Here is a 52,415-nt window from a genome sequence, read left to right as displayed (position 1 = left end):
CGATTATACAGTTTTTTTGATCCGTTCAAGCCAGACAAGCGAGATTTTCCAAAAATTACTGTATTTTTGCAAAATTTCGCGCCATAGTCATCTATTCGGGCCAAAATTCCTGCACTTTTGCAGGCTTTTCGCAAAAGCAAAGCAAGCAATCTGCCAGGAAACGGGGGGCTGAATGTGGGGCGGGTCAACGGGCACTTGACGCCGTCTTAATTCCTTTGTACCGGATGAAGATGTTCGACCGATTTATAGCGTTCGTCATACTGAATGAGATCGCTCACGGTTACAAATTTATAGCCCTGCTCCTTGAGTGCGGGAATAATGATTTTTAAGGCCTCAACCGTCTGCATACTGCCTATCACATGGTCATGAAACAAAATAATGTCGCCGTTGCGGATGTTGCCCAGCACTTTGTTCACGATTTTGTAGGTGCCGGGACGGGCCCAGTCGCGCGTATCCTGATGCCAGGACCACATGACGGTCAACAAGCCCTCCTTGCGGCTCTCCCGCACGAGCGTTTCGTTGTATATCCCGCCGGGAGGCCGATAAAGGCGCGGCCGTTGACCGGTGACCTCCAAAATAATGTTCTGCGTCTTCCGAATCTCTTCCATCATAAACGGTATCGACTTGCTTTTATTCATGGAATGACTGTACGTATGGTTGGCAATTTCATGCCCTTCGCGCATTTCTCTAAGTACCAAATCCGGATAACGCTCCACCTTTTTCCAAGAACGAAAAAAGTCGCTTTTGCATCGTACTGCTTCAGCAAATCCAGAATCAAAGCCGTACGTGTAGCATCCGGGCCGTCGTCAAACGTAAGGGCGACAACCTTTTTATCGGTTGGCACCTCCCATAAAATGTCGCCTCTCGATTCATAGTAAGCCCGATTTTTGACGACATTCGGTGCTGTCTTCTCCGCTCGAACTTTCGCATGCGGCGGTATCGTAAGGCAGACAGCCAGCATTATCCCTATCCATTTCAGGCAAGAGCGGTGCAATGGGTTTCCCCCTCCTTGCTGCATCAATCACGTCAATATCATTATCCCCCTGCCGCGAAAAAAACATTTTGCACTATTTGCCATGCAATAAAAAAAGCTTTCCAGATCCGCGATCCGAAAAGCCGTTTTGTCGATATGCGCGTAGAGGGACTTGAACCCCCACGGTCTCCCGCCAGAACCTAAATCTGGTGCGTCTGCCAATTCCGCCATACGCGCGCAGAATTAACGTTTTCGCCCGTTTTGCACCGCATCTTTTCGGTATGTCACGCCAGACTCTTCGTTAGGCGTCCGGAAAGTGCTGCGGTAGAATACAGACGAGGGCGCGATCCCTAACCGCGTCTTTTTACAGTCTAGGCGAAACGGGAACGGAAGTCAAGCGGCACGTATCACTTCGTCACTTCAACGCAATTGTCCGCCTTATTCCACGTTACTTTTGCGCCAAGATTCTCCGCTACAACACGGACGGGAACGTATGTCACGCCGTTCTTCGCATCGAGCAAGCCGTCAGCGACTTTTTTACCGTTTACCTTTACGCTGATTTTGTCCATTTCGTTGTTCCCGTCCTTTTCCGTCAGTTTTTCCGCAACCATTCGTTTAAACTCGGTCCAGCCCGTCCATTTGCCGCCGTCGTACATTAAGCGCGGACAGATTTTGCCGGACCAGTCGTAATGCCGGCGCAATCGATCAACGCCCCAACCGCGCTCTTTCAGCAGTTTTGCAACGAGAGCGGCCGCATTATCGAGCGTCTTCGCGTAGTTGCCGCTTTCGCATATTTCTACGCCGATCGACGTCATATTGCCGGCCGTAGTACCGGAATGAATCGCGCGCTCATCCAGCGGTACGCACTCGATCGCTTCGTTTTCGTCGACGACGATATGGTACGAGGCCGCTACGTTATTGGACGGATTCGTCAGCCAGGTGCGCTCATTTCTCGCGGTCGATCGGGGGTTGCCCGTATTGTGTATCGTGATTGTCGTCGGCGTAATCCGTTGACCATTACGGCGATTGCACGGCGTCGAGCGCGGAATATGGTCGACTACGTACCTCATTTCGTACCGCCTTCGTTTCCTTTACGTTTCAACACTTCGATCACGTCGCGCAGTTTATCGGGCAGCGGCAGGCCGGACCGGCCGAGATTTTCCGTAATGCTGACGAGTTCGTTCGCGATATAAAAGTAGACTGCCGCCGACATAACGATTGCGTCCGTTTCCATCAGCACGTCAATACGGTGCGTGAGGATAATGACGAGCAACATCAGCCCTTTTTCGCCAGACCAGCGGACCCGACCGCCGAACTAAGACCGCGCCCCTCTTTAATCGACGCATATACGCCGGTTACGACGTCAACACCGATCGCAAACAGGAGAAACGTTAGCGCCTCCGTCCAATGACCGAACGCGAACGTAGCAAAAGCGCCCACGATGCCCGCGACGGAGCCCGCCCCGAAGTTTACCGAATTCATTTCGCGTCAGCCCCTTCGTTTAGTTTCACGAGTGCTTCGTCAATGGACGCGCGGACTTCCGTTAAAATTTCGTGCTTTTTATCGGAGTGAATCTGAATAAACGCGCTGATTACGTTATTGATTTCGGCGACTGGTTCGCCGGCGTCTACGATAATTTCGAGTTTGTGCGTAATTTTCGCCACACTACCGTCTCCTTTCGGAAAATAAAAAAGACCGCCAATATGACGGTCTGTAATCGCTAGGTATACGTTATTCCAACGCGGCCAATTGCGCTTCGAGTTCGGCGATTTCCGCTTCGAGTTGCTTAATTTTCGCTTGGTCACGTTCCATTTCGGCAACGATCTTCGCATATTGCTCCGTTTCTTCGAACGGGATTTTACCGTTTGTGGTGACTAGTTCGTCGGTATTGTCGATGATTGACTGATTTAACGCTAGACGCTCTTTCGCTTTTTCGATCTCCCGCTTGCGAGAGTTGATTTCTGTCTCTAAATTGGACTTTTTCGCCATTATTTCGGGATTCACCGTATCCCCACTTTCCGTCTTCAATTCTATTGTGCCGGATGTCGCCCGCACTACCTTACCGCCAACTGCTTCGGTAAGCGCGCGAACCGGAACGTATGACGTACCGTTAATAGTAATCGCGTTTGTTTCCAGTGCCTTCCCGTCTACAATTACCTTAGCAACCCCGTCAACCTTTTTTCCGATTATCGCATCTTTAATGACGGACGCGGATACTGACGTGCCTACCAGTAAAAGGGAGAAACCAACAATTCCGGCTATAATCTTCTTCATATTTAAACCACCCCTGACTTATATTTTTGATTCTATTATAGCCAAGATTTTCCGCGTTGGTAATCCCTTTAGTTCGGGATTGTTACACTAGCCAGTAATGCGCCCGTCTTAGCGTAGAGTTTGAGGTTACGCGTGAAAGGGTCAAACGCCATATTATAGCCAGCCTCGCCTAGATTCGCCTTACTCGATTGAAGAGTGGCGATGTCGCTATCTATTCGGTTTAACGTCGTACTAAGCCCTTGCACATTGGTGATAGGAAAATTTAATACCGGCACAAACGAAAAATCGAAACCTGAAATGGTGTAATCGACCGCTATATACGACCCGCCTAGTACAAGCATGTTACCCGAACCGATAGCTCCGACGTTTATTTGCGAGTCAACGCCCGAAACAACCCCCGTTTGAGCGCCCGTTTGATTGTAAAAGCGTAACTCCTGATACCCAAGTCCGCCAACCGTGTCGATCGATATACGTTTCACCCCGTTTTGATCGTACGATGCAAAACCAGACGGACTTAGCACGATTTTTGACGTTCCACTTGACGTTTGTACTGTGGACCCCGTAATAACGCCGCCGGTAATGGTGGTACCGGATATGGAGCCGCCGCTAATCGACGACGCCGAAATATTTACGCTAGTTATCGAGCCAGCCGTAATCGTCCCGAGATTCGCGCTAATTGCCGAAAGGGAGTTCGCGATAATCTGATTTGCGTTAACTGTCCCCGTATAAATCCCAGAATCCGTAATCAGCGTCGTACGGTTATTCCATTTCGTTCCAGACACGAGTAAGTTGTCGTCGATCTTTTCGCCCGCCGGACCGACGATAATCTGCGTAGCCCTTACCGTCCCCGTATAAACTCCGGTATCCGTAATTAACGTAGTCCGACCGTTCCATTTCGCGGCGCTCGCGACCTGATTATCCGGTAGCCCGCCGTAAATTTCGATCGCACCCGAATTGACCCACAGCCCGTACTTGCCCGCGCCATATTGGCCGAGTCGCACACGTTCGTTACCGGCCGAATCCGTAACTTTCAGCCCGAATCCGTCGACCAACGTCAGGCTATCGTCATATTTAACGCCCTTAAGTACGGCATTTTCAGACGTATACTGGATCGCCTTTTTCGAGCCGACCGTCGCCTGGAAAATATAGTCGGCGACTTTAAATTCGCGAAAATTCGCCAACACAACGCGGGCCCGGCGCGGTTCGAACGGGTATCGCTCGTATTCGTGGACGCGGGCGTCGAACGCATAACCGAGCAATTCGTCATATACCGTTACCGTATCGCCAACGCCCCGTATACTCTCCGGCGCGAACGACGGGTCGACCTTTTCGAGTTGTACGAAATCGATTTCGTACGACAATTTCGGTAACTCGACGGTCGCGAGATAACGCTGCATTTCGGCGAGCAATTGAGCCTGCGTACTCGCTTCGGGAAAATCCGCTCTGCCTTCGTATGGGTGCGCCGGGTCGAAATATTGCGAATCGATATATTTTTCGTATGGCCGGCGTAACCTTCGATCGTCAAACCGTTTTTACCGTAGCCGTAAAGCCGCGTAACCCGTTCCATCGAATGCGACGTACGTTGCAAGCCCGGTAGGTTCTTCCCGTAACGGACTTCTGCGCCGTAGTTTCCGCCAGCCCTCGTTGTAAACGTAATCGCGTAATTGTCGTACGAGAGTTCGGCGTTATATAGTTCGACGGCCGCGTTGAGTAAGTCGATTTTCCGCGCTTCGCCCCACTCGAAAACGTCCTTGGGCGCGAACGAACCCTCTACGTAAAACGTAAAGGGCGTGTTATTGCCGAGTTTGGCGAGCAGAAATTCCGGCGTTTTGGCGGCGGCGAAATCAACGTACTCATCGAGAAAGTAGTGCGCGAGCTGGAACGCGACGTGATGCGCTTCAACGACTTTATAAACGCTGCGGCCACGTCTTATCTCCTCGACGCGCTTGATTACGAATATCTGTCCGGCCACGCGATCGCTCATGTCCACCGGAAACCGCACCTCGTTATCTTCGTAAAGCGCCGCGTACCGTTCGTGATCGTCTGGCAAGCGCGGGTACGCGAACGTGACGTAATACTGACCGTTCAGCGTTTCGTTTACCCGGACCTCCTTCGCGTCACGCAGGATACCCAAGCGCTGCCCGCCCGTCCAGATTTCGAGCCGCGACGCAAATTTATTCGCCAAATGTTCGTCACCTCCTCGTTACATAAACCGGTCGCGGTGCGTCAGCCGTAATTTAACGTTTCGAGACGTTGCCGGGTCCGTGTAGATAATCGTATTCGTTCCGGGATTGATCTCGAAAAAGTCACCGTTATACGGTGCAATAACGCCGTTTTTCGTTACTTTCAGCTTTTTCGTGTCGATTACGATTTTGTCACCGGGCGCAAATCCGCCGGTAATTTCGATATATTCAACGCGATAACGGCCCCCGTCGGCGGTAAACGTAGCCACTCCGTTAAATGTCGCGTTGCCGAAACGCTCACGTACGTAAGAGCCGGACATTTCGCCAATCCCGTCAATACTGGCGGTAAAATAGATTTCGCGGACAAGAGGCGCGTCGAACGTTCCTTCCCCGTCAAATCTCGCACTAAACAGGCCGTCAATGACCGGCTCCGTTATAAACGTTGCGACGCCGTGAAAAATAGCGCTCGCGAATACATCGACGGAAAATTCGCGATTAAATGCGGTGCGGCCGAACGCGGCGTTACGGTTGAACAACGTAATCCGCCCCGGTAATTTGTTTGTATTCGGCCTCCGTAATGACGCCGGTTTTTACGCCGTCCTTAACCATTTCGAGCGTCCACAAATTACGTTCGTAAAAACGTTTGATACGATCAAACCACGGATTTACGCTCATGCTGCGCCACCTCCTGTCATGATTTCGTACCAAAGGTCGGCAATTTCTGTGTCATGTTCGGATATTCGCGCCTCTTTCAGCATAATTTCGTACCATAACGTTGCGTTTTCGGCTTCTAGCGCCTCGATACGTTCCTGTTCGGGCGTTTTCGGTGCTGGCGGTTGGTTCGCGGCTTCCTCGTCCAGTTCTTCCGGCGTCTTGAGTCGGATCATATCACCGTCACGTTTGTACAGCCGAGCATCCGTGCTGTACGTCTGCCACTCCTCAATCGTGATCGGTACGGCCGATTCGGGTATCGCGTCGCCATGAATCTCGTCGACGTAGAATCCGGAGATGTTACCGTCGAGGTAAAAATCCACATAGTACTGCGGCATTATGCCCTACCTCCTTAATATCCTATGGCGAGCCAGTATACAGATCGAGTACCGGCGTAATTATGATTAACACTAAAAGAAGTAGTTCCCGGCGTTGTTGTTACGTTCGCGGTAGCCGCTGTAGAAGACATAGTGGTTAATTGGACACTTCTACACGCGCCAGGGAACGCAATAGGATACGTAACCGTAACAGTCTCACCTTGCGGAACGGAAACGGACCCCCACTGAATTATCAAACCGCTTGCTAGTCGTTGATATCCACTCGCGGCGAAGGATGCTCCGCTATTTCCCGTAGTCCAGAATTCCACCCATTCGTTCCATCCGCTTGCGGTATACCCGCGGTAATAAATTCTACGGGTAACGTGATCCATCAACAATTGGGACGGGCGGCTATCCCGTGCAATATGGATTACCGACGCATCTGTGACTCCAGACGGTTTATTGAGTGTAGATGGTGCTGCCATATAAAAGCCTGTTCCACTGTTTATTGGTAGCGCGTTTAAGTCAGAAACGATTTCTCGCACATTCGCTCCGAGGCCATATTGGTCAAGATATGCGCGAATAACAGCGTCGTCAGCCGCAGCAGGCATCGCGAATTTTGTCCTCCCGTTAGCATCGCGTTTTACGACGGTGTTCGCTGTAGCTGCGTTGGTTGCCGCCGAAAGCGTCGATTCCGCCCCGGCAAGCCGCGTCTCGTGATCTGCGATATTGCCACGAAAAGCGTCGTGATCGTACGCCGTAAAATACCGCGCTACTTTCGATCCAGCTGGCCACGCTTGCGCCGCCGTCCCGTTAAACCCGCGTGTAACGCCCGATAGCGTATTTCCGGACTTGCCCGTATATAAAACCGTCTCGGCCGTTTCGCTCGAACCGATTGTCGCGAGATTAGGCGCGGCAGGCAGCGCGTTTCCGTTTATAACGTCAAAGGACGTAGCCGCCTCGTCAATCGCCGCCGCAAGTTCGGTAACAGGCGAATTCGGCATCGCCGAGTACATCGATTGTTGCGCCATTTGTAACGTCCCTCCTTCGTTATGCTTGCGTTACCGAGATCGTATTGACGAGCGCACGGAACCGATCGCCGTTCAGTATCGTACGCGGATTCGCAAGTTCGGCGAAATACAGCAAGTTTCCGCCCGTTGCAGCATCCCGTATGCCTGCGTGCGTAATCAGACCCCAGTCGGCCGTTGCGACCGGGAATACGACTTCGGCGTTGTTTCGTACCGTTTGTTTACCGTTAACAACCGTCGGGGCCGCGAACGTGACCGCTTGCCGCGCGTAACCGCCACCGCTGACCTCCGTACCCGTGTCGGCCGCCGTCGGGTTTGACGTATATAGCGCGAGGTAAACGGTCGAAGGCGGCGTATAGTTCGTGTTACGTAAAACCTCGTTAAGGACCGCTTTACAGAGGTATTCGCTCATATTCATAAAAACCGTCATCCTTTCGTTATTTATCGTTAGTCAACGCGGAATTCGTTCGTTAGCCGCACGTACGCAAGCGTCGTCGTGCCGACGTTCGTAAGCTCGAAAACGGGCGGCGTCGGTACGGCTCCGTCGGATGGCGCGTGAATCGTAAAAGGAGACGACGTAATCGTCATCTCCTGTATGCGTTCTGGCCCGTATGCGAACGGGTCCGTACATTTAAATGTTATCGTAAATTCGCCGTATCGGCCGATTTGGTCAAGCGTTAGGCGACCGCTATACTTCGCGAAATAGCGCCACTCCGGAAACTCGTCGAATATCAACGCGCCCGCGTCTTGTTTCGGTGTCAGCCACGCCATGATACGCGATTGCCGCTGCGCCAACGGTTCATCTGTCGAGATTACGTCAACGCGCACCTCAATTTCGCGCTTGCCGAGTTCGGTTCCGTAATCAATCACGCCATCGACGCCGCCAACCTCGTCCTCGTATTCGCGTATGTCCGGCGCATTGACGCGGTATCCGATCAATTTCAGCCCGAACTCCGAGCAATGGCGGCCGCGATACGTAAATCCGTAATTCCACGCCATCTAACGTCCACCTCCTCCGGTAAATTGCGTACGAATCACCGCAGCCGCCGTATCGCCCGCATCCCGTCCGAGCGCGCGCAAGTCAATACCGTCCTCAAACGTCGCGTCGTTAACCTCCATTACTTTTTCGATATGCACGTTAACGGACGGTCCGCCCGTTTTCGCCCCGATCAGACTTTCGAGCTGTTGCGGCGTAAACACGTACTCGTCACGTCTCAATATCGCGGCGATTTCGTCCGGCATCAGACGGTCGCCGGTGCGGAAATTGAATTCGCCAACGCGCCCGCCCGTATGGTACAGCGGTAGCCCACCGAGCATCCAGCGGCCAGTTTTGCGGTCTAACGTAGCGCCAAGCGACGCGCCGAGACGTTGATTCTCCGCCTCCAAACGTGCCCTTTCCGCAGCCGATGCGCTTTTCCAGGCGGCCGAATTCGCTTGCATTTGCGCGATTATACTAGCGTTCTGGTTCGATTGACCTGCGGCCGGCGAAATTCCGTAGATTGCCGCGTATTCCGCTTTAAAACGTTCGAGTTCCGCCTTTATCTTCTCGTTCGTCGTCACAAACGCGTTAAAACGTTCGTCCTCCGTCAACTTGTAGATCGAGATAAAGTCGCCGGAAAACGCTTCGATCGTCTCGCGAATATCGTTGTACCACGTTTCGATATCGTTTTTCTGACGGTCGAGAGCGTCAAGCTTTTCGTCGCGTTCTTTCGCGAGATTGCGCTTTTGGTCCTCGATGTCCATTTGACGGATACGTTCCATCAGTTCGAGGTATTGTTCCTGACCGCGCTGTGACGTTGCGTAACGGTATTTCTGCGCTTCCTCTTCGAGTTTTTGACGCTCGCGCAAACGTTCGCCTTCGTCAATGGTTTCGTTCTGTTCGGCGTAAAAGTCTTCGATCGCCTTACGCCGCTGATTGAGCGCATCAAGTTCGGCCTTACGTTGCTTATCGATCTCCTTAACGAGTGCGGACGTGGCCTCTTTTGCGAGTTTCGCCCGTTCATCGGCCGCTTTTTCTCGGCGTCGGCGGCTTCTTTCGCGGCCTGTTCGTCGAGTTTACGGAGGCGCATTCGCGCGTTGTACATTTCGATATCGGCACGCTTGTAATATTCGGAGTCCTTTTCGTAGCGATTACGTACTCGCGTCCAGGCTTCGAGCTGCATTTGCGCGATTTCACGTTCGGACGCGTAAGCTTCGGTCATTTTCCGTTCCTGCGCGTCGATCCATTCGGCGGACGCATCGAAACGGGCACGTGCGACCTCTTCCGCTTTTTCACGGCGTCCTTCGCGTCTTTTTCGGCCTTTTTACGCGCTTCTTCCTCTCTCTTTTCGGCGTCGGCCTCTAGTTGCTCGCGGATACGGTAAATCCGGACTTCGGCGTCGCGGCGGATTTCGGTGTTCTTTTGATACCGTTTAAGCAACCGTTCAAGAGCCGCGATCTCTTGCTCCTCCGTCATTTTGCCGACGTTGCGCATGTAGTCGATATACGCAAGGCTGGCGCGGTACGCTTCCTGCTGCAATTCAGCGGCCGTTTTTTCGCGTTTGGTCCGCTCTTTTTTCGGCTTTTTCTTTTTGTCGAGGTCTAACGCGCCGGTTCCGTAAGAGTTTTTCGCGCCGCCCTCGTTAAACTGGTCGAATGCACCGATCGTTATATTTTGCAGATCGCGCTCAAGTTGGTTGAGCCGTGCAATATGTTCGTTTGCCTGGCTCTGAACCATCTTGCTCATGCCACTTAAAACGTAATCGCCCGCGACATCGATAAACTTGCTGAGATCGCTCGGCAGACGTTTTCCGATTTTCGTCTCCGTAAAATTGATCTCTTGGGCCGCGTTAAGGGCTTCGATCTGCATGCGCGCCAATTTAAGCGCCGCTTCCGTTTCCTTTATACGAATCTCGGTCCGCTCTTTCGATTTTTGGGCCGCAATTTCAAGCGAGTCCTTTTCGGCCTGTATCAGTTCGTCAAGCGCTTCCCGGTTTTAATATGCCATACATTCTCTTCGTCGAGCTGCGCAATCAGAGACGGATATTCACGTGTCAATTCCTCGACGACGCTGGCCAGTTGGCTTTTCTGCGCCTCCGTTAATTTTTCCGCTTTCGTCAATTCGTCGTACTGACGACGCAATTCTACGACACGATCGATATGCTTTACTTTCGCGGCCACTGTCGCCATTTCTTGACGTTCAAGTTCGGCAAGTGCCGGGATAGACTCGTTAATCTCGTCGTTCAAGCGCGCCAGCACTTCGGGAGCCTTTTCCGGTGTATCGATTCCAAACCGTTTTAGCGCCTTATCTGTATCGTCAAGCGCCTGCTCCAGGTTCCGTATCTCTTGCGCCATTTCCTGACTAGCACGCGCCGCCATCGGAATTTCCGAAAGCTTACGTTCGAGCTCCGCCCGTTGCTCAAGCAATCGGTTCAACTCGTCCATTTCCGCCTGTAGCGCGCGCACATCGTCGGCCGTACGCTCTAACGCCGGCTTTTCGATCAATTCGTTAAATTGGCGCTGTGCTTCCGCCGCTTCCTCGACAGACGCCTTGTAACTCACGAAAGCAGCCGCAACACCGCCGACGACGAGCGAAAGAGCGCTGATCCAGCCGAGCGCAGCATTCGCGGCAATACCAGCCGACTGCAACGCCCGTAACGCTACGACTATACCGTATATTGCCGTCGCCAACGTGCCGAGTCCTGCCGAAACTAGCGGAAGTGTGATGAGAAAAGCGCGTGCCCCTGCGTCCATTTCGTTAATGCCGAGTAGCATTCTCGTTACTTCCTCAGCAGCCGCGCGGATTGCTGGTTTAAAATCGTTACCGACCGTAATGCCTACGCCTTCGAGCGCTGATTTCATCTCGTCGATCGCGCCGTTCAGCGTATCCATCTGCGTTTCCGCGATTTGTTCGGCTGTTCCGCCTGCATTACGGAGTTCGGACGCAAACGACTCGATCGAGTCGGCCCCCGTATTGACTAACGTTAAGAAACCGGATGCCGCTTCGGTGCCTGCGATAAGGGCTGCCGCTTCTGCCTGCGCCGACTGTGTTAGTCCCGCGAATGCCGTTTCGACCTGACGCAAGATTGACGTAAACGGTAAAATATTTCCGGCGGCATCTTGCGTTTTGATACCGAGTTGGTCCATTACGTCTTTCGCATCGCCGACCGGTTTGATCAGGCGCAAGAGGATCGCGCGAAGCTGCGTACCAGCCATTTCGCCCTGTATTCCGGCGTCCGATAGCTTACCGATTGCTGCCGCCGTCTCTTCGATGGATACGCCGGTAGATGCCGCGATGGGGGCCGCGTATTTCATCGCATAACCGAGTTGTTCGATATTCGTGTTCGAGCGCGACATTGCCTTAGCCATTACGTCAACAACGCGTCCGGCCTCGTTTGCCGATAGTTGGAATCCCGTTAATATGTTCGATGCAATGTCGGCGGTGCGCGCAAGGTCCATTTGACCGGCCGCTGCGAGATTGAGGACGCCGGGCATAGCCGCCATAATCTCGTTAGCTTTAAATCCGGCCATAGCGAGATATGATTGCGCGTCTGCCGCTTGAGACGCGGTAAATACCGTAGTTGCGCCGAGTTCGATCGCCTGATCCTGCAAGCGTTGAAATTCCGAAACTGTGGCACCTGACACCGCGCGTACTTTCGCCATCGACTGTTCGAACGCCGCTGCCGTCTCGACGGATTTCGTGATCACGGCCGTCATTGCAGCGGTTAATGCGCCGTATGCAATACCGAGTTTTGTGACGGACGATTTCGCCGACTCTCCGAAAATATCGAACTTTTCGCTCGCGCCATCGAGACTATCTTCGAGTTCCCAGATTTTCTTTGCGGTATCGTCCGACGCTTTCGTAAGCCGGAGTAACGATGCCTCTGTGTTTACAATCTGCTCTTGCAATCTCGATTTACGCGTATCGTCAAACGCGCTCTCGTAAGACCGCTTCAATTCCGCCAGTTTTTTACGCTGAGCCTCAATCCGCGCGTTAAGGTTATCGAGAACCGTCACCAGCCGCCCGATTTGCGCCTGTTTCTCGGCAACCTTTTCCGCAGCGTCCGCAAGACCTCCGAAATTGCCCGACGCCTTTTTCGCACCGTCCGAAACGTCCGCCAAGTCCTTTTTTGCGCGCTCAATTCCCTCACGGTATTGTCTAATGTCGAGTTCCAATCGAGCCTTTATCGCGCCGATTTCCGTTGCCATTACGCTCCCCCTCCTTTCCCGACCAGACCGCGCAGTCGTTCGAATGCTTTGCGGTCGAATTCGTCGTTTTTCGCTTCATCTTCGTTAACTTCGTCCAACCCGTCGCTCAACCGTTCAACGAAGCGCTGACGTGCGTCCTGGTCCGCGCATTGCGCCATTGTGGCGATCGACAACGCCATTAAACGGTCAAGTTGCGTCGCTTTCCGTTTGCTTTCGAGGACGGCCGGCAAGTCGATCATGTAGAATTCCGTTTCGAGCGTTCGTTGGCTAACGCCGAGCGTAACAGCCGCGTCAATTAGCCACTCGTCCAGCGTTATTCGTCGTTGTTGCCGCTGTTGCCGTCCGTCGGAGCTGTCGCGAACCTGCCGAGGACGGCGCGGAAGTTTTTTGCGACACGTTGCAGATCGTTCTTTTCCGCCGTCAAACGGATAAATTCGAGCAATTCGTCAAGACTCGCGTTTTTCTCGACCCACTCCGGCTCCAAGTCCGCTAGTACAGCGACGATTTTTACCGCCTCGTCCAGCGCCAAACCTGCGGCGACAACCGTCGTGGTAACGAAATCGCTCGAATCGCGTTTCGCCAATACGCTGACGATTAGTTGTGGTAACGAATCGATAACGCTGAATAGCGCTTTCCATTTTTCGATCGTCAGTTTCGGGACGGCTACGACTTTTCCGCCGATAATTACGGAGTCGGCCGCCGCTGGTTTATTAAATAAACGTGAGATATTCACGGTCATTTTCGCTCCTTAATAAAGAGACGGCCCCGTTAAGGACCGTCATCTTTTCGTTATTATTCCGTCGCATCCGGGTCACCAAGACCGATGAGACGGCCATTTTCGTCCGGATAACCTTTAAACGAGACGTTCGTGATAAGCTCATTATCGAAAGAGTACGTGTAGTTAAGCGTCGTAGTCGGGGCCGCTTTATACAACGTAATCGTATCGTTTGCGGTCGCGTCCGACGAGAGCGGAATGATTTGCAGTTTTTTCGCGTAGTTAATGAGGTCGATAATCTTTGAAGCGTCAACGTCGACGCGTTGTTTGGTCGGGTCGAGTGCGTCGGTTACGAGCTTAGAGCCCGGAATAAATTTCGCAAGTTTTACGATATCATACTCCGCGAACGGAGCCTCAACGGTTGCTGTCCGGCCCGTAATGATTTCGCGAATAGGCGTCGAACCGAATTGGTCAACGGTAACCTCCCGCGACGTTGTTTCGTACGTCAGGACAACGCCGCCTTGTGTAGTTTCAATCGTTACCTCGTCCGTTCCACCAGCGTCGAAAATGACTTTACACGGACCGAGTTTCACCTTCGTCAAATCGGATGCCATTTACGTATTCCTCCTTTATTTTTGCGCAACAAAACGCCGGAGCGCGTAGCCCCGACGTTAAATCGTTACTTATCGAGCAAAATGAGCGTAAAATTAACGCTATACATCGCCCGGTTATTGTCGTCTAGCCCGAGATATAACGGCGCAGATTGATCGGCAAAAGACGCTACGACACGTTGCGAGCCGATTACGTAATCCTGCCGCTTGTGGAACGCGTCGTATAACGCTAAAGCGATCCCCTCCGTTGTCGGTCCGTTCTTTCCACGAACAACGACTTGGAACGACGGTCGCCGAACGTTCGTCCATCGGTCCGGAGCAAACCCGCCGAAAATCCGTACGTACGCCGCATTGTCGACCGCCGTCGCCGGAAATTCGTTGTGATAGTACGTGTACGGTACGACGGACTCGACGTAAGTTTTTAATTCCGCTACGGTAAACACGTGCTAGCCCAACTCCTTCCGTATTTCGTCCGCGATCCAGCGTTCGTACTCGTCGGCACGCTCTTTAAACGGCCGCTCGAGATATTTCGGCTGTGTGCCGGGTGTCGTCGGATTTTGTATTCGCCCATTTCGTGCAATTTGAGCGCATAATTAAACCGACCGCCTTTTCCGTCCTCGACCGCGCTATAGTAAACTTCGCCAATAACGCTATCGCCTTGCGTTTCGACTTCGGACCACGACGTTTGTCGCAGTGTGCCCTTCCGTAATGGCGCAAGATCACGGGATCGGCGCAACAGGTCGTCCATCGCATCGTTCATGCCGCGTTCGGCTCCGCGCTTTGCCTTATCGACCGCGCCCGTCAAGTTCCGTTCGAATTCCGAAAAATCAATCGTAATCGTCACCGCACGTACACCACCGTTAACACGGCCTTACCGTCAAGCCAACGTTTGCGCTCGGTCCGCACCGTTCGATAACGCCTCGTTTCGCCCGCCTCGTCCGTATACTCATATTCGTAATCGCCGCGAACAGGCGCGAATCTATCGAAAATATCTGCGCTGACGCTACGACGTCCTGACCGTGTTGGTCCGTTACGACGACGGTCCCTTCTTGAAATCGGCAACGCAACGGAAAAGGATCGGGCGCAGGCGTAGGATTCCACGGATCGTCGTTACCAGGCGGGTAAACCGTTATCGTCTGTTTGAGCGGTATCAACGCCACGTCACAACACCGTCCATTTAATGGAGCGCCGAGACAGCGGTACGCCGCCGTTGGCCTCCGATATTAAATCAAGGACGGTATCGCTAATCCAAGCGTCAAGCCCCGATTTCGCCCAGTCCTTAAACGTAAAATTCGCAACGCCGGTCAGGCCGAACGACGCCACGCCCTGCTGCTGTAACCGGTTTGTGTCGTTAAACGCGATTGCCAACTCGTTTGCGTATTCGTACACGGCCGCGTCCGGTATCGTATATTGAGCGTATTTGGTCGTCAGCTTCCGATCGGCGACGTTAAGTATCCGTTGTTTTTTCGCGTCGTCAGCGTCCGTCCAATCCTCAATATCGATACAATTCGCGGCAATATAAGCGTCCGCATCCGCAATATTAACCGCCAAAATAGCCGCCTCCTTCCGTTATTTACCGGAGGATTTGCGCCCTTTTTGCGGTTTTTCCGGTTTCTCTTCTTCGTCCGGAATAACGTTAACCTCCGGTTTTGGTTCGTCAACCCGTTTGATCCAATGCGGGACCAGCGCATCTAGCGCTTTAATCTCCGCCGCGTCCTCCGTTTCGTAATCGCCTAGCCAACCGAACTTTATCGTTTTGTTACCGAATTGTATGGCGTAGTTCGGCGACGCCTTATATTTCGCCAATCCCCGTTACACCTCCGTTAGATTTTCGTTAAAAGAAGGGGCCGCGAAGCCCCTCACATTAAGATACCGACGTGGAGATATTTTCGAGGATCGCGACCTTTTCTTTCGCGTTTTAACGGTGATTCCGTATTCACCGCGAATCTGCCGAGCCACGAAGTCAGCGCCCGGAATCGAAGCGTCAACGTCATACAGCGCGCGACCTTGCAGCGGATGCATTTTCAAGATCGAACGATCAAACAGCGCGACCTTATTTTCGGGAAGTTCGGGTCGACGACAATGACCGCCTCACTGCCGCCTACGATATCGGAAACAAACGTCGAAATCCGATGACCGGTCGTTTCGTCCGTACGTACAGTCCGGATCGTGTCGCCTGCCAATTTCGAAATTTGACGCGCACCGGCCGTATTCGTCAGGATCGTATTGACGCTGCCGCCCCGTTGGTAAACCTCTTCCATAAGGTCGTTCAACGCTTTGGCCGATACTTCTGCGCCAGCCAGGTTTTTCTTGGCCGCACCGTTTACGCCTGCGAAGTACAGCAGACCGCCGGCAGTCGACGGTACCGTCTTCGACCCTTGAATACGGCGGCCGTAAATCAGCCAGTCGTTCAATTCGCGCGCCAGTTCTTTCAGCCGGAGTTCGACTTGATAATTCAGCTCGTTCGTAACGTTGTACGTCCGTACGGCCATTTGCGTACCGGATACGGCCGCATAACGCTCGATAATTTGCGTGAAGTTGTATTCGGTATAACGGTCGTGTGCTTCGTCAACGCCCGGCAGCGCGCCTTGCAGTTGAGGACGCGACACGATACGGATTTCTGCGCCTTCCGCCAGAGCGGCCGCAGTCGTACCGTCAAAACCGCGCACTACCGTAATAACGTCACCGTTAACGGCCGTAACTTGCATGTACTCTTCGCCCGCCACGATGATCGAGTTGACGCGGAATTTTTCGCCATCGCCGCTCGCTACCGTAATCGACGTTGCAGCCGCGTCAGCAGCTTCGGCAACGTTCGCGCGGTTGCTGTTCAAGTTGTCGCTCATCCATTCATATTTCGTCTGCATCAGCGGTTCGCCGTTCAGACCGACCAGTCCGAGCAGCGTCGGCGCGTCGTTGATAATCAGCGAAATACCGGCTTCAAGCGATCGCACCTGATCCTTAAAATCGTAAGTGTACGTAAATTGTTGAGACATCTAGTGTTTCCCCCTTGAATTTTGTAAAGTAAAAAGCCGCCCGATTTCGAGCAGCTTCGCTTATTTCAATGCGTTCAATTTATTCGATAACTCTACGACCTTACCGAAGTCTTTACGTTTCTTCGCGTCCTCCAACTGCGCCTCCAACGTCTTCCTCTCGTCGACTGCTGGGTTGCTCGGCTCCCCGATTGTTCTCGGTTTCGTTGGCGCGGGTACGTCGACCAAATACGGTTTAGCCGCAATCAACGCCTCTATCGCTTCCTTAACGCCGATTACGTTTCCATCCTCGTCAACGTTAATTCCCGACTTATCAACGAGAATAAACGCATCGTCGAGCGCGTCTTTACGAATATTTGCGCTGGCCGCCGCGAGCTTGAATTCCGCTTTAATCGCGCGTTGGTTCGCGGCTTCGAGCGCTTGTTTGCGTGCATCCTCGGCTTCTTGCGCCGCCTTTTCGCCGCCTCAAGTTCCGCCTGCATGCGCTCTTGTTCCGTCATCGCCGCTTTCTGACGCTCGGCTTCCGCCGCCTCGTATTCGGCCAATTTCGCTTTCAGATCGTCGTAATCAGCGTATTTCTTGCGTTCGCGAGCGAGACGTTCCGCAATTTTCGCGTCAAACTCTTCCTGCGTCAGTTCGATTTTACGTACTTCGGGCGCGGGATTATCGTTATTTTGCGTCTGCCCTTCGCTATCATTGCCGCCGCTGTCGCCGTTATCGTCCGCGAACATTTGCAGATCGAGTTGATACGTATAATTGCGTTTTACTTCGTTCATATTTCGTCATCCTCCCGTTTTAGGCCCGTCGGCCGTTTATCCGTAGCAGTTTAACGACATGTACGTTCGGTCGGAGTGTTACGCGTATAGTTTGAGTATCTCGGCCGCTACTCTTTCGCCGTAATATCGATGCCCTGCCGGCGTTGGGTGCGTACCGTCTGCTGACGTAAATACCGATGCATTGCCCGACGCTTGCGGATTGCCGACATTTCCGGAGCCAGTAATCCACGATCCAGACGGTGCGCTTACCTGATTGCCGCTCCAGTCGTACGAAGCTCCACCAAGTGTGTCGATAAACGGCGCACCATACTTTCGCGCAGTTTCCCGGAGCGCATCCCGAATCTGGCCCCGAATTTGGGATACACCGCCGACCGGCGAGAAGTTGCTTATGACAATCAGTTCGGTGTTTGGTAAACTGGAGCGGATTGTGCTGTAGAGCAAGTCCGCCGCTGCTTGTGTTTGCTCGACTGGAGACCCTTCATCATTGATACCGCCTGCGATAACAACTACGTCGGGTTGATACTGAAGCACGTCATGCTGGATGCGATCTTGAAACTTGACCCGGCCAGCCGGACCGTTGTTTACATAACCAGTTCCGCCAACCCCGCTATTCCACCCGTCCCATCCGAGAAGTTGCGATGCAACCGCCGAATAGCTGTGACTCATTGCCGCGCCGGACGATCCGCCCTCTGTGAAGGAATCACCGACAAAGATCGCGCGAGGACGCGGCAATATTGTCGGCGGATAAATCGTATCGTTCGGCCCAATCCGGATGCCCCCGAAAATGCGTTACTGATTTCGAGACGAACCCCGCGAGACTTTGCCGATCCGAAGTCAATGAGACGATTGTACGTTCCGCCATCGGCCGGTGCCATGCTTTGTGCGTCTTCGGTGACGTATTTGTACCCGTCGCCCTCGTCTATCGCCAGCCGATATTTCCCGCCCTGGCCTTTTTCGTAAATTTCAAAAGCCGCGCCGTAGTGGACGAACTCAACAATCAAACTGCCGTTAGAGTTTGTCGTCGTAACCGCGGTATTTTTAACGTATCCGTTGTCCGGATAAGATGTGCCAGCCCGCTGCGGATCGCCGACGTACCGGTAAACGGGATTGAGTACGCCCGTCGACGGATTAGCGGCCGTAATATGCACGCTATTCGTGATCTGACTTACTCCGTTACGTTCGCCTAACGTGATCGTCGGCGGAGAATCGGTAATCGGCGTAATCAACCGGCTGCCTATCGTTGATTTTTCGCTCCGGTATAAAACTTGCCGCATATACGACAGCGACTTATCACCGGGTTTGTACGCCATATCAGCCGCCCCCAGAACGGCAATATCCGCGAAATTGTCCGCCCGCTGACGTAATCTTTAGTGATGTGAAATTCGCCAACCACTCGTCGAAAACATCGCCTGGCTTTAACGTATGTGTAAAATGATCGGTCGAAAATGTAATATCGGTCGAACCGTCGTTGAACAGGACCAGCGACGACATTGTGTCCGGAAACTCTACGCTATAATCTCCCGTCCCAGAAAACGGGTACTTAGCGATAGCCTTGTTCATTTTCCATTCCCCCTCCGTAATCTTTCCGGATTACGTACGGGCGTTACGGTATGGCGGCAGTTTGGGTGGAATATTTCGCGTCGCGGTAGATCGCCAATATACGGATAATCGCCCGGTGCATCCGGCGTTAACTTTACGATTTTACCTTCGTATTTACGGCACGCATCGGTCGCGCCATGGCTCGATATTACGCCGTAAAACGCGCCGCGCTGGACCGCCTCATTCACGGCCGCGTCCCGACTTGCCTGCGCCGTTTTCGTTCGCACGACCATATCGACGTAAACTTCCGGTTTCCAACGGCGACCGGCCGCGTCAATAATTCCGGTTTCGACCGCGCTACCAAGTTCGCGTCGCAAGCCCGCCAATATTTCGCGACTTATCGTTTTTCGACCGTTGATTCCCGCCGCCATATTCGCGCGCACCGAATCGGCGGTTACTTTGCGTACGGCGGTTTTGACGCGCCGGTCAACGTTTTGCGTTACGGCAAGCAAATCGGCCTGCGTATCCTCGACGACGGCCGCGACTAGGTTCGCATTAACCCGGTTAAACTTCGCAATCTTTTCCGCTTCTTTCACCGTTTCCACAACGCCGAGGTCGACGATTGCTTTTACGACGCCAGCACGCGCCGCTTCCGGTATAAACTCCGCGACCCAGGCCGCTGATTCCTCGTTCAATTCCGAAAGAATGCGCGCGACTTCACGTAATGCCGCCGTTGTGTTGGCGCGTGACATGTCCGTTATGTCAAGGCGTAACAATTCCGCCCGAATACGGTCGACAGCGTCTTTATACGCGGCGACTAGCGCGGAAATACCGCGTTCAATATCACGTTCGGTCGCCATTATACGACGACCTCGTTAAACACGCTGCCGTCGACCGTTCCGTTAACCCGCGCCTCGTCTTCGTTCATTCGCGCGATAATTTCGTCAGCCTGCTGGTCGTCGAGCGCGTCCATACGCTTAATCGCGGATTTAACGTCGAGCGTCGGTTTAGCACCGGTCCGGATCGAGTAAATTTCGGCTTCCTCTTTTTCGTTTTTCGGTATTCCGTCGCGCCAGTTGATTTTCGGATAGACCGGATTGTACGGTACAAAACCTTCGACGCCTTCGTTCGCGTAGTTTTCGAGTTCCATCGCGGTCCACAGCGCATCCCGCAATGCTCGATCAACGTTCGCGCGAATCCGGCGGACTTTCGATAAGATCGGCATAAAACGCGCTTTGATCGCGACGCCATCGGTATGTGACGTGCCGGTTCCGCCTTTATCAGCGCCGGCGACGACCGTGCCGAACAGCCATTGCGGCGTTTCCGACTGGACGAATACGAGCGATAGCAGCAAATCAAGCTCTTTAAACGCGCCTTCAAGCTCGGAATTCCACGTCATGTAGCCGGGCTTGGCGTCTTCTTTTCCGACCGGGATATACTTGCCGCCCCACCGTACCGCGTTCGCCCCGTCTTCGTCTCCGATATCGTCCGGCCCATACGCGATTGGGTCGCTATGTTTCCAGAGAATGTAGTCGATCTGAACGAGACGGTCGTTAATCGCGGCCAACACCGATTCCAACTTTTCGATGCCGCCGACGCCTTGCCAGTCGTCATCCGTCGTTTTGTACGGTATATGGAAAACGAGCGGCCGATTGACGCCTGTTTCGATAATATCTTCGTCCCGTCCCGTCGGCACCGCGTCGCCAATCTTAAATACCGGAACACTTACGCCGTATTCCGTATTGACGCCTTGCGGAACGAGTCTATAGCGTTCATATACGATATAGCCCGGCAAGTGACGCTCAACGTTTAGGTACGGCGTTTCATCCGTTTTTGACCGGTCAACACCGACTCGACAACGCCGCTTTTTCCGCCACCCATTCGACCCACGCGATATTGACAGCGGCGAATTTTTACGGCTGCCGCGCGCCAATTCCGGAAAGACGTAACAGGCGTCGACCGCTTCGATAATCGGCTCCGGATTAGCGTCAGGCACCGGCAAGCCAGCGTCGGCCAGCGCCGAGAAATCTTGTCGTACGGCGTAATACGCTTTAATCCACGCATCGCCGCGGATTCCTCCGCCGACTACAACGTCTTGTATCAATTGCGTTATATCGTTTTCCTCTATGATACGATTCAGCGCTTTTTGCTCGGTCGAATCGTCGGGATTACCGGATTCAAACGACGGCGGGTCACCGATCATCAAGTCGGCCGGCTTGGAAATCAATACGTCGATTAAGTTGACCGCGATATACAGTTTCGAAAGCTGCGGGGCCGCCGGTGTGTCTCGCAATAATTCCGAAGCGCGTTCGTAAACTTCGTAAAGTCGCCCGTCGTATATCGCGCGTGCCCGTTTATATTTCGCGATACGTTCGATGTCAGCGGGCGGCGGATAGGAAGCTCCCGTTACGAATAGTTTCGTCAATTAACGTCCTCCTTTCGTTGAATATTAATAATCAAAACAACTATTCTTCGACCTTGTCGTATGTCTTATCGAAAATGTCCGGTTTACATGGATAACACTCTCCGTTAACCCCTCGTATGATGTAGTCGCCGTAGTCGGCCTTCATTACGCCCTCTAGCGTTCTTATCGTACAGGTACCGTCATCATGCGTGATAATTTCGTTAGTGATTCGCTTTTCGTTAAACCAATCAGGCATAACGTCATCGATTTTAAAACGGAAAGCCTCAATAACAACGGGCTTTTTCCTATATTTCACAACAAACCACCTCCTATCTATTTGGTTAACGGTAAAATATCGCCGGTTTGTTGCGTACGGTTTTCTTCGCTCGGGCTACGTGTTCGACCGCTAATTGCAGCGCGTCAGGCACGTCAATAAAATCTCCGTGCGGATATTGCGCCATTTGATCGAGCAATATCGTATGTCCTTCGTTAAATACGAGCGTTTTATTGTGACACAACGGTTCGAGCGATTCAATTCGTTCCTCTTTCGACGACTTATACGATTTAACATCGTTAATTTTCGTCCGTGTAATGCCAGCCTTCCGCGCTGCGTCTTGTAATTGACGGTAAAACTCATGCTGCGCGTTGATTGTCTCGACGCTAAAGATATGATGCCGCCATTCGCGAATTTTATCGATAATCAAATCGATATAAACGTGCGCTGGCTCTTTCGTTGCGTAAACGTCAAGGACGAAAATATGGCCGGTTTTATCGTAGCGGCCGACGGTTACTACGGCGTTATAACACGAGCGCGCGTTTTACCGAGCGCAATATCCCACGCGCCGGAAATCGTTAATTCATCGACGGGAATACGTAAATCTTCGTAACGGACGTAACGCCGGCCAGCTTCGTACTCGTACCGGTAATAGGCGTATCTCTCCGGAAAGAAAAACTGCTCGTCTTCGGAAAACGCTAGATTCCGATATTCCGAGTTGTAGGCCCGCGTTCCCATATTAAACTTTTCGTGCATGAGCGCGCGATACGTCCAACGCCACGGCCACGCCAAGATGACGCCAGCCTCCAGCGCTTCGCGGTTCTTCTCGTAAAATTCGTCCGGCTCCGTCATATCTTCGGCGCGTCCGTAAATTTCGAGATATTCGTCCCATAATTCCGGATTGTCCGGTTCACGGATAACAGCGCCGTGGAACGACGACTTAAAATCTTTACGTTTCAATACGTGATTCAACAGGCCGGTCGCGCTGACCATTGTACCGACGAGTATGATCGCGGTTGAAGCGGTGCCGATCGGGACTACAACGGAGTTAAACCAATGTACGAGTTTTTCCCGCGCTTCTTTCGTGCCTTCGTTGTTTTGCGAAGACGGATCGTCGACAATTACGAGATCGGGCCGGCGACTACCGTGCCTCTTACCCCGCAGTTGCTTACCGGACGATGACGCCTCGACTAGCGTTCCGGACGCGGTAATAAATAGTTCTTCGTTATCCTTTTCGTTTTGCGTATTCTTTTCGTGCAGCAGCGGTCCGAAGTCAGCTCGTAATTTTTCGTTAAATTTCAGTTGCTTATTGACCCAGCCGATTAGCTTTTTTGAAAGTGTATCGGTTTCGGATATAACGAGAATGTACCGCCGTTTCCGGAAAACGATCTGATGGAGAGGAAAGGCGTTCGAAAATACGCCAGACTTCGAGTGACCCCGCGCCGCTGCGATAGCTAACCGCGCATTCCTTTCGACGTGATCGACGTAATCGCAAAGATCGAAGAATTCACGGTGAATCGGCGCAATATTTTCAAACGGATCGTGCGGTCGCCCGTCCTCCGCGTTACGGATTATATTATCGTCATTGTCCGGATTGCAGCCGTCAGATAGGTATTCGTACGTAAAGTAGGCGACATCTTCTTCCGCGCGATGGATGCGGACTAAGCGTTTCAATTCAACGACCGATTCCCGGTAAGATTCAACGTGATATTCCGTGGCGCGGCCTTTCTCGATTAATTGGCGGAGCTTCTTTGCGCGCTCTTTTACGAGTTTGATACGGTCGGCCCGCGCTTCGTGTTCGAGCCAGGCTCCGTCAACGTACGCCAATTAAACGTCACCATCCGCCAGCAGTTCGTCAAGCTCTTCGATTTCGGCCGCGAGTTCATCGTTGGATTTTGGGCCGGCGTTGCCGTTATTTACGTCTATTTCCGTCTTAGTCGTAATCAAGCCTTCGTGTTTAAAGTAAAGGTCGATCGCCTTAACAGACGGCTGCGCACCGTCAATCAGCTTCAAAAGCTGACGGTATACTTTCGGCCGGCTTGACGCTAATATATCCGCAGACATGGCGTTCACATAGTCGATAAAGGCGCGGTTCCGGTGCCGCCATTCCCAAAGTGAGCGGGCCGATACGCCGACTTCCTCCGCGATCTGTTCGTATGATTTACGTTCCGATTCCGGAGCAAATTCGCGTTCGACGACGAGCATCGCCGCGAGCCGTTGCCGACCGTCTAGTTGCGCCTCTAGTTTTGCGCGTTGTTTTGGCGTCATTTTAGCGTTCCTCCTTCGTTTTTATCCTGTACCCTTCCGTTCATACTCCGTAGATATTTTAGCGCCTAATTTCCCGCTAATTTCACGGTAAAATCGTGCGATCTCCGCTTGCATCCGAGCCTTTTCGCGTTCTATAGCGAGTTCGAATTCGTGAGACGACAGCAGTAATTCCGTAATCCGAGTTTCAGAAAATCCGCTTTTCTCCGCCATTCCCTTGACAACGGCGTCGTACCGAGCTTTTGTAAACTCGGGCTTGCGGTTATAGAAATCGATTAGAGAAGACGTTTCTTTCGATGAATTACAGCTTGCGCAAACCTTAACGAGATTCCAACGCGAGTTTGGGCCGCCTTGTTTCAATGGGATAACGTGATCGATATGAAAAGAGCGCGGCCCATCATCAGGACCACGCTCCTTACCGCAGTACGCGCAAATATCTGGCGTATGATATATGTCGTATGCGTCTTCCATCGTCAAATCCGAGAATGCCCCGGCTTTCTTCGCTTGATACCGCGATGTTGTATAGAACGGGGTATGCGGGTTTTGTTCGCGATATTCTCGAACTCGCTTTCGATGAAACTCTCGGTCGGCTTCCGTCATCTTTTTGCGTCTTTTACGATGATATTCGGCCTGGTAAGACGCGGAACTCTTCGCTCTACAACCGTTACATTTACGATGGTTTCCGCTAAATTTAACTTCGCCTTCCGACTGCTGACATACCGCGCAGATACGCAGGGATTACCGACCTCCTGGGTTCAAATTTTTGTACGCAACCTCCGAACGGTTACCGGACCGGACCGCGCTATACCCGTTGGGGGCTCGCGAAAATTTCGTTAAAGTCGGGGATATGTTCGCCAAATAAGAATTTTGTACATATCCGTTCGCATCCATACGAACACCGAAAACCCGCGTCATTACTGCGTTTCTCACGTTAGGTACCGCATACGGCCGCGCGTCGACCGTTAAAATTTGCACTATTACGCATAAACTACGCTTCTAACCCCGTGAGTTTGCGGCGGTCCTCCGGTCCGAGCCGCGCCGCAATTGCTACGGAATACCACGGAACCATACGCTAATAAATCGCTACATTATAACGCACTAAAATAACGTACCCATTACGTTACCTTCCGAATTACCAACGTTACATCTTCGTAACCACCTTACGTAACTCTTCGAATCCCTTACGATCGAATACGTTACCTTCCGAAACTACCCACTATACGGTCTATATACGCAATCCTCCGTAACTTTCGGCTTATATACGGTAACTAACTGTATTGACCGTACATATTCCGCTATCTCTTGCGGTGTCCCTTCGATTTCTATACCATTAACTTTCGCTTTCATAACGGTAACCTCCGTTACTATTACGTTAATTCTCGATGAGTCAAGGACTCAACGTGAATATCCGGTCTGTTCGCGGGAATCGTTACGATTCACGAGAACATAGAGACCATACTTACGCGGCCTTTCGGCCTTGCCCGCCGCTTCGTCACTTCGTTCCTAAGCGTCGGAAAAGCTTATCTTTATACGTCAGTATCTTACGCTAAAGGATATACGCTAAGATAGTTACACGAGGACGGCGCGCTTTTGGCCGTCCGAAGTGTTATGTTTCTGTTCTTCCCGGCCGGTCAGTATGACCGAGCGAGAAGATAACGTAATATACCGTAATCAATCCGGTTGAAGACTAAGAATAATTTTTGCCCCGAAAATCGCGGAAACCCTTGCGGCTGTAAGGCGGAACCCACTTTTTCGTTGTACGAATAACATTACCTTTTTGCGTGATTTGTACGAATAACATTACCTTTTTGCAACACTAAGGATACGTTATTGAACCGTATAAATCACATATAAGATAAGATTCAATTTCGCGATTTTTAACGAAAAAACACCGAAAAACCCAGTAATGACGCGGCTTTCCGGCGTTTTCGTCGCGTGCAAAAAAGGGTACCTATTTCGCCGAAATCGTGCAAAAAAGGGTACCTAATGGTCGTTAGGCAAACGTTTATCCGCGAACAAAGCCGCCAACATACCGTCTGGCTCGCCCTGTTTCCGGTAGAATACATACGGATTCAGCGCCGTAAATTTCTTGCGCCGGTCCTCTGCGTCAATCCACTCGCCAATAATCCGTGCTTTACGCAGCCGGCCGAGCGCTTCCTTCGTTTTCGTCTCCGTCATGCCGACGATATCTCCGATCTCCTTATCGGACAAAAACGTAATCTCTTCGGCGGGCGCGAACGGATCCGCACATACGAGATTGGTTTCGTAGTGGACGTATGGCAGCAATTTATACACGAAGCCCAGGTCGGCCGCCGTTAATCGAAACGCACGAAGCGCGGTAAAGTACGTCTTAATCAGCGCGTCGACCTCGTCGTTCGCCTTTTTACGGAAATGGTAACGGTCATTTAACGTAAATCGGCCGCCGTCCTCAAATAGAATGCTGCGCGCCTCAAACTCCGCTACAATGCCGCGCGCCGTCCGTTTGCTCACGCCCCATATCCGAGCCAGATCGTCGATAGTCAACGGTACTGGATCGCGGCCGTTCGTTACGAGAACATTCGAGTTAAACGCGATGTACGGTTGTAGCAACAAGACGTAACCGCAATATTTATTCGATAGATTGTCGGTGATGTCGCGCATATTACGCATGTGCCCGAACGAAAAGGCCCGCTTATCTCGCGCATATTGGCGGCGTCGCTTGCCGGCTTCGTATCGTTCGAGCTGCGTATAACGAAAAACGCGGCCGCATTCGTCCTTTGCGTACCGCGTCGATACTGGCGTTAGATTTCCGATTGGAGCGCCGGAGATTAACTGTGCAACTTGACGTACATGCGGTTTACTCATGCCGGGCGATTTCCTCCCGCAATTCCGCGAGTGCTTGCGTCGCTTTCTTCGCTTCACGCTGGATCGCTTTAAGACCGCGCAAAGCATCCGATACGTCAGCGTTAACTTTTACGTTAATTTCGCCCAATGCGCGTTTTTCTTCCGCCATTTGCAACGTCTCCTTTCGTTATTTGCCTGGCTTTTTACCGTGGCTATAACGTATAGGACATGAGGACGCGAAAAATATAGATGCCGCCGCAGGGAATTTCGTCCAAAATAGCGAAATTTTTAGCGAGAGGTGACGGTAAATATGGCGAAAAAATACCTAGGATTCCGACCGCTAACGTCTAACGTACACTTTTATACGGCCGCGCTCGACAAAACGCCGGTCCTTATATTCTGCGGAAACGAGTTAATCGGCGCCGGGACGATCGATAAGGTTACGGAGCATACCGTAGAAATTAAAGGTGAACGGTATATTCGCGCGAATTGTACGTTTGTTTACGCTGATTAAAATTTCGCTGTTCGTATTATGTTCCCCTATACAACGTATAGGTTTTGCGCTATAATAAAGACATAAGGACGAACGAAAACGAAAGGGGACGGTAAACATGAAAAACGTAATGACTCGCGCGTGGGAAATCGCGCGGAAGGCGGCTGCAAAGTTTGGCGGACGTGCCCGTGAGTACATGGCCAGCGCGCTGCGGCAAGCATGGGCCGAAACGCGAGGCGGCTATAAGGTGACGATCGAATTGACGGTCAATCGGCGTAAGGGTCAAACGTGGGTCGCTCGTATCCTTGGAAAACACGATGTATTTCGCTTTGACCGCGAGTTCGTGAGCGCTGTTTACGACAAGGACGGCGAAAGTGTATGGCGTCTGACAGCGAGCGTTTACGAAATTTGCGAGGTCGGCAAACGGTACTTCGTCCGCGTCGAAGCCGATGATTACGTTCGTATCAAAACCGATGAGGTATTGGAGGAAGTCGCGTAAATGACGAACGATAAATTACCGATTGTCGGCGGGTATCAGGACGTGGCGAATATTCTTGGCGTTACGCGCGGCGCAGTTTACGACCGCTGGAAACGAATGCAATCGCCGAACTCTCGGTCGGACTTTCCGCATCCGGTTGCGTTTACGCCGAGTGGCCAGCCGCTCTGGGATTTAAACGAAATTCGGAAGTATGCAGGCAAATAATTCACAGTTTGTTCGTATATTGTTCCCCTATACATTGTATAGGTGTCATGCTATAATAAAGACAACAGCAAGGGACGACAAACAAAACTAAATCTAGGAGGGTGTAAAATGTACAAAGTCAACTTTAACACTGGGGCAGGGAATGCAACGGCGGCAACGTTAGAGGAAGCGAAGCAGATCGCGCGGGACGAATTAGCCTACACGCAACAGGATATCACGATAGAGACGCCGGACGGCGAAGTAGTCACGACGGCAAAATGGTACGGCGTCGAACCAACGGAAGAGGACTTCGTTCTCGAACGGATCGGCAGTTACGGATTCTACCAGCTCTGGACGGATGAGCTGGAGAACATGTAAATCCCCCGCCAGCGGACGAAACCTAAAATAATAACGGGGCTTCGGCCCCTTCCAAACAAAACAAGGAGTGATTAAAGCGTCCAAAAAGATCGTCGAGGTCGATTAATAAAAAAGGGCAGGCCGGCAATAAGCCGCCTGCTTTTTACTGTCCGTTATCACCCTTATCCGCCTTGTGTTCGATAATTTCGTTCGGCTGCACTTGGAAATACGTGCAAATCCGGTCCAAAACCTCCATCGATACATATTCATCCTTCCCCATTTTGCAAGCTGTGCCGTGCCGATCCCGACCGCCTCCCGAAATTCAGTCTTCGTCATCTCTTTGTCGACGAGTAACCGCCAAAGCGGTTTGTACGAAAAACCCATCACACTTCCCCCTTCGGTATATTTGTTTCTAATTATAAAATTAAGTATTTCAAAACGCAAATATTTTTGTTGACACCATATTTCTAAAGTGGTATATTATATTCAGAAAGTGAAACATTATACCGCATAAGACCTCACCGCAAGGGAGGCGGCGTGAGAGGAGAAGATGAATAGTGGAAATCAAAAATCTCGGAACAGTACGCGGAGGAGCCAATTCGTATGCAAGATTTTTCTTGCATATCGAAACGCCAGATGGGGATAAAACCCCAAGGGACGAGCTCAAGGCAATCTTTGAACTGTGGGATGAGGAGTTTGGAATGACTGGCAAGCCTTGGTGCGGATGGTGTTATAGAGTAAACACCAGACGGGAATTCGCCGTGGTGCCTGCGATCATCCGTAAAGCTGTACGCGTTGGGTATACCGTCTCAACATCCATGTGGGATGTTGGCCCTAAAGGGCTTGTAAAAATGAATGAGGACCCAGCAACATTTTGGCAGATCGTCGCCCTTGCGCAGGCTTACTACGATCAGCGGTAGAAGAAGAAGAGAGCCGGGTATATACCAGGCTCTTTATTATTTAGGGCGAATCTACTATTATCAAAGTAAAGTAAAGGGGGCGGAGGATTGGAAACCCGCATTTGTAGGGCTCCAGGCTGCGGTAAATCTTTTGCGCCGCTGCGGTTTGATCACTATTATTGCGCGCCGAAGTGCCGTTATCGCGATCACAAGGCGCACAAGCGGGCGCTGATGCGGTTGGAAGGACGGTGCCCGCAATGCGGCCGCGAATGGACGGAGCCAAACGAAACGCATCGGGGCAAGCCGCAGCATTGCCGTCGGTGTCAGGAGTATTATGCCCATCGGCGCGTTAAATGACAAAAGACCCTAAACGGGTCCTTTGTCTTTTTACGTATTAACGCTGTTTCAATCCCCGCCCGCGCACGACGGGCGACATACTTCGAATATAATACGTATTCCGACGATTGTCAACCGTCCGCATACCGATATCTACCCGCCAGTTCCCGCCACCGCCCGCCTTGACGCGCCGCCATGACGAACGATTCCGTCAGTCCCCGGTCCGTCACGTTGTACGAAATGACCGGCCCCGGCGAAGTATCACGTCTATATTGCGCCTTTCGTTCGGCGTTTTTAACGCGTATGCCACGGTCCATAAACGCATTTTCTCGCTTGCTGCGTCTCCTCCGTTTATTCGGCCGATGATCCGCGCCGTCTACGCCTACGTTCTCCGCGACCCATAACGAAACCTCGCGTTCGTGTCGGTGGTTTAACTGTGACTCGCTAAAAAACGGATATTCCGTTTGAGCGGTCTTATACGGATTCGGATCCGTCAATTCTTCGTAAAGTATCGCGTCGGCTAAACGCTCGAGATGCGCCGGGTCAGTTATTCCTCCGTTTTCGATAACGCTACCGATTAGCGCGATTCTTTCGTCCCGATTGGCGGTATTGTAGCGTCGGCCCCCGTAGTCAATTACGTCACCTACGTTAAATATCATCGGTCGCCTGTCGCCTCCTCTTCGGTGGTCACTGTTACCTCACCGTAGTCCCAGCGTTTAAATACGGCCGCGATTTTTTCGACGGCGGATTCGACCGTTATATTTACGCTCGGTTGCGTAATCCCCATAACGCGGGCCGCCGTCTCTTGCGTAACGTCCAGCCCGTACACAAGCGCAATCGCTTCCGCCTGCCGATCCGTAAGGCCGGCGCTCTCAATCGCGCTGTGCAAATCGATCAAAATATCGGACGCTGCCGTATCGCCCTTAAATCGGCGGGCCGCAATCCGGTGCCGGTCGCGTAGCAGCGATTTAACGCCGGCCACCGTGTTTAATGCGTAAGTTTGCGTCAATCTTCGTTCGTCTTTCGTTGTATCGATTTTAACGTGTCCCATTTATTCTACGTCCTCCCGCTGTTTAATTTCAGCCGAGATATTACGTTGCCTATTCGTAATATCTCCGGTTTTAAGTTGCATCTGCCAAACGCCGCGATACTCGCCATCTGCGTAATAGTAAGGAAACGGAACGTACCCGAGTTCCTTCGCTAAATCGACGCTTTTCTCGTCAATCAATGCGCTCGGCGGCGGTGTATGCTCTTTCCAGCGGCCGAAACCATTACTGTATTCCACGATTTTACCGGCATTAAAGTGCGAACAACAGCATCCCAACGTTTCTACGCCCCGTCTGTTTAATTCCGCGATTTCGTCGGCAATGCACCGGTCAACCGGAACAGTCTTACGATTATGGATCGTAAATACCGGTACTGTATCTCCGTGTTTACACAATAATTACGCACTCCCCTCGTAATACCTGCGTAAAACATCGTTCTGCTTTATCCAACGGTGATCACCTCAAGTCTCGCAATTAACGGCTTGCTTATTGCCGCAATTACGTTGACTGTGACCGCGTTTCCCGCTTGCTTGTAACGTTGACTGTCACTAACCCCGGACGCTGCTACCGCGTCATGCTGTTCGTCAGCAAAGCCCTGCAACCGCCAGCATTCGCGCGGCGTTAGTTTGCGGATTCGGTAGCGCGGGTAATGACCGATTGCGACGCCGTGCTTATCCTGCGCGGTTAGTGTGAACGATTCCTCTCCGTCGTCTTTGAAACGGCGTCCGTTTTGGCGTTTTTCTTCGCGGTCAGGCGTGAGTACGGGACGGATTTCTTCTACAACTTGCGGAACCTTATCAAGCCGCGCCGCTTGTAGCGTTCCGGTTTCATCGTGTTTTATCGTCGTACTTGCGCTATGTGTTTTTTGGATAACCGTGTATGGCTCCATAACGTGTGTTCTCTGTCCGTGATTATCGAGACCTTTCGCGTAATTAGCGTCAAGCGCGTTTACTATGCTCTCGCTGTTTGTCCGTAATGTGCCGCGATCGTTAACGCAAGGTTCAACGATCTTCGTAACCGTATTGCCATGCTGATTCAAACACGTCGGCGCAATTCCATTTGTTCCGTAAACTGCTCCCGTTTGTCCGTTGTCTGACGGTAGGTGTCCGATTTTTTCGATTTGCGGTTCTGCAATTTTAGGCGTAGTATTTCCGCTAGTTCCCGTTGGTATTGTCGGTGCAATGCCTGTCGACGAGTAAACGCGCCTACAAATGTCGTGCCCTTTAATTCCGTCGACGTGACCGACCATTTCGCAATCGTCCGTATTGCCTGCGTTATCTCGCGCTTCGAGCTGCGCAATCAGCTTTACCGTTTTATCTTCGGAAAGGTAGTATTTCTCGTCAACGACCGGCTCCATTACGTCACGCAACCGCGCCGTTACGCCGCCTTCCGCCGGCCAGTCGAAGTTAAACGTACGTACACCTAACGCTTGTATTCTCCGCTTTGCTTTCGCAACGACATCGTTACCTTTAACGTTCCATGCTTCGTGTTCAGCGTCGCGGTCACATACGATATAAATACGCTCGCGGTTTTGAGGCACGCCGAAGTGTTTCGAATTGAGTACACGGAAATCAATCGCGTATCCAATATCGTTAAGCACCGAACACATAACTTCAAACGTATGGCCGCGATCATGCGATAACAGCCCCTTTACGTTTTCGAGCAGCATTAAGCGCGGCTGTTTAACGCTTGCGATTCGTGCAATCTCGAAAATAACGTCCCCCGCGTATCCTCGAATCCTTTGCGTTGGCCAGCGACAGAGAACGCCTGGCAATTATGGACGGCGATCATCGGCAAGCAGTACGAATTATCGACGGCAACTTCGAAGTTATATACCGGTAAGTTTTGTACGGGTGATTTCGTAATCCTATCAATTTTGAAGAATACGTAATCATCCGTAAACTCGACGCAATGCCCTTGCGACTGCCCTGCACGTAATATATAACTGTCTTTCGTGGTAACTTTTCGCCCTTCGATAACTGCCGTTCCTGCCGCGTTGTTCAACGTCAAAGAATATAAGCGGCGCTCTGTCTTCAACAACAGCCGCTGAACGCCTTCAAGTAAACAACGCGAAGTTGACGTAAACTGACGGTACCCCGCGTTGGTACAGCCGTCGCCGTTAAAATACCCGTCAATCAATGCGTCAGCCAGTTCGACTGGCAGGTTCTGGACAGACTCCGGGATACACTTGTCGGAGGCCGTGTTCCCCTTCGTAAACTGTTTTATAAATATCCACAACTCGACGTTAGTGATATGGACTTTTTTACACGTCCGCTCTTGTACGACCGTATAGGGGATATTTAGTACGTCAAGAACGTTGCTGATATACGCGAGTTTCGCGTCATTCGCGGCCATAATTACTCGGTAAGCATTTCGTACGCCTTGCGGCCGTACACGAGTGTCTTGCGTCCACCCCTCCGCCAACCAGTAGCCGATCAGTTTCCAGAAGTCACGAGACTCGAACGGTAGCGATGACAGGACCGTTTCGCTTGTAGATTGGTTAATCGCCTTTGTATACGTGAATTGCTTCGGCAGTTCACTCGTTTTGTTGAGCGGAAACCCGACGTAATCATCCACTGTCAAGTCTCTCGCCGCAACCCACCCTCGCTTCGTCCAAAACGGATGCTCGGACGTTGTTTTTATTGGGATGCGGTAATATTTCGCCGTAATTTCGTATAAGTCGCCGTTATACAGTTTCATCATTGGCGTAATGACTTCGCGGTAGTTTCCTGTGTGCGTCAGAACGACGTCACCTTTGCGAATGTTTTCGATATTAACAAAGCCCTTCGCTGTAATAACCTTTTGACCGGCCGGAAAGCACGGAAAGCCACCGACCAGTACGTCATGGTCCGGAATATCGTGCGCGTCAATTTTCGTTATGTCCCCGTGCAACTCTGGCGCTCCGTTATATAGCGCCCGGTACGCTTTTTGCGCGTACTTATCGATTTCAGACGCGAAAACACACTCGCCGCCTAACGGATCAAATGCGGACCGAAACCCGCCAATCCCCGCGAACAGTTCGATATATTTAAACGACAATAATACGCCACCCTTTCGTTTGAAATTTCGTTTGTTTTACGTTATACTTGCGGTAAATAACGCTAATTGATCGGAGTGTTACTACGACATGACCGTGACTAAACGATTCAACATCGAAGAAATACCGTTGGTTACGCTATATGTCGCGACGGACCAATACTGCCGCCTGCGCTTGTCAACGGACTTGATACGGTTGTATTCGCTGGATGCCGGCAATCGGGTCGCGCTCGGCTACGATTCAGCGGCGCGTGCGATTGCGGTCAAGCTCGCGGCAAATCCGAACGACCCGACGGCGGCTAACGTTGACAAGCGCGGCTATATCTCGGCGCGACGTTTCTTCGCGCGTACGCAGATCGAGCCGGAACGCCGCCGTTACGTGTTTGAGGCGGAGCAGGACGGCTGGCTCGTGTTTATTGCGGAAGATAGCGCATCATAATTTCGTCAATTTTCCGCTCCAAATCCGCCCAGTTTCCGGTATTCTCGATTTCGTAGTCGACCGCGAATGTATCAACGTACGACTCGGTTTCGTGCGAAAAATCACGCAGATCGAACGTGTCATTTGCGTTAATTGCCCGGTGGATACGTAGACTTTCCGGCGCACTAACGCGGATGATCACGAAACCTTCCGTCCGGCATCGTTCGTATTCGTTCGGCTGGCGCAAATCCGTAATGACGGCGTGGAATTTTTCGATGCCGCCAAGACCGCCGTAAGCGGCCGTCACAGCGCGTTCGAATTCGATTGACTCGAAACATTTACGGACCCAGACGTCGGGATCGCGCTCCCGCATCGTCTGGCCGAACCATTGTAATAATTCGCGGGGCTTGCGGCCATTCTCGAACTCGGACGGGAATATATCGCGGGCGTAACGTCTGATTGCGTCGCCGAACGCAAACCGCGTATATCCGTATTTTGCGAAAAGGATGCGGCCTACAGTGTCTTTGCCGCTACGAATCTGGCCCGTAATAGCGATGTTAGGTAACGTCGTCATTCGGCGGCCACCCCCGTCCACTTACCGTCTTTATCGACGGTTGCGACGATCGTGGGCGTAATAGTAAACGTGGCGACGGCGTATTCCGGCCATTTCGCTTTCCATATACGCTGTTTGATCGCTAGTTTTGCGTCGCGCTCCGTATAGTACGTTTTGCCGAGCGCGAGTTTTCCCGTCGCGATTTCGATAACGGCGTACAGTCGTTCCATTATTCCGACACTCCTTCGCGGCTGTCGTCGAGGATTACCGCGTCCTTTATAAGACACCACCACTCGTATCCGTCAAAAATATACGTATACCCTTCGTCTGACCACGCAAACGGATGCCCCGCATATACGCCTACCGTTCGATGCGTTGGACGTACGGCGTATACCTTTTGAGGCCCGTTCCTCGTCTCTACAATATCCCCTACGCGCGGCTCTGTCGGCTGCGGCGCGTTCAGATATTCGTCAGGCACCGTAAGGCCCAACGCCCGCCTTAACGAAATCGCACGTCCTATATGCGTATTAAACACGTCACCCGGCGCGCATTTTGCGATGCCGCGATTGTCGACCACACCGCAGTAATAGCGGAGCGCGACGACTGTTCGTTTCTCGCGATTGACGACGAATTTTACTTCCGAATGCGCGCCGGTATATCTCGCAACCAATCCCTCAACGTCCTTTTTCGCTCGCTCTACGATTTCGTCGCGGGTCAGGGCCGATTTTTGACGTTAAAGAGCGCTTGAATTTGCGCTTTGAGGTCCGAAACCTCTTCTATAATCTCGTCGATTCGACGGGACAATTCGGAAACCAGGCTGTCAATTTCCGTCTCGACCGGTTCGAGTACGACGTATGCCGAATGGTTGACGTGCCATGTGCCAGAATTGTAGACATAAGCATTTCCTAAACCTTTGAAGTCCGCTATGACGTCATCGTCTCCCATAATCTTTACCCTAGCGATATTTCCAACTTTAAAATAATCACCGTCACACGCCCCGGAACCGAAGCCATCGTACGTAATTTTGATCAACTCGCCGGGCGACGCCTTCCGTTTAACCTCGCGGTATTCCCGCTCAATGCCGTCAATTTTCAGTTTCACTCGTCATTCCTCCGTTTCTTTTTCGTTTATAATCCGTACTTCCACGTCTTGCCGCCCGAACTCGTACGCTTCCTCTTCTGTCGCCATTAACACGTCGAGCCGCGTTCCTTTGATTGCGCCGCCGGTGTCCTCCGCAATCGCTTCGATAACCGTCCCGTCAGCCAAACGTATATCCAACGCCGTCCCTAGCGGAATCTCGCGCGGGTCAACGGCAACGACGCGCCTCCCTTCGTGATATTGCGTTTGTCTTACGTCGATACCCGTTTTCGTTATGCCGATACAGCCGCGGCAATCCGCCGTATACGCCGTCGCCTCGAACGTTAGCCATTCCGGCTCTGGCGCGGCCGGCTCTTCGTACGTCATAATCGCGTAAGCTAGCGCGAACAACGTTTTGATTACGTTAATTGCGCGAGTCTCCGATCAACTTCGGCGTACAGGCGGGCGCGGGCGTCTTCGAGCGTAATAGGTACGAGGTCTTCCGTCAGAACATCGTCATATTCTCCGTCAAGTATCGATTTGCAGGCGTATTCCCATCCGGGAAAATTACGTTCGACAATCCTTACAACGCTGCCAGCCGGAAAAGTGTCGATTGTCGACGCATTTTTGGCTACAACAGCAAGCGCGCCCGGTCGGAGTTCTTCGCGCAATTTCGCTTCCAGTTCCGCTAGTTCGGCGCGTTTTTCCGCGATTAGTTCCGGGAGTGATTTCGTCTTGGTCGGCCCTTTGCGGAAAAGATGCGACACTTATCGGGCGTATACTTAACTGCGAAACACTCTTCGTCGTCGTTGTTGATATACGTTAATTCTCCGTCGTCTGGATCGGTAAACACCGCGAATACATCACCGGTTTTTGTGCCGATTAATTTGTCATCCACCACGTAAAACAAATCGCCATCCTGCGGTTCTTGACCGTCAGCCAACCGATAGTACGTATCGCCGTCGTACTCAATCGTCGTCAAGTCCGGCGCGACTTTAACGTTTTCCAATTTCGCCATCTCATTCGCTCCCTTCGAAGAATTTCGTTGTCCATTCGTCGACTTTCGTTATTTCCTCGCGGATTCTTTCGGCCAAGTTCGCGATTTCGTGCTGCGCTCCCGAGCCAGACCGCCGTTTATTGTAAAATTCGAGATACGCGCGTAGGTTACCGGTCATTACGAGATTGCACGCGGCGGCATTCGGCAGGACATAGCGCGCATCTTCCGCAGGAACGCCGGCTTCGCGTAAACGGTCGTATACCGCTTGAATGTACGCCATCGCTTCGTCAAATAGCGACTCTGCGTCGTCCTCAAAAAACGACCCCACGTTAAATCTCTTGTCTCGCGTTATTGACGGCGGCGTCACGTAATCGAATCCGCCAGACTTATCGTCTCTGCCGAACCGTACATAGCGTTGGCTCTGCACGCTAAACGAAAACTGACGGTGCCGCGTCAATTGCGCGAGCAACGAGCGAGATACGCCCTCAATCGCGAACGTGTACGTGATATGCTCCAAAGTTGAGGCGTGCTTACTCCGCCAAATGTGTCGGAACAACCGATCAGCGTCCGTTCCACCTTCGCCGTCTGATGCCTCTCTTCGGAAATATTTCGCGCCTTCTGTCGGCAGGATTTCCGTCGGCTTTAGCGGTGAGTAGCACGTTCTGATTGCGGTCAGGGCGACGGCGGCGCGCTCGTTAACGCCAACGCTCTCGTCGATCGGGTAAATTTCGTCGAGAAATTCGTCAGATAGGCGGGTATGTGCGATAAGTTTCACGTCCAATATTCGTCACTCCTCCGCAAGTCTTCGTAATGCCTCGCCATTTCGTTCGACCACGCGCTCGATGACTTCGCGTATTTCTTCGTTAGTTGCCGTACGTATGTCGCGTGTACCCGTCGAACCAAAACCGCCGGCCCCGCGTTGAGTATCGCTTAATTCGGCCGTTACCGTAAATTCAGCGCGAATGACCGGTGCGATGACGCCTTGGCAAATCCGATCGCCGCGACGGATGAGATACGAAATATGCGGGTACTCGCCGCAAGGAATCTCGGTGGAAACTTCGTTGGATATGTCGAAAACTTCCCCGTGTCTTTCGTAGATTTCTAACGGATACTCTCCGTCTATATCGCTTATAAAAACGCCGTAATCTGGCTTCGCGATGTTCTCGATTATAACGCCGACCTCGCCCCTAAAATCAGAGTCTATCGTAGCTGGGGCGTTCGCTACCCGTAGTTTCGTGTTCAACGATATACCCGAACGGGGCCTAAGCTGCATTTCGTAGCCGGGCGGAATCTCAAACGCCAGCCCCGTCCGTACGAGTTTCGTTTCGCCGGGTGCAATAATCACGTCCTCGACCGCGTACAGGTCGAAACCGGCGGCACCGGGCGTCGTGTACGTCGGTATGCGCGCGTGTTCGGACAGTTTGCGGACTTTTACGTTAATTGCGTTCCCCTGCTCGCCATCAAACTCCGCCAGAATTTTCGCCCGTTGCTGCTGATTTGACGCGGTAATTTCCGCCTGACTGCGTAAGTCTATTCGTTTCATTCTCGCCCTCCTTCGTGTATTTTTATTAAGCGCGCCGCTGTTCGTTCAGCCCACGGATTCCACGGCAGATCGAAGCCGGTAGTGCCGTCCCAGTTCGCAAATTCAGCGGCAAATTCCGCCTTACCGGCCTCGTCCGGGTACTGGCGCTGTAAATCCGCTAACTCGTACGCCCACTTGTCGTACGTCGCATCGGAAATAATTGACGTACAATACCGGTAATAAATCACAGAATGGACGTAGAGTTTACGGCGGAGGTACGTTATGCGTTCGGTAATCGTTTGATTCACGTTCCCTTATCGCCCTCCTTCGTCGTCCAGCGTTGCTCCCAACGCGACGTAAAACAGAACTGACGTAAACATCGCGGCAATCGTCGTCCATTTATCCGGCTCGAATACGTCCGACATGTATAAAGCGAGCGATACCGCCCAATATGCCGCGAGTCCGAACGAAATCCACCGTATGGCGCTCACTTTTCGTCACCTCCTACTTTATATAACGCACATACTTTTGCGATTTTGGGACGTCACGGCCGGTCAAATACGAAATCTTCGTCACGGATCGGCTCGATGTTCAATGCCATAACGTACCCGTCGCCTTTTTGCGAAAAGAAATCGTGATTTTTCGTTCCCGTGTCCAAACCGTTTTCGACGATCGGACTAAACGGGGCCGGCGAAAATACCGGATCAAGACCGAGGTTCATAAGCGCCTTATTCGCGTTATATTCGACGTAACGAACAACGTCGTCGGCCAGCCCGATTTTGCCGTATATCTCGCGCGTATACTCGACTTCATTATCGTAAAGGTCCGCGAGCAGTTCGTCAGTTTCGGACTCGACCGCCGCCCGCTCGTCGAACGTTAATTTGGCGCGAATCTCCTGCGCGATCATGCCGACGAATACGCCGTGAATCGACTCATCAAGCAGGATTTTCCGGATGATTTCGCCGCTCGTAGTCATGCGTCCCTGCCCCGCGAGATATAGCGGATAATAGAAACCGGAATAGAACAGGAACGATTCGAGAAATACCGAAGCCACGCACGCCATATAAACGTCAGACGGCCGCGCATCAGGACGGAGCAGACGGCGGTAATAGTCCGAAATCCGCCCGGCTTTGTACGTAAGGTGACGCTGACCGCCGACCCATTCGCCGAGCAAATATTCTGTTTCGGCCGACGGAATAAGTGTCGTAAATATGTGCGAGTATGATTTCGCGTGAATCTGCTCCATCGCGCCCATGAACGATAAAACGGCGCGCTTACGGTTGTCGGCGATATGCAGCGAAATTAACGGCATGCCCTCGCCGCCTTGTAACGTGTCGAGTCCGGTCAGGCCAGCGAGAACGCGCTTGTATACGGTCCTTTCCGCTTCGGTCAGCGCGTCCCATGCCGCAATGTCTTTCGATACAGGGAATTCCTCCTCCGTCCAAAATTGTGCGATATTTTGCCGCCAAAACGTCGTTACGTAGTCAGCAGATACGTTCCAATTAACCGCGTTCAATACTTCGTCTCCTCTCGTTGTTTAAATCGCGCAGCTCGTGCATTCTTCAGGCCGCAGCAGCCGATTTCGCGTATAATAGAGCGACTTCAAGCCGCGTTTGTGCGCGTAAATGTACAGACGCGCCAACTCTCGCGTTGAGATGTCGCTATTGACGTAAAGGATTGTCGATATCCCCTGATCGATGTGCGGCTGAATCTCCGCGATCAGATCAATAAGCGCATATTGATCGATATTGTACGCGGACTTGTAAAACCATTGCGTTTGCGGCGATAGAAACGGCATTGGATAGTACGTTTCCGCGTTGCCGTACGAGCGCCGTTCGATGTGTTCAACGATCGGCATGACGCTGGACGTCGCGTTCTGGATATACGAGATGCTTTGCGTCGGCGCGATCGCCAGCCGGTAGGCATGATAGAGACCGTAATACTGAACGTAGAACGCCAACGCCGCCCAATCGTCCGTACGCGGAACGTAGATACCAGACTTAGCGAATATCTCCGCGACTTTATCCGTTCGGGGCGCGAAGTCTTCCGACTCGTAACGTTCGAAGTACGTCCCGCTCGCGTAATCTGACAGATCAAACCCCTCGAATGCCTGATCGCGCTCTTTCGCTATCTGGCACGAAGCCTCAAGCGAATAAAAATTCATTGCCGCGAAGAACGTCCGACAGAAGTCGCGCGCCTCTTCGGACTCATATTGGATACCGTTTTTCGCAAAGAAACCGTGCAGATTCATAACACCGAGGCCGACGGAGTGAAGTTGTTCGTTCGCCAACCGTACGCCCGGCGCGTTATCAATCCGCGTCATATCAGATACGGCCGTCAGCGCACGCATCCCTTCGTGAACGGATTCGCGGAGTTTCCCCGTCTCCATAACGTTAACGATATTGAGCGAACCGAGATTACACGAAATATCGCGCCGGATAACGTCAGGCTGTCCGTAGTCCGTAATGACCGACGTTTCCTGCAACTGGAAAATCTCCGTACAGAGGTTCGACATTTTCACGCGGCCGATTACGTTCAGAGCGTGCGCCTTATTCGCATTATCGCGAAACATCAAATACGGATACCCCGACTGTAATTGCGTAATCGCGATCCGTTCCAGCAAGTCGCGCGCAGGCATTGACCGTTTCCGTACCGCTGGATTTTCGGACAATTCACGGTAAACCTCTTCCGTCATGTTCATATCGTCAAGATGCGTCCCGTACGCTCTGTAAACGGTGTGCGGCGCGAACATGTTAACGTCTTCGCCCCGTTCGGCCAGCGTAAAAAACAGTGACGGAACGATCAGGCCGACAGATAACGTATTAAGCCGCGTATCTTCGTCCGCGTTAATCTTTTTCGTATCGAGAAACTCCGGCGTGTCGTAGTGGAAAATGTTAAGATACGCAGCACCCGCGCCTGGTCGAGTTCCAAGCTGATCGCAGTACGCAAAGGCATGCTCGAGCGACTTCGCAATGGGGATGACGCCCTTTGCACAGTTATCGATCCCTTTAATCGCCTCTCCCCGCGCTCGTAACTTCGAAAGATTGATCGCCACGCCGCCGCCAATTTTCGATAGCTGCTTTGCCGTTGACTCTACGTAATTGATCGAATTGAGCGAATCGTCCATTTCGAGCAAAAAACACGATACCATCTCGCCACGACGCGCCCGACCTGCGTTCATAAACGTCGGCGTCGCCGGTTGATAACGCTGCTCCATCATCGACCGCGCCAATTTAACGGCCAAATCGTAATCACCGCGCGCCAGATATAACGCCACGATCGCGACGTGCTGCGCGTAATTTTCGAGATATTGCGTCTTGTCGTTCGTTTTCAGCGCGTAATCCTTATAAAACTTCGACGCCGCCATGTACGAAGCAAACCGGAAATTGTACGAATCGCAAATTTTGTGAATCTCCGTAAGTTCCTCGTCAGCATAGTCCGCGAACACGTCGTAATAAAACGCATTGTCTACGAGATAGCGGAGCCGATCGATTACTCCGTTAAATTTAACGGTCTTCGCGGCCACTTCCGCCATGAATACGTCCAGCGCCGCCTGGTCGCGGTCAAGACGGTAAAAACCGTCCTCGCCGCGCTGCTTGATTTCGTTATTAAGTTCGATATGACTCGTTGTCAACCTTCGCTGCCTCCTCGTTAAATTTCCGTACATCGTCGTCATTGCCCGCCAGTTCAAACCTTAGTTCTGCAGAAGCTGTAATGAGTCGAGGCGCTTGTTGGCGGTTTCTACGTATTCACGATCGATCTCGAATACGATAAAATTACGTCCCTCAACCAATGCCGCCTCACATAACGATCCCGTCCCACCAAACCCGTCGAATACAACTGCTCCCGGATCGCTCGAATTCCGTATAAATAGTCGAAGTAATTCAGTTGGCTTTTCTGTCGGATGAGTCAACTTACTGCTCGGAACTTTAGCGCAGTCGATAACGTCAGGACAACGTTTTCCACGAAGAAGCGACCTCCCTTTGTGCCCGTATAGTACAAGCTCGTGCTTCGGCCCGTATGCGCCCCTAAGATCTCCGGTCCCGTGAACGTTCTTACTCCAAACAATAAGGTTTTTAAGCTTGAAGTGCTTTTCGAATTCTGCTTTAAAGAAGTCAATATGGTGCCAGCTACAAAATACGTAAATCGCCGTATCTGCTTTCATTATCCGCTGACATTCCGCCAAGTATTGCGAAATCAACGCAGTGGCGTCTTTGTCGTTCGCGATGTGGCGAAATTTTTCCGTGGCTACACGTCTATTACTCCGGTAATTCATCAGATACGGCGGGTCTGTAACAATAAGATCAACGCTACCGTCTGGAATCATCCGCATTCCCTCGATACAATCACGTTGATATATCCGGTTTAACTCGAGTTCACCGAGTAACTTCTTCGTCAATACGCGATACCTCCTCGTTAAATTTACGCACGTCTTCGTCATTGCCCGCTAGTTCAAACCGTAGTATCAGCGGCACACCGTATTCTCGCGCTATCTTTTCGCCCGCCACGCCAAACAGCGGACCAAAATTACGGTTCCCGCTGACCGCCACCGCCCGAAGCCAACCGCCATATTCGCGTAAATATTCCGTAACTGGCTCCGGTATTTCCCCGAAACCGATCGTCGGCGTAACGAGAATATACGGTTCGGCTACGATTTCCGGTATTTGATACGCGCGCCGCCCCGTCTTTTCAACGAAGCGACGAACGTTACCAGTCAGCGAATAGTAGACGATCGGTAGGCGGAGTCTTTCGATTAATCGCGCTCGCCTTGCGTCTAACTTCGCGATCTCTTCGTGTTTGATTCGGAGCGCGTATTCAACGTCGGCTAGCTCCCGCCGCAGTAAATCGCGAATCATACGTCAATCCGTCCTTCCCGTATCAACCACGCCAGCACGACGGCGGCCGCATCGCTCTCGTCATCCGTCGCAAACCGATAATCAGCCGCCAGTCCGAGGATTCTTCGTACGCCTGCCGCAACGTCCGCTTTGTCTGCGCTGCCCGAACCGCCAATCGTCTTTTTAACGGTCGTCGGCGTTATATGCGCGGTAATGTCGTAACCAAGCGCAGCTAACCCGTCCTCAACCGCAGCCCACGCGCTATAAATCGTCTGCGTCGCGCGCTTATTACGGCCGGACGTGAAGTCCTCGCGGACGATTCCGTCAAACGGTCCGTATTTGTTCGCGAATAGCAACGCGGTAGACTTTACGACCGCCCGCCGCTGTGCGTCCGTCATATTCGCGCTTGTCTTTGCGTGTGTCACCGCGACTAGCGTAGGCTTACGGTTTTTAACGGACACGGCCGCGAAGCCCGGCGACGTTAACGATAAGTCGAGGCCGGCGTAAATTTCGGTATCACTTCGTTTTGTTACCGTAGTTTTCCGCCTCCCTCCGCCAAGCTTCATATGCGGCCTCAAACGTTGGATATTTCGCCATCAGTCCGATTAGTCCTGACGTTACAAGAAACGACTGGCCGCACGGTCCTTTCGGTACACATTTTCGTTGCTCTTCGTTAAGCCACGCCACGAAATCGCCTAAACCGCTGATCCAGTAGTCCTTTTCGAATATCCCTACGCAAAAGGTTTCGTTCATTTGGCGTCGTCCTCGTCGTCGTGTTCGATATATTCCACGACCACAATGTATAGCAGGATAACACCGCTAAGGATACGGACCCAGAGCGGCGCGTCTCTGAACATCAATTGATACGCGATAATAAGACCGTACGCTACCGCACAAAGAACGCCGAAAGCGATAATTCCGTCAATAACTGCGCGTGCTATTCGTTTAATCACTCGATCGCCTCCTTACGAAGTGTATAGACGGAGTTTTCCGTCCGGACCTTCAACACGTTATCGCCCGTCAGAACGCTTCGTACCAGAGATGTCCGCAAATACGTACCCTCGTCGACGTAGTACGCAATAAACCGTTCGCCAACGGTTAGGGTAACGATTTGGACGCGCTGGCCCCGCCGTCTTTCGTCGCGTTCGTGCGGGCCTCCGTCAATATCGCGGATTGATTCGATAATGTACGTATTCATCCGGCGGCCGCCTCCTCGATACGAATATCTACAGTGATCTCCGCGTTTTCGCCCGTTTCGTTACGCATCATGCGCATAACTTCCGCCTTCACTTCGTCGATCCGCTCTGCGCGTTGTGTTTCCGTAAGAGCTTCGTATTTCTCCGCGTCATCTCCTTCGATAACGTCGCGGACGTGAATATCGACAGCCATAACGTATTTCATCTACGCAACCTCCCGTAACTTCCGTATTTGTTCGAGTGCTTCCGTATACTGACGTTTCTTCCAATCCGGCAGCCCGGACCGTTGTATTGCGGCGACTTGTCGCTCCAATTGCGTCAACTCTTCGTCTGACAACGACAACGCGCACGCTGTTTTGAAGTTGTTAAATGTCCACTTCTCGATATCGAGCGCCGGCGGCTCGCCTTTTTCCGCCGCCTCGACGATTGACGCGAAGTGATCGAGGACTTCCGCGCGCATTTCGTCCGTAATTTCGATACAATGGACGGCAATGTCCGGATTTTTCTCGTATTCAGCGGCCGACATTTCCCACGATTTTTCGATGCGTTAACGTAGAGGATGACGTAATAATCGACAGGCTGCGCCGGGCTACCGTACATCAACGAATAACACACCGCTTGCTTAACGTGATCCTCTTTCGGGCCGCTGCGTTGACTGTAGCCGGACGTCTGCGAATACGTCGTTTGTTTCGATTTAATTTCGAGACCGACGCGTAATACTTCGCCATCCTCCGTCACGTACCGCATAATGCCGTCGCATGTGCCGAACAGCGAGAATTGGCGGCCTTTGTGCGTAATAATGGCGTTCCTCTTCGCGAAGTCCTCGAACATCGGCTCGCCAGCTTCGTTACGTTCGAACGCAAATCGCGCGCCCGGCATATGTTTTTCCGCAAACAGGATGTCGCGTTGAATCGTCCCCCCAATCGCACTACCGATACGAGTCCATCGGCCTTGATGCGGCGGCGTATCCGTTTTATCTCGCTTGGCCCCGCGCATTTTTTCGTAGAGCATACGAGGACAGGCGTTCGCGGCCGACGGTGAGAAATACGGAATGCCCCGCGCCGGCCATATTTTACGTTGCCTATTCGTAAGTATGTCGGCATACCAGCGGTGGATTTGCGCGTCGAGTGCGTCGTCGAACGTTTCCGGCCGCGCGTGCCAGGCGTCGAGATATTCGGCAAAGTCCGCTGCGATACGGTCAGTTAGCGACTGTTTCGGGATACCTACGGTTGTGAAAATCGAGATTTATACCGCCCCCTTTATCGTTCTGTACTCACTAAAATACAAGTCGGTGCGGGGTGCCGCTGATTTAGTTAATCGAACGGTAACTCTCCCCGTATTAAACGACTTGCGTGGAATGTAACATACAAGTCGCGTAGATAAATCAACGACGGCTAAATAGTCGTAATCCTCCATTGAATAATGACGAGACGATGCGCTAGGTCTTCTAGCGTCCACTACTAAACGACCGTTCTTGGGAGTTGCGGCCTTAACTTGTATCTTGAAACATAGCTCACCGCGTTCGGCTAGAATGTCGTAAACACATTGGGCAGACGATGGTAGAAACGTCGTGAAGCCTGCTAAAATCAAGTCCGCCTCTACTAATCGTTCCGCCGCTAGTCCCTTACTAGGTGCGTTCGTACAATCACGCTCCTTTTTCGTATTTATCCGAAAACTCCGGCAACGGCCGGCAATTCGCGTAATCCCATTCGTGTGGTGCGTATTCTTGCATCCATCGCGGCTCAATTACGATGTCCGTTACGAGCGGTACCGAAAGCGTCGCCGTCTGCGTCATGATTTCGCGTATGAGTTCGATCGTCTCCGGCGTTAGTTGCTCGTTCGGTATCGAGTTTTTTATTTCGTCGTGTATAGACGCGTTAAACTCCCAGCCGCGCGCCTTACATTCGCGAGCGTTACGGTTGCCGATCATTTTCAGAATGTCAGCGCCAGTCCCTTGAATTACGGCGTTAAATGCCGCGCGCTCCCAATATCCGATAAGACCGCGCTTTTCTGCGAGTATGTCGATTTCGTCTTGTATGGCGGTCAGTTTCCGTTGATCGGCCGGTGTGAGTGTGCGTTTCGACCGCAGTTGTTTTCGCTCGGTATACAAGCGGATTAAGCGTTGCTCGTTACGTTGTTGTTCGGCTGCGACCGCCTTGTAATCCGGGAATCGACGTTTCCGCCCGAACAGTGTTTCGACGTAACCGTTTTTCCGCATAAACTCGCGGATGTCGGCGACCATCTGCCGGAAGCTCGGGAAAGTACGGTCGAAGTTTTCGAAGAACATCGCGGCTACGTCGTCCGATACGCCCATCTTCTTCGCGAATGATTTCGGCGACTGGTCGTACGATACCGCAAGAACTCCGGTTTTCATCATCTTGCGCGGCTGGAACGTGCCTGTCGGATCGTGCGCTTTGTCGACGCAATATTCTTCTGCAAGGCCGAACGTCCGCATCGCCATCGTCGTATACAGGTCGACGCGATCAAGAAATATCTGACGTAGCGAATTGTCGCCGTACCGCGTATACATGATGTGACCTTGTATTCTAGGCTCGATTTGCCCTAGGTCCGCACCGACGAACGTGAAGCCAGCGCGAGGAACGAAGCAATTACGGACGAGAGCGCCGCCGTCCTTTGAAGATGGCATATTTTGTAAATTCGAACCTTTCGGTACTTTCCGTTCGTCAGCGATCAATTTACGGACGATTGCGTGATAGTTAGCGTCAGTTATCGTCAATCCCACGGCGGCTCATCTCCCTCCGTTTCAAATTCGCGCAATATATCGATCGGCCGTCCGCTATATCCCGACGAACTATATCGCCCAGTCGCGGTCCCTCCCGCCTTGAACTCGCTATGCAGTCGCCCATCCGCTTCGAGCGCCTGCGGTATCTTCGTCACGTACGTATTCAGCAGTTTTTCGTACGCCGCAACGGTCGCGAGCGGTTTTAGCGCTTCTTCTTCGGCATAGTACGCCTCCATAACGTCAGCCGCCGTCGATCTCGTTTTCCCCCGCTTAAATTGCGGCGTCCTATCGCGAATCCCGAGATGGTCGTAAATCAGATACGCGAGATGATTTCCGTTTGTGATCGAAAACTCTTCCGTAAACAGCGGCGCATGCTTTTCGTCGGCCGGCACTAAAACTTCGGCTTCTAATTCCGCTAACCGCGTCTTTGCGTCAGCATAACGTTTAAGATGCGTTTTGCCCGCCGCTTCGTCTGCGGCTATCGACGCCTTTAATTTCGCGATCGCTTCGTCACGTCTCGCTATCTTCCGTTCTTGCGCCGCTATCCAGTCTGCAACCTTTTTCGCGTTAATCGTGCGGTCCATCTTGCGGACAAACTCCGCATCGATTCCGTACGTTTCGATAACCGCGCGCTTGGCTTCTTCGAGCTTTTGCGTAAACTCCGCCTCCAACTTCGCCAGCCCTTCGAGATCGATTTCGAATCCGCAACGCGCTAGGAATACGTCAGTCTCCGGCAATTTCGAGTCAATCCGCGCGTAACATTCGAGCAGGCGGCCTTTACCGTCGGCGCTCGGCGCTTGTGCCATCATTTCGTACTGCCATTCGAACAATTTCCAGCCATACTTAACGTCATTAATCGCGTATATGCCGACAAGTTCGGTATTAAACGGGGCCGGCGATCGATTACCGAACAAGTCTTCAAACGTAAAGATTTCGCCGTCTATTCCGAACAAGCGGCCGTATTTCGCAATCAACGGTTTCAGACCGTACGACTCTTCGTGTTCGTTCAGCAAATTCATCGCGTCGAGCGTATCCCACACGCAGCCGCCGATTTCGTACCCGTCTTTGATCGCGACGTGTAAATCGTAGCGCGCCGACCCCATATGGAACGTCTTACCGTGATTTGGCCGCGAAAGATACGGACTGATTGCGGCGATAACCTTCGAGCGCGTGAGCTGCGGGTCGCCCGCCTTAAACGCGCTTTGCTCCGTAAGAAACTCGAATCCCAGCTCTCCGCGCATATCGACGTGACCGTACGGCAGATAATAGCCTTCGTTAAGCAGCGGCAACCATATCGAAAACCCGATTGATAGGTCGATATACGTATCAACCCCGGTACCTTCGAAGTCCCCCGCCGTCATCGTATCGACACCGAGTATTCGGAATCGGTCGCGCCATTCCGTCATTTGCCGTCGGCACTCTTCGCGCAATCGGTCGACGAACGCTGGCAGTTCGGAATCATCCGTCAAAATCCGGTAATTTGGCGGTTTGGAAGCGAGGACTTCCGCTATCCTCGCCTCGCGTTCAGCCGCCTCTGATTCGCGCAATATCCGATAACCGACCGCCAATACGTCGCTTTTCGTCCATTTTTTGCCGTCGGAGCGAACGTTGCCTATTCGTCCGCTCTCGTATGCCTGGCGCGCGGCTTCGTATTGTCGACGTTCCTTTTCCGTCATGGACATTGCGCCGATCCGCTCAAATGCTTCTTCCGCTGTCTCTGGATTCGCCGCAGCTCGCCGTTCGACCGCGCTTTTTACGGCCGCCCGCGTGTTTTCGTTATCATCCGTCGCCAAACGGAGATTTAGTTTTATTTCGCGTCACCTCCCGCAATATCAACACTTTCGTTTATTCGATATAACCGCCGACTGTCGCGAAGCCCTCCGCGTCATAAACGGAATCGAACGCAAACTCAACGTCACAAACTCCGTTATTGTGGACGAGCGCGCCGTCTTCGCGAATACGTCGTACCTCGTCACCTTCGTAAATCTCGCCGCCACAGCCCATACATAACGCGACCGTTAACGCTTCTTGCGGGTCTTTTAACGCCATTACTGCGCCACCGCCGTTTGATCACGTACAATTTCGGTCGGCAACTTGACCCAACGTTTGCTCGCCGTAGCCTCTTGCGCCCAATACTCGGCCTGCCCCGTATTTTCAAACATGTAAACCGCGTCGCCCAGGACGCCAACGATATAGTCAGCGTCGGGCTTTGCGTAAGGCTCGCCGTTACTTTTGCGCGCAGAGACTACGAGCGCCCCGTCGCGGTCTTCACGGACCCGAATCGTTTTGATTTGCGCTGTATACCATTCGCGATTAACTGGATCGCGGAACACAACGTCAAACGGTTCGTCAGTCTCCGGTTTTGCTACGATATAGCCCGCGTTAAGCAGTGCGCGGCGGGCCGTCATTTCCGATACTTTACCGACAACTTCGCTAATGTGTGCCGTAGATTTCGCCCTCCCCTTCGTCATCCTCGTCGTAATCCGGTGTAATCACGACGAACTTTACAGGGCCGACCGCCCCGTCTGGCGCTGGATTGACCGCAACCATAACGCTGACGTCCGCCGGCCCGACGTATTCTTCGATCGCGCGGAAAAACTCGTTCAATTGGCGACCAAGGCGCGGTAACGTGGCCGGACTCTTGACGTTAATGCCGACGTTGACTGACCGTTTATTTGCGCTCATTTTCTTCGGCCTCCTTCGTCACAACGCCTAATACGAGCACAAACAACGCGAACGCTGCGCAAAACGCGGCGGGCAACGGGATAAAGACGAGTAACGCCATAATCCCGAACGCCGCCAGAACGATTAGAGCAGCGGAACCAATCGCGACAATAATCGTAGCCAGAATGTAGATCATCAGAAAATAATTTCGGGCTTATTACCGTCGTTTTTCGGCAGCGGCGTTACTGCGCCGTCAGCAGCGGTAGCGGCAGCCTCCGACGACAGACCCAAGCGTCTGATGTCAAAACCGGCAATTTCGAGGTTTTTCGTTTGCTCCGCCTCGTCTGCGACGTACAAGCACGTTTCAAACAACGCGAAGTCGAACGGTTCCAGCGCGTCGGCGGCTTCGAAATTCTTGCGCTCCTGTTCCGTTAGTTCCTCGTCCATATCGAGGATTGGCGTGAGAGAAACGGTCGTGTTCGTAGAGCTGCCGGTTTTCGAAAGTTCGAACGCCAGCTTATCGAGCCTTTTCGCGTATTTCTGAATCGTTGCGAACACGCCAGACGCTTGTTTCGGCGTAAGATCGACGACACCGTATTGACCATCCGCCAGATTTACAAAAGCAACGAGATATTTCGGCTTACCCTTCAAAAGGTACGCCTGCTTACGGATCTTTTCGTAAGTGTCATCGTCGCCAGCGTCTTTGGCGGCTTTTGCTTCGGCGTACAGCAGCTCGGAAGCACGGTCCCAGATCGTAGGATTATCCGTTACGAAGCCTTTCGCGTTGCGTTCGGACGGCACTTTCGGAACAAACGTATTGACTTTACCGAAAATCCCGTAAGCGTAGTACTCAACGGAGTCCTCCGCCGACTTGAACCGGACTTTGTACGTAGTCCCAGACGTAAACGGCAAAATAACGGAATTGTCGTCGTCTTTCTCCGTCGTGGCACTCGTTACGGCCTCCGCGCCGCGTTTCGTAAACATTGCCATTTGATCGCATCCTTTCGTCATAATTTCGTCAAAACTACGCTAAAACCCGTCCTAAACCGCTATCCTCCTTTCGCTAAATTTCGGACAGCAACGCGTATCTTGCGTCCGCGACGGACCGCTAACGGACATAGCGTAAGCGTCAGCGTTAACGATCCGTGGCCGGCGCGAGAAGTCGTTATTTTTCGCAGGCTTTCGCGTATTGTGACTGCGTTAATTTCAAATTGTCGTCACTTAAAACCCGTCGGACTGGCGATAATTTCGCGATTTCTCGTTTGATCTCGCGGCGTTCTTTTAGTACGTCCTGCAAACGTTTGGCAAGACGGTATCCTGATACGACATCAAACCGACAGCCCTCGATCTCGTGGTAAATACCGGAGATAATACGATCAACCCTCGACAATTCCGAGGAAAGACGTTTCGATTCGTTCCTTACGCGGTGCGCTAACGACTGCAACTCCGAATAAAAACGATCGGTCACGCAAGCCGCACCGCCTTTAGCGCGCCGTCGCGTTCGATCTGGCGCGAAATATCGGAATAATCTTCGTAAAAAATTTCCGGAAAAATTTCGTTATATTGCGAAACCTCATCGTTTGTAATTCGTATGTTATCGTGAGTGGACAAGCGGATCATGGTACATTACCTCCGTTGACAATTGTAAATGGGATAGCGTATAATATTGTACGGTCCAATATTTCTGACGTAATGCCTAAACGTCAGAAATTGGAAAAATCTAATCCCGCAAACATCACGAATAGTGCTATAATGTAATTGGAACGTCGGCGGCCGTATTTAACCGCCGTGTTCCGAAAATGTGCCGCTATGGTTACGCCAATGCCGCGCGGCATGCGGTCCGAAAACGCGCGACATACTTACGGTGCGATTCCGTATTACCTCCGTATCGTTGCGCCAACAACGACGCGGTTTGAGAATCGTTAAAGCCATCGTATGTCCATGCGTTAAGGATCGCCAATCGTCTCGGATCACCGCCCGCCAAAGCGGTGATTCTCTCTTTCGTAATCATCTCGTCATCCACGACCGCCAAATCGTCGATGATTTCGATTTCCTCCGCTTCGTCTACTTCGTCCTCGCCTCGCCCGCGTCTCTTCTGTATCAACGGGACTACCGAGACTCCTCGAAGCTTCGCCCGATACCGCTTGATATGCTGATGCAACAACCGGATAAGTTTTCGTTTGACCAACGCTGCAAAATCGCCTATATTCGGGTCGTACTCGCGCACACACTGTTCAATCCGTGAGTAACAGTTACCTTCGAACGATTCCGCGTTGATACGGTACCAGTTCGCTTCCGACAGCCTGTAAATCAGCGCCTGGAACCGGGCTTTTATCGCCCACATGCTCGCCGCGCATCCGCCTTTTGCCTTCGTGATAATTTCGTTTATGTCCGTCACGTCCTTTCGGTTTTTGTGCTTCTGTTATATATAACGCACACGCTTTCGCGATTTTGGGACATCTTGCTAAAATATTTTTACGAAAAACTTTTT

General features: G+C 52.1%; 75 protein-coding genes, 1 tRNA gene and 4 pseudogenes. 5 read left to right on the top strand and 75 right to left on the bottom strand.

Annotation, left to right across the window (positions count from 1 at the left end):
• Positions 1–206: 206 nt before the first annotated feature.
• The 37 genes and pseudogenes from PACILC2_RS10395 to PACILC2_RS10230 all read right to left on the bottom strand — a co-directional run bounded on the left by PACILC2_RS10395 (position 207) and on the right by PACILC2_RS10230 (position 27,239).
• Positions 207–961 (bottom strand): annotated as a pseudogene (locus PACILC2_RS10395) (polysaccharide deacetylase family protein).
• A 169-nt stretch (positions 962–1,130) separates the two neighbouring features.
• Positions 1,131–1,210, bottom strand: a tRNA-Leu gene (locus PACILC2_RS10390).
• 170 nt (positions 1,211–1,380) lie between these two features.
• Positions 1,381–2,043 (bottom strand): N-acetylmuramoyl-L-alanine amidase, encoded by a 663-nt coding sequence (locus tag PACILC2_RS10385; RefSeq protein WP_213528807.1) that lies wholly within the window; start codon positions 2,041–2,043, stop codon positions 1,381–1,383.
• Positions 2,040–2,455: pseudogene (locus PACILC2_RS10380) on the bottom strand (phage holin family protein). The gene PACILC2_RS10385 and the pseudogene PACILC2_RS10380 overlap by 4 nt, the downstream one beginning before the upstream one ends.
• Positions 2,452–2,637, bottom strand: coding sequence for a hypothetical protein (locus PACILC2_RS10375; RefSeq protein ID WP_213528806.1), 186 nt, complete (start codon positions 2,635–2,637; stop codon positions 2,452–2,454). The pseudogene PACILC2_RS10380 and the gene PACILC2_RS10375 overlap by 4 nt, the downstream one beginning before the upstream one ends.
• A 67-nt stretch (positions 2,638–2,704) precedes the next feature.
• A complete protein-coding gene (locus tag PACILC2_RS10370; protein WP_213528805.1) occupies positions 2,705–3,247 on the bottom strand; it encodes a hypothetical protein in 543 nt (180 codons plus the stop codon).
• 68 nt (positions 3,248–3,315) lie between these two features.
• The gene (locus PACILC2_RS27975) at positions 3,316–4,608 is read right to left on the bottom strand and encodes a phage tail protein (protein WP_280515304.1); all 1,293 of its coding nucleotides are present in this window, start codon (positions 4,606–4,608) and stop codon (positions 3,316–3,318) included.
• Positions 4,521–5,432 (bottom strand): phage tail protein, encoded by a 912-nt coding sequence (locus tag PACILC2_RS26730; protein WP_280515303.1) that lies wholly within the window; start codon positions 5,430–5,432, stop codon positions 4,521–4,523. Before PACILC2_RS26730 ends, PACILC2_RS27975 begins: the two co-directional genes overlap by 88 nt.
• A gap of 18 nt (positions 5,433–5,450) precedes the next feature.
• Positions 5,451–5,966: a phage distal tail protein gene (locus PACILC2_RS10360; RefSeq protein ID WP_213528803.1), complete on the bottom strand. Its 516-nt coding sequence runs from the start codon at positions 5,964–5,966 to the stop codon at positions 5,451–5,453.
• Positions 5,953–6,105, bottom strand: coding sequence for an XkdX family protein (locus tag PACILC2_RS10355; protein WP_213528802.1), 153 nt, complete (start codon positions 6,103–6,105; stop codon positions 5,953–5,955). Before PACILC2_RS10355 ends, PACILC2_RS10360 begins: the two co-directional genes overlap by 14 nt.
• Positions 6,102–6,479, bottom strand: coding sequence for a hypothetical protein (locus tag PACILC2_RS10350; protein WP_213528801.1), 378 nt, complete (start codon positions 6,477–6,479; stop codon positions 6,102–6,104). Before PACILC2_RS10350 ends, PACILC2_RS10355 begins: the two co-directional genes overlap by 4 nt.
• Before the next feature lie 14 nt (positions 6,480–6,493).
• On the bottom strand, positions 6,494–7,489 hold the full coding sequence (locus PACILC2_RS10345; protein WP_213528800.1) for a gp53-like domain-containing protein: 996 nt from the start codon (positions 7,487–7,489) through the stop codon (positions 6,494–6,496).
• A 19-nt stretch (positions 7,490–7,508) separates the two neighbouring features.
• Positions 7,509–7,904 (bottom strand): phage tail fiber protein, encoded by a 396-nt coding sequence (locus PACILC2_RS10340; protein ID WP_213528799.1) that lies wholly within the window; start codon positions 7,902–7,904, stop codon positions 7,509–7,511.
• A gap of 29 nt (positions 7,905–7,933) precedes the next feature.
• Positions 7,934–8,485, bottom strand: coding sequence for a distal tail protein Dit (locus PACILC2_RS10335; protein WP_213528798.1), 552 nt, complete (start codon positions 8,483–8,485; stop codon positions 7,934–7,936).
• Entirely contained in the window at positions 8,486–9,334 is an 849-nt protein-coding gene (locus PACILC2_RS10330) for a hypothetical protein (RefSeq protein ID WP_213528797.1), read from the bottom strand.
• A 349-nt stretch (positions 9,335–9,683) separates the two neighbouring features.
• Positions 9,684–10,343 carry a hypothetical protein gene (locus tag PACILC2_RS10325; protein WP_213528796.1) on the bottom strand — a complete coding sequence of 220 codons (660 nt, stop codon included), beginning with the start codon at positions 10,341–10,343 and terminating at the stop codon, positions 9,684–9,686.
• A 92-nt stretch (positions 10,344–10,435) separates the two neighbouring features.
• Positions 10,436–12,673 (bottom strand): phage tail tape measure protein, encoded by a 2,238-nt coding sequence (locus PACILC2_RS10320; protein ID WP_213528795.1) that lies wholly within the window; start codon positions 12,671–12,673, stop codon positions 10,436–10,438.
• Entirely contained in the window at positions 12,673–12,912 is a 240-nt protein-coding gene (locus PACILC2_RS10315; RefSeq protein WP_213528794.1) for a hypothetical protein, read from the bottom strand. Before PACILC2_RS10315 ends, PACILC2_RS10320 begins: the two co-directional genes overlap by 1 nt.
• A 74-nt stretch (positions 12,913–12,986) precedes the next feature.
• A complete protein-coding gene (locus PACILC2_RS10310) occupies positions 12,987–13,412 on the bottom strand; it encodes a hypothetical protein (protein ID WP_213528793.1) in 426 nt (141 codons plus the stop codon).
• Positions 13,413–13,465: 53 nt separating this feature from the next.
• Complete coding sequence (locus PACILC2_RS10305; protein WP_213528792.1) at positions 13,466–14,002, bottom strand: hypothetical protein; 537 nt, start codon at positions 14,000–14,002, stop codon at positions 13,466–13,468.
• Positions 14,003–14,067: 65 nt separating this feature from the next.
• A complete protein-coding gene (locus PACILC2_RS10300; RefSeq protein ID WP_213528791.1) occupies positions 14,068–14,442 on the bottom strand; it encodes a minor capsid protein in 375 nt (124 codons plus the stop codon).
• Positions 14,443–15,160: 718 nt separating this feature from the next.
• Entirely contained in the window at positions 15,161–15,550 is a 390-nt protein-coding gene (locus PACILC2_RS10295; protein ID WP_213528790.1) for a hypothetical protein, read from the bottom strand.
• Between the two features lie 18 nt (positions 15,551–15,568).
• Complete coding sequence (locus PACILC2_RS10290; RefSeq protein WP_213528789.1) at positions 15,569–15,805, bottom strand: hypothetical protein; 237 nt, start codon at positions 15,803–15,805, stop codon at positions 15,569–15,571.
• 6 nt (positions 15,806–15,811) lie between these two features.
• Positions 15,812–16,992 (bottom strand): annotated as a pseudogene (locus PACILC2_RS10285) (SU10 major capsid protein).
• A gap of 60 nt (positions 16,993–17,052) precedes the next feature.
• Positions 17,053–17,382, bottom strand: a complete 330-nt coding sequence (locus tag PACILC2_RS29740) for a phage scaffolding protein (protein ID WP_443678846.1) — start codon at positions 17,380–17,382, stop codon at positions 17,053–17,055.
• On the bottom strand, positions 17,265–17,765 hold the full coding sequence (locus PACILC2_RS10280; protein WP_213528788.1) for a hypothetical protein: 501 nt from the start codon (positions 17,763–17,765) through the stop codon (positions 17,265–17,267). The genes PACILC2_RS29740 and PACILC2_RS10280 overlap by 118 nt, the downstream gene beginning before the upstream one ends.
• A gap of 78 nt (positions 17,766–17,843) precedes the next feature.
• The gene (locus PACILC2_RS10275) at positions 17,844–18,431 is read right to left on the bottom strand and encodes an SGNH/GDSL hydrolase family protein (protein ID WP_244863414.1); all 588 of its coding nucleotides are present in this window, start codon (positions 18,429–18,431) and stop codon (positions 17,844–17,846) included.
• On the bottom strand, positions 18,428–19,075 hold the full coding sequence (locus PACILC2_RS10270) for a hypothetical protein (protein ID WP_213528786.1): 648 nt from the start codon (positions 19,073–19,075) through the stop codon (positions 18,428–18,430). Before PACILC2_RS10270 ends, PACILC2_RS10275 begins: the two co-directional genes overlap by 4 nt.
• Position 19,076: 1 nt before the next feature.
• Entirely contained in the window at positions 19,077–19,325 is a 249-nt protein-coding gene (locus tag PACILC2_RS10265) for a hypothetical protein (protein ID WP_213528785.1), read from the bottom strand.
• Positions 19,322–20,164, bottom strand: a complete 843-nt coding sequence (locus tag PACILC2_RS10260) for a phage minor capsid protein (protein WP_213528784.1) — start codon at positions 20,162–20,164, stop codon at positions 19,322–19,324. Before PACILC2_RS10260 ends, PACILC2_RS10265 begins: the two co-directional genes overlap by 4 nt.
• On the bottom strand, positions 20,164–21,729 hold the full coding sequence (locus PACILC2_RS10255) for a phage portal protein (protein ID WP_213528783.1): 1,566 nt from the start codon (positions 21,727–21,729) through the stop codon (positions 20,164–20,166). The genes PACILC2_RS10260 and PACILC2_RS10255 overlap by 1 nt, the downstream gene beginning before the upstream one ends.
• A gap of 320 nt (positions 21,730–22,049) precedes the next feature.
• Complete coding sequence (locus PACILC2_RS28610; RefSeq protein WP_307860513.1) at positions 22,050–22,466, bottom strand: hypothetical protein; 417 nt, start codon at positions 22,464–22,466, stop codon at positions 22,050–22,052.
• A gap of 32 nt (positions 22,467–22,498) precedes the next feature.
• On the bottom strand, positions 22,499–22,954 hold the full coding sequence (locus tag PACILC2_RS28605) for a hypothetical protein (RefSeq protein WP_307860508.1): 456 nt from the start codon (positions 22,952–22,954) through the stop codon (positions 22,499–22,501).
• Positions 22,955–23,809: 855 nt separating this feature from the next.
• Positions 23,810–24,250, bottom strand: a complete 441-nt coding sequence (locus tag PACILC2_RS10245; protein ID WP_213528782.1) for a phBC6A51 family helix-turn-helix protein — start codon at positions 24,248–24,250, stop codon at positions 23,810–23,812.
• Between the two features lie 21 nt (positions 24,251–24,271).
• Entirely contained in the window at positions 24,272–24,847 is a 576-nt protein-coding gene (locus PACILC2_RS10240; RefSeq protein ID WP_213528781.1) for an HNH endonuclease, read from the bottom strand.
• 1,383 nt (positions 24,848–26,230) lie between these two features.
• Positions 26,231–26,737 carry a hypothetical protein gene (locus tag PACILC2_RS26720; protein ID WP_244863412.1) on the bottom strand — a complete coding sequence of 169 codons (507 nt, stop codon included), beginning with the start codon at positions 26,735–26,737 and terminating at the stop codon, positions 26,231–26,233.
• 346 nt (positions 26,738–27,083) lie between these two features.
• Positions 27,084–27,239 carry a hypothetical protein gene (locus PACILC2_RS10230; protein ID WP_213528779.1) on the bottom strand — a complete coding sequence of 52 codons (156 nt, stop codon included), beginning with the start codon at positions 27,237–27,239 and terminating at the stop codon, positions 27,084–27,086.
• A gap of 442 nt (positions 27,240–27,681) precedes the next feature.
• Between PACILC2_RS10230 and PACILC2_RS10225 the strand changes: the two genes are divergently transcribed.
• From PACILC2_RS10225 to PACILC2_RS10215, 3 genes are all read left to right on the top strand, one after another.
• Complete coding sequence (locus PACILC2_RS10225; protein ID WP_213528778.1) at positions 27,682–28,062, top strand: hypothetical protein; 381 nt, start codon at positions 27,682–27,684, stop codon at positions 28,060–28,062.
• Positions 28,063–28,266: a helix-turn-helix domain-containing protein gene (locus tag PACILC2_RS10220; protein WP_213528777.1), complete on the top strand. Its 204-nt coding sequence runs from the start codon at positions 28,063–28,065 to the stop codon at positions 28,264–28,266.
• 108 nt (positions 28,267–28,374) lie between these two features.
• Positions 28,375–28,623 carry a hypothetical protein gene (locus PACILC2_RS10215; protein WP_213528776.1) on the top strand — a complete coding sequence of 83 codons (249 nt, stop codon included), beginning with the start codon at positions 28,375–28,377 and terminating at the stop codon, positions 28,621–28,623.
• A 142-nt stretch (positions 28,624–28,765) separates the two neighbouring features.
• Here PACILC2_RS10215 and PACILC2_RS29330 read toward each other — a convergent pair.
• Positions 28,766–28,938, bottom strand: a pseudogene (locus PACILC2_RS29330) (helix-turn-helix domain-containing protein).
• A gap of 221 nt (positions 28,939–29,159) precedes the next feature.
• Between PACILC2_RS29330 and PACILC2_RS10205 the strand changes: the two are divergent.
• Positions 29,160–29,522 (top strand): hypothetical protein, encoded by a 363-nt coding sequence (locus tag PACILC2_RS10205; protein WP_213528775.1) that lies wholly within the window; start codon positions 29,160–29,162, stop codon positions 29,520–29,522.
• Between the two features lie 446 nt (positions 29,523–29,968).
• On the opposite strand, the gene PACILC2_RS10200 is transcribed toward PACILC2_RS10205, so the two are convergent.
• The 5 genes from PACILC2_RS10200 to PACILC2_RS10180 form a co-directional block, all read right to left on the bottom strand.
• A complete protein-coding gene (locus PACILC2_RS10200) occupies positions 29,969–30,154 on the bottom strand; it encodes a hypothetical protein (protein WP_213528774.1) in 186 nt (61 codons plus the stop codon).
• 338 nt (positions 30,155–30,492) lie between these two features.
• On the bottom strand, positions 30,493–30,888 hold the full coding sequence (locus PACILC2_RS10195) for a DUF134 domain-containing protein (protein ID WP_213528773.1): 396 nt from the start codon (positions 30,886–30,888) through the stop codon (positions 30,493–30,495).
• On the bottom strand, positions 30,889–31,278 hold the full coding sequence (locus PACILC2_RS10190) for a hypothetical protein (protein ID WP_213528772.1): 390 nt from the start codon (positions 31,276–31,278) through the stop codon (positions 30,889–30,891).
• A gap of 47 nt (positions 31,279–31,325) precedes the next feature.
• A complete protein-coding gene (gene dcm, locus PACILC2_RS10185) occupies positions 31,326–32,552 on the bottom strand; it encodes a DNA (cytosine-5-)-methyltransferase (protein ID WP_213528771.1) in 1,227 nt (408 codons plus the stop codon).
• Positions 32,552–33,922, bottom strand: a complete 1,371-nt coding sequence (locus PACILC2_RS10180; protein ID WP_213528770.1) for a DNA cytosine methyltransferase — start codon at positions 33,920–33,922, stop codon at positions 32,552–32,554. The genes dcm and PACILC2_RS10180 overlap by 1 nt, the downstream gene beginning before the upstream one ends.
• Positions 33,923–34,010: 88 nt before the next feature.
• Here PACILC2_RS10180 and PACILC2_RS10175 point away from each other — a divergent pair, with 88 nt between their 5' ends.
• Complete coding sequence (locus tag PACILC2_RS10175) at positions 34,011–34,358, top strand: hypothetical protein (RefSeq protein WP_213528769.1); 348 nt, start codon at positions 34,011–34,013, stop codon at positions 34,356–34,358.
• On the opposite strand, the gene PACILC2_RS10170 is transcribed toward PACILC2_RS10175, so the two are convergent.
• The 32 genes from PACILC2_RS10170 to PACILC2_RS10015 form a co-directional block, all read right to left on the bottom strand.
• On the bottom strand, positions 34,333–34,911 hold the full coding sequence (locus tag PACILC2_RS10170; RefSeq protein ID WP_213528768.1) for a nucleoside/nucleotide kinase family protein: 579 nt from the start codon (positions 34,909–34,911) through the stop codon (positions 34,333–34,335). The two genes, PACILC2_RS10175 and PACILC2_RS10170, sit on opposite strands and share 26 nt — an antisense overlap.
• Positions 34,908–35,120, bottom strand: coding sequence for a hypothetical protein (locus PACILC2_RS10165; RefSeq protein ID WP_213528767.1), 213 nt, complete (start codon positions 35,118–35,120; stop codon positions 34,908–34,910). The genes PACILC2_RS10170 and PACILC2_RS10165 overlap by 4 nt, the downstream gene beginning before the upstream one ends.
• Positions 35,120–35,560 carry a hypothetical protein gene (locus tag PACILC2_RS10160; RefSeq protein WP_213528766.1) on the bottom strand — a complete coding sequence of 147 codons (441 nt, stop codon included), beginning with the start codon at positions 35,558–35,560 and terminating at the stop codon, positions 35,120–35,122. The genes PACILC2_RS10165 and PACILC2_RS10160 overlap by 1 nt, the downstream gene beginning before the upstream one ends.
• Before the next feature lie 44 nt (positions 35,561–35,604).
• Entirely contained in the window at positions 35,605–35,991 is a 387-nt protein-coding gene (locus tag PACILC2_RS10155) for a coiled-coil domain-containing protein (protein WP_213528765.1), read from the bottom strand.
• A gap of 3 nt (positions 35,992–35,994) precedes the next feature.
• On the bottom strand, positions 35,995–36,354 hold the full coding sequence (locus tag PACILC2_RS10150; protein ID WP_213528764.1) for a 3D domain-containing protein: 360 nt from the start codon (positions 36,352–36,354) through the stop codon (positions 35,995–35,997).
• A 32-nt stretch (positions 36,355–36,386) separates the two neighbouring features.
• Positions 36,387–36,638: a hypothetical protein gene (locus PACILC2_RS10145; RefSeq protein WP_213528763.1), complete on the bottom strand. Its 252-nt coding sequence runs from the start codon at positions 36,636–36,638 to the stop codon at positions 36,387–36,389.
• A gap of 41 nt (positions 36,639–36,679) precedes the next feature.
• The gene (locus PACILC2_RS10140; protein WP_213528762.1) at positions 36,680–36,985 is read right to left on the bottom strand and encodes a hypothetical protein; all 306 of its coding nucleotides are present in this window, start codon (positions 36,983–36,985) and stop codon (positions 36,680–36,682) included.
• Between the two features lies 1 nt (position 36,986).
• Positions 36,987–37,745, bottom strand: a complete 759-nt coding sequence (thyX, locus tag PACILC2_RS10135) for an FAD-dependent thymidylate synthase (protein WP_213528761.1) — start codon at positions 37,743–37,745, stop codon at positions 36,987–36,989.
• 6 nt (positions 37,746–37,751) lie between these two features.
• The gene (locus PACILC2_RS10130; RefSeq protein ID WP_213528760.1) at positions 37,752–38,507 is read right to left on the bottom strand and encodes a dUTP diphosphatase; all 756 of its coding nucleotides are present in this window, start codon (positions 38,505–38,507) and stop codon (positions 37,752–37,754) included.
• Entirely contained in the window at positions 38,504–38,794 is a 291-nt protein-coding gene (locus PACILC2_RS10125) for a DNA ligase LigA-related protein (protein WP_213528759.1), read from the bottom strand. Before PACILC2_RS10125 ends, PACILC2_RS10130 begins: the two co-directional genes overlap by 4 nt.
• 6 nt (positions 38,795–38,800) lie before the next feature.
• A complete protein-coding gene (locus PACILC2_RS10120; protein ID WP_213528758.1) occupies positions 38,801–38,977 on the bottom strand; it encodes a hypothetical protein in 177 nt (58 codons plus the stop codon).
• Positions 38,978–39,030: 53 nt separating this feature from the next.
• The gene (gene nrdF / locus PACILC2_RS10115) at positions 39,031–40,002 is read right to left on the bottom strand and encodes a class 1b ribonucleoside-diphosphate reductase subunit beta (RefSeq protein WP_213528757.1); all 972 of its coding nucleotides are present in this window, start codon (positions 40,000–40,002) and stop codon (positions 39,031–39,033) included.
• 21 nt (positions 40,003–40,023) lie between these two features.
• Positions 40,024–42,120 (bottom strand): class 1b ribonucleoside-diphosphate reductase subunit alpha, encoded by a 2,097-nt coding sequence (gene nrdE / locus PACILC2_RS10110; protein WP_244863411.1) that lies wholly within the window; start codon positions 42,118–42,120, stop codon positions 40,024–40,026.
• Between the two features lie 60 nt (positions 42,121–42,180).
• Positions 42,181–42,885 carry a DNA-methyltransferase gene (locus tag PACILC2_RS10105; RefSeq protein WP_213528756.1) on the bottom strand — a complete coding sequence of 235 codons (705 nt, stop codon included), beginning with the start codon at positions 42,883–42,885 and terminating at the stop codon, positions 42,181–42,183.
• On the bottom strand, positions 42,863–43,342 hold the full coding sequence (nrdI, locus tag PACILC2_RS10100) for a class Ib ribonucleoside-diphosphate reductase assembly flavoprotein NrdI (RefSeq protein WP_213528755.1): 480 nt from the start codon (positions 43,340–43,342) through the stop codon (positions 42,863–42,865). The genes PACILC2_RS10105 and nrdI overlap by 23 nt, the downstream gene beginning before the upstream one ends.
• Complete coding sequence (locus tag PACILC2_RS10095; protein WP_244863410.1) at positions 43,339–43,887, bottom strand: crossover junction endodeoxyribonuclease RuvC; 549 nt, start codon at positions 43,885–43,887, stop codon at positions 43,339–43,341. Before PACILC2_RS10095 ends, nrdI begins: the two co-directional genes overlap by 4 nt.
• A 183-nt stretch (positions 43,888–44,070) precedes the next feature.
• Positions 44,071–44,274 (bottom strand): hypothetical protein, encoded by a 204-nt coding sequence (locus tag PACILC2_RS10090; RefSeq protein WP_213528753.1) that lies wholly within the window; start codon positions 44,272–44,274, stop codon positions 44,071–44,073.
• Positions 44,271–44,519 (bottom strand): hypothetical protein, encoded by a 249-nt coding sequence (locus PACILC2_RS10085; protein WP_213528752.1) that lies wholly within the window; start codon positions 44,517–44,519, stop codon positions 44,271–44,273. The genes PACILC2_RS10090 and PACILC2_RS10085 overlap by 4 nt, the downstream gene beginning before the upstream one ends.
• Entirely contained in the window at positions 44,516–44,722 is a 207-nt protein-coding gene (locus tag PACILC2_RS10080) for a hypothetical protein (RefSeq protein ID WP_213528751.1), read from the bottom strand. The genes PACILC2_RS10085 and PACILC2_RS10080 overlap by 4 nt, the downstream gene beginning before the upstream one ends.
• On the bottom strand, positions 44,723–45,043 hold the full coding sequence (locus PACILC2_RS26715) for a hypothetical protein (protein WP_244863409.1): 321 nt from the start codon (positions 45,041–45,043) through the stop codon (positions 44,723–44,725).
• A gap of 719 nt (positions 45,044–45,762) precedes the next feature.
• Positions 45,763–46,263, bottom strand: coding sequence for a group I intron-associated PD-(D/E)XK endonuclease (locus tag PACILC2_RS29325; RefSeq protein ID WP_372447101.1), 501 nt, complete (start codon positions 46,261–46,263; stop codon positions 45,763–45,765).
• A complete protein-coding gene (locus PACILC2_RS10065) occupies positions 46,163–47,260 on the bottom strand; it encodes a DNA polymerase (protein WP_213528749.1) in 1,098 nt (365 codons plus the stop codon). Before PACILC2_RS10065 ends, PACILC2_RS29325 begins: the two co-directional genes overlap by 101 nt.
• Positions 47,251–48,942, bottom strand: a complete 1,692-nt coding sequence (locus PACILC2_RS27970) for a DNA polymerase (protein WP_280515302.1) — start codon at positions 48,940–48,942, stop codon at positions 47,251–47,253. The genes PACILC2_RS10065 and PACILC2_RS27970 overlap by 10 nt, the downstream gene beginning before the upstream one ends.
• A gap of 163 nt (positions 48,943–49,105) precedes the next feature.
• Entirely contained in the window at positions 49,106–49,309 is a 204-nt protein-coding gene (locus tag PACILC2_RS10055; RefSeq protein WP_213528748.1) for a hypothetical protein, read from the bottom strand.
• Positions 49,309–49,731 carry a hypothetical protein gene (locus PACILC2_RS10050; protein WP_244863408.1) on the bottom strand — a complete coding sequence of 141 codons (423 nt, stop codon included), beginning with the start codon at positions 49,729–49,731 and terminating at the stop codon, positions 49,309–49,311. The genes PACILC2_RS10055 and PACILC2_RS10050 overlap by 1 nt, the downstream gene beginning before the upstream one ends.
• Positions 49,694–49,945, bottom strand: a complete 252-nt coding sequence (locus tag PACILC2_RS10045) for a hypothetical protein (RefSeq protein WP_213528747.1) — start codon at positions 49,943–49,945, stop codon at positions 49,694–49,696. The genes PACILC2_RS10050 and PACILC2_RS10045 overlap by 38 nt, the downstream gene beginning before the upstream one ends.
• Positions 49,932–50,120 carry a hypothetical protein gene (locus tag PACILC2_RS10040; RefSeq protein ID WP_213528746.1) on the bottom strand — a complete coding sequence of 63 codons (189 nt, stop codon included), beginning with the start codon at positions 50,118–50,120 and terminating at the stop codon, positions 49,932–49,934. The genes PACILC2_RS10045 and PACILC2_RS10040 overlap by 14 nt, the downstream gene beginning before the upstream one ends.
• Positions 50,120–50,725 carry a hypothetical protein gene (locus PACILC2_RS10035; protein ID WP_244863407.1) on the bottom strand — a complete coding sequence of 202 codons (606 nt, stop codon included), beginning with the start codon at positions 50,723–50,725 and terminating at the stop codon, positions 50,120–50,122. The genes PACILC2_RS10040 and PACILC2_RS10035 overlap by 1 nt, the downstream gene beginning before the upstream one ends.
• A 364-nt stretch (positions 50,726–51,089) precedes the next feature.
• A complete protein-coding gene (locus tag PACILC2_RS10030) occupies positions 51,090–51,392 on the bottom strand; it encodes a hypothetical protein (RefSeq protein WP_213528744.1) in 303 nt (100 codons plus the stop codon).
• Positions 51,389–51,544, bottom strand: a complete 156-nt coding sequence (locus PACILC2_RS10025) for a hypothetical protein (RefSeq protein ID WP_213528743.1) — start codon at positions 51,542–51,544, stop codon at positions 51,389–51,391. The genes PACILC2_RS10030 and PACILC2_RS10025 overlap by 4 nt, the downstream gene beginning before the upstream one ends.
• Positions 51,545–51,737: 193 nt before the next feature.
• Positions 51,738–52,028: a hypothetical protein gene (locus PACILC2_RS10020; protein WP_213528742.1), complete on the bottom strand. Its 291-nt coding sequence runs from the start codon at positions 52,026–52,028 to the stop codon at positions 51,738–51,740.
• Positions 52,029–52,176: 148 nt separating this feature from the next.
• On the bottom strand, positions 52,177–52,415 hold a 239-nt coding region (locus PACILC2_RS10015; RefSeq protein ID WP_213528741.1), incomplete at its 5' end, for a hypothetical protein.

The organism is Paenibacillus cisolokensis (assembly GCF_018403665.1).
GTDB lineage: Bacteria > Bacillota > Bacilli > Paenibacillales > Paenibacillaceae > Paenibacillus_AH > Paenibacillus_AH cisolokensis.
This window is presented reverse-complemented; position numbering and strand designations above follow the sequence as displayed.

Coding starts and splice junctions, on each gene's coding strand:
- PACILC2_RS10265 (WP_213528785.1), bottom strand. CDS start 19,325: ATGAACAAGGCTATCGCTAAGTACCCGTTTTCTGGGACGGGAGATTAT.
- PACILC2_RS10220 (WP_213528777.1), top strand. CDS start 28,063: ATGACGAACGATAAATTACCGATTGTCGGCGGGTATCAGGACGTGGCG.
- PACILC2_RS10150 (WP_213528764.1), bottom strand. CDS start 36,354: ATGACGTACGAAGAGCCGGCCGCGCCAGAGCCGGAATGGCTAACGTTC.
- PACILC2_RS10345 (WP_213528800.1), bottom strand. CDS start 7,489: ATGGCGCAACAATCGATGTACTCGGCGATGCCGAATTCGCCTGTTACC.
- PACILC2_RS10165 (WP_213528767.1), bottom strand. CDS start 35,120: ATGGAACGACTGTACGCCGTTATCGAAATCGCGACGGGAAAACTCGCG.
- PACILC2_RS10130 (WP_213528760.1), bottom strand. CDS start 38,507: ATGAAACGAATAGACTTACGCAGTCAGGCGGAAATTACCGCGTCAAAT.
- PACILC2_RS10025 (WP_213528743.1), bottom strand. CDS start 51,544: ATGATCCGCTTGTCCACTCACGATAACATACGAATTACAAACGATGAG.
- PACILC2_RS10260 (WP_213528784.1), bottom strand. CDS start 20,164: ATGGCGACCGAACGTGATATTGAACGCGGTATTTCCGCGCTAGTCGCC.
- PACILC2_RS27970 (WP_280515302.1), bottom strand. CDS start 48,942: ATGTCCATGACGGAAAAGGAACGTCGACAATACGAAGCCGCGCGCCAG.
- PACILC2_RS10050 (WP_244863408.1), bottom strand. CDS start 49,731: ATGACGAAGGGGAGGGCGAAATCTACGGCACACATTAGCGAAGTTGTC.
- PACILC2_RS10195 (WP_213528773.1), bottom strand. CDS start 30,888: ATGGGACACGTTAAAATCGATACAACGAAAGACGAACGAAGATTGACG.
- PACILC2_RS10225 (WP_213528778.1), top strand. CDS start 27,682: ATGAAAAACGTAATGACTCGCGCGTGGGAAATCGCGCGGAAGGCGGCT.
- PACILC2_RS10200 (WP_213528774.1), bottom strand. CDS start 30,154: ATGGACCGTGGCATACGCGTTAAAAACGCCGAACGAAAGGCGCAATAT.
- PACILC2_RS10095 (WP_244863410.1), bottom strand. CDS start 43,887: ATGAAGCTTGGCGGAGGGAGGCGGAAAACTACGGTAACAAAACGAAGT.
- PACILC2_RS10370 (WP_213528805.1), bottom strand. CDS start 3,247: ATGAAGAAGATTATAGCCGGAATTGTTGGTTTCTCCCTTTTACTGGTA.
- PACILC2_RS10385 (WP_213528807.1), bottom strand. CDS start 2,043: ATGAGGTACGTAGTCGACCATATTCCGCGCTCGACGCCGTGCAATCGC.
- PACILC2_RS10175 (WP_213528769.1), top strand. CDS start 34,011: ATGACCGTGACTAAACGATTCAACATCGAAGAAATACCGTTGGTTACG.
- PACILC2_RS10270 (WP_213528786.1), bottom strand. CDS start 19,075: ATGGCGTACAAACCCGGTGATAAGTCGCTGTCGTATATGCGGCAAGTT.
- PACILC2_RS10215 (WP_213528776.1), top strand. CDS start 28,375: ATGTACAAAGTCAACTTTAACACTGGGGCAGGGAATGCAACGGCGGCA.
- PACILC2_RS10040 (WP_213528746.1), bottom strand. CDS start 50,120: ATGATCTACATTCTGGCTACGATTATTGTCGCGATTGGTTCCGCTGCT.
- PACILC2_RS10310 (WP_213528793.1), bottom strand. CDS start 13,412: ATGACCGTGAATATCTCACGTTTATTTAATAAACCAGCGGCGGCCGAC.
- PACILC2_RS10140 (WP_213528762.1), bottom strand. CDS start 36,985: ATGGCGAAATTGGAAAACGTTAAAGTCGCGCCGGACTTGACGACGATT.
- PACILC2_RS26715 (WP_244863409.1), bottom strand. CDS start 45,043: ATGTCGGCCGCTGAATACGAGAAAAATCCGGACATTGCCGTCCATTGT.
- PACILC2_RS10355 (WP_213528802.1), bottom strand. CDS start 6,105: ATGAGCGTAAATCCGTGGTTTGATCGTATCAAACGTTTTTACGAACGT.
- PACILC2_RS10085 (WP_213528752.1), bottom strand. CDS start 44,519: ATGAATACGTACATTATCGAATCAATCCGCGATATTGACGGAGGCCCG.
- nrdI (WP_213528755.1), bottom strand. CDS start 43,342: ATGATTCGCGATTTACTGCGGCGGGAGCTAGCCGACGTTGAATACGCG.
- PACILC2_RS10245 (WP_213528782.1), bottom strand. CDS start 24,250: ATGACGCCAAAACAACGCGCAAAACTAGAGGCGCAACTAGACGGTCGG.
- PACILC2_RS10340 (WP_213528799.1), bottom strand. CDS start 7,904: ATGAATATGAGCGAATACCTCTGTAAAGCGGTCCTTAACGAGGTTTTA.
- PACILC2_RS10080 (WP_213528751.1), bottom strand. CDS start 44,722: ATGAAATACGTTATGGCTGTCGATATTCACGTCCGCGACGTTATCGAA.
- PACILC2_RS10275 (WP_244863414.1), bottom strand. CDS start 18,431: ATGAGTCACAGCTATTCGGCGGTTGCATCGCAACTTCTCGGATGGGAC.
- PACILC2_RS10055 (WP_213528748.1), bottom strand. CDS start 49,309: ATGGCGTTAAAAGACCCGCAAGAAGCGTTAACGGTCGCGTTATGTATG.
- PACILC2_RS10045 (WP_213528747.1), bottom strand. CDS start 49,945: ATGAGCGCAAATAAACGGTCAGTCAACGTCGGCATTAACGTCAAGAGT.
- PACILC2_RS10305 (WP_213528792.1), bottom strand. CDS start 14,002: ATGGCATCCGATTTGACGAAGGTGAAACTCGGTCCGTGTAAAGTCATT.
- PACILC2_RS10280 (WP_213528788.1), bottom strand. CDS start 17,765: ATGAACGAAGTAAAACGCAATTATACGTATCAACTCGATCTGCAAATG.
- PACILC2_RS10240 (WP_213528781.1), bottom strand. CDS start 24,847: ATGACGGAAGCCGACCGAGAGTTTCATCGAAAGCGAGTTCGAGAATAT.
- PACILC2_RS10320 (WP_213528795.1), bottom strand. CDS start 12,673: ATGGCAACGGAAATCGGCGCGATAAAGGCTCGATTGGAACTCGACATT.
- PACILC2_RS10170 (WP_213528768.1), bottom strand. CDS start 34,911: ATGACGACGTTACCTAACATCGCTATTACGGGCCAGATTCGTAGCGGC.
- dcm (WP_213528771.1), bottom strand. CDS start 32,552: ATGCTGCTCGAAAACGTAAAGGGGCTGTTATCGCATGATCGCGGCCAT.
- PACILC2_RS10350 (WP_213528801.1), bottom strand. CDS start 6,479: ATGCCGCAGTACTATGTGGATTTTTACCTCGACGGTAACATCTCCGGA.
- PACILC2_RS10230 (WP_213528779.1), bottom strand. CDS start 27,239: ATGGCGGAAGAAAAACGCGCATTGGGCGAAATTAACGTAAAAGTTAAC.
- PACILC2_RS10335 (WP_213528798.1), bottom strand. CDS start 8,485: ATGGCGTGGAATTACGGATTTACGTATCGCGGCCGCCATTGCTCGGAG.
- PACILC2_RS10315 (WP_213528794.1), bottom strand. CDS start 12,912: ATGATCGACTTGCCGGCCGTCCTCGAAAGCAAACGGAAAGCGACGCAA.